The sequence below is a fragment of the Microbacterium sp. SA39 genome (assembly GCF_000967865.1).
Taxonomy (GTDB): Bacteria; Actinomycetota; Actinomycetes; order Actinomycetales; family Microbacteriaceae; genus Microbacterium.
Genome location: NZ_JXRU01000039.1, coordinates 448025 through 498033, shown reverse-complemented (window position 1 = coordinate 498033; position 50009 = coordinate 448025). Strand labels below are relative to the sequence as shown.

51 protein-coding genes and 1 pseudogene (1 of these 52 cut by a window edge) are annotated in these 50009 nt (G+C 68.2%); 10 read left to right on the top strand and 42 right to left on the bottom strand.

Annotation, left to right across the window (positions count from 1 at the left end):
- Window positions 1–130 (top strand): annotated as a pseudogene (locus RS85_RS19625) (IS481 family transposase); the annotation flags it as partial.
- Here RS85_RS19625 and RS85_RS18825 read toward each other — a convergent pair.
- From RS85_RS18825 to pxpA, 7 genes are all read right to left on the bottom strand, one after another.
- Window positions 127–2130 carry a cytochrome c oxidase assembly protein gene (locus RS85_RS18825; protein ID WP_200894875.1) on the bottom strand — a complete coding sequence of 668 codons (2004 nt, stop codon included), beginning with the start codon at window positions 2128–2130 and terminating at the stop codon, window positions 127–129. The pseudogene RS85_RS19625 and the gene RS85_RS18825 sit on opposite strands and share 4 nt — an antisense overlap.
- 100 nt (window positions 2131–2230) lie before the next feature.
- Window positions 2231–2518, bottom strand: coding sequence for an HU family DNA-binding protein (locus tag RS85_RS18820; RefSeq protein WP_017203554.1), 288 nt, complete (start codon window positions 2516–2518; stop codon window positions 2231–2233).
- 284 nt (window positions 2519–2802) lie between these two features.
- Window positions 2803–3759, bottom strand: a complete 957-nt coding sequence (locus RS85_RS18815; RefSeq protein WP_046015030.1) for a biotin-dependent carboxyltransferase family protein — start codon at window positions 3757–3759, stop codon at window positions 2803–2805.
- 4 nt (window positions 3760–3763) lie between these two features.
- A complete protein-coding gene (locus RS85_RS18810; protein ID WP_046014941.1) occupies window positions 3764–4666 on the bottom strand; it encodes a 5-oxoprolinase subunit B family protein in 903 nt (300 codons plus the stop codon).
- Window positions 4663–6006 carry an acetyl-CoA carboxylase biotin carboxylase subunit gene (locus tag RS85_RS18805; protein ID WP_046014940.1) on the bottom strand — a complete coding sequence of 448 codons (1344 nt, stop codon included), beginning with the start codon at window positions 6004–6006 and terminating at the stop codon, window positions 4663–4665. The genes RS85_RS18810 and RS85_RS18805 overlap by 4 nt, the downstream gene beginning before the upstream one ends.
- Entirely contained in the window at window positions 6006–6245 is a 240-nt protein-coding gene (locus tag RS85_RS18800; protein ID WP_046014939.1) for an acetyl-CoA carboxylase, read from the bottom strand. Before RS85_RS18800 ends, RS85_RS18805 begins: the two co-directional genes overlap by 1 nt.
- A gap of 22 nt (window positions 6246–6267) precedes the next feature.
- On the bottom strand, window positions 6268–6996 hold the full coding sequence (gene pxpA / locus RS85_RS18795) for a 5-oxoprolinase subunit PxpA (RefSeq protein ID WP_046014938.1): 729 nt from the start codon (window positions 6994–6996) through the stop codon (window positions 6268–6270).
- A 114-nt stretch (window positions 6997–7110) separates the two neighbouring features.
- On the opposite strand from pxpA, the gene RS85_RS18790 reads away from it, so the two are divergent.
- The 3 genes from RS85_RS18790 (at window position 7111) to RS85_RS19150 (ending at window position 11141) form a co-directional block, all read left to right on the top strand.
- Window positions 7111–8550, top strand: coding sequence for a helix-turn-helix domain-containing protein (locus tag RS85_RS18790; RefSeq protein WP_046014937.1), 1440 nt, complete (start codon window positions 7111–7113; stop codon window positions 8548–8550).
- Window positions 8551–8679: 129 nt separating this feature from the next.
- Window positions 8680–10008, top strand: a complete 1329-nt coding sequence (locus tag RS85_RS18785; protein WP_052703652.1) for a purine-cytosine permease family protein — start codon at window positions 8680–8682, stop codon at window positions 10006–10008.
- Between the two features lie 302 nt (window positions 10009–10310).
- Window positions 10311–11141, top strand: coding sequence for a CPBP family intramembrane glutamic endopeptidase (locus RS85_RS19150; protein ID WP_082087720.1), 831 nt, complete (start codon window positions 10311–10313; stop codon window positions 11139–11141).
- Between the two features lie 82 nt (window positions 11142–11223).
- Here the strand turns inward: RS85_RS19150 and rpsN are convergent, their stop codons facing one another.
- The 25 genes from rpsN to RS85_RS18655 form a co-directional block, all read right to left on the bottom strand.
- Window positions 11224–11529, bottom strand: a complete 306-nt coding sequence (gene rpsN, locus RS85_RS18775) for a 30S ribosomal protein S14 (RefSeq protein WP_046014936.1) — start codon at window positions 11527–11529, stop codon at window positions 11224–11226.
- Window positions 11530–11532: 3 nt separating this feature from the next.
- Window positions 11533–11703: a 50S ribosomal protein L33 gene (gene rpmG, locus RS85_RS18770; protein WP_046014935.1), complete on the bottom strand. Its 171-nt coding sequence runs from the start codon at window positions 11701–11703 to the stop codon at window positions 11533–11535.
- Complete coding sequence (gene rpmB / locus RS85_RS18765) at window positions 11703–11939, bottom strand: 50S ribosomal protein L28 (RefSeq protein WP_042540533.1); 237 nt, start codon at window positions 11937–11939, stop codon at window positions 11703–11705. Before rpmB ends, rpmG begins: the two co-directional genes overlap by 1 nt.
- Before the next feature lie 136 nt (window positions 11940–12075).
- Entirely contained in the window at window positions 12076–12804 is a 729-nt protein-coding gene (locus RS85_RS18760) for a DNA-3-methyladenine glycosylase (protein WP_046014934.1), read from the bottom strand.
- A 19-nt stretch (window positions 12805–12823) separates the two neighbouring features.
- Window positions 12824–14629 (bottom strand): Ig-like domain-containing protein, encoded by a 1806-nt coding sequence (locus RS85_RS18755; RefSeq protein WP_235282489.1) that lies wholly within the window; start codon window positions 14627–14629, stop codon window positions 12824–12826.
- Entirely contained in the window at window positions 14619–15431 is an 813-nt protein-coding gene (locus RS85_RS18750; RefSeq protein WP_442921994.1) for a TIGR03943 family putative permease subunit, read from the bottom strand. Before RS85_RS18750 ends, RS85_RS18755 begins: the two co-directional genes overlap by 11 nt.
- On the bottom strand, window positions 15424–16470 hold the full coding sequence (locus tag RS85_RS18745; protein ID WP_082087718.1) for a permease: 1047 nt from the start codon (window positions 16468–16470) through the stop codon (window positions 15424–15426). Before RS85_RS18745 ends, RS85_RS18750 begins: the two co-directional genes overlap by 8 nt.
- Complete coding sequence (locus RS85_RS18740; protein ID WP_046014932.1) at window positions 16467–16883, bottom strand: Fur family transcriptional regulator; 417 nt, start codon at window positions 16881–16883, stop codon at window positions 16467–16469. Before RS85_RS18740 ends, RS85_RS18745 begins: the two co-directional genes overlap by 4 nt.
- A 68-nt stretch (window positions 16884–16951) precedes the next feature.
- Window positions 16952–17398 (bottom strand): 6,7-dimethyl-8-ribityllumazine synthase, encoded by a 447-nt coding sequence (locus RS85_RS18735; protein ID WP_046014931.1) that lies wholly within the window; start codon window positions 17396–17398, stop codon window positions 16952–16954.
- Entirely contained in the window at window positions 17395–18414 is a 1020-nt protein-coding gene (locus RS85_RS18730) for a sugar-binding transcriptional regulator (protein WP_046014930.1), read from the bottom strand. Before RS85_RS18730 ends, RS85_RS18735 begins: the two co-directional genes overlap by 4 nt.
- Window positions 18415–18454: 40 nt before the next feature.
- Window positions 18455–19222, bottom strand: a complete 768-nt coding sequence (locus tag RS85_RS18725; protein ID WP_046014929.1) for an SDR family oxidoreductase — start codon at window positions 19220–19222, stop codon at window positions 18455–18457.
- A 32-nt stretch (window positions 19223–19254) separates the two neighbouring features.
- Window positions 19255–20751 (bottom strand): sugar ABC transporter ATP-binding protein, encoded by a 1497-nt coding sequence (locus RS85_RS18720; RefSeq protein WP_046014928.1) that lies wholly within the window; start codon window positions 20749–20751, stop codon window positions 19255–19257.
- A gap of 63 nt (window positions 20752–20814) precedes the next feature.
- Window positions 20815–21780 carry a substrate-binding domain-containing protein gene (locus tag RS85_RS18715; RefSeq protein WP_046014927.1) on the bottom strand — a complete coding sequence of 322 codons (966 nt, stop codon included), beginning with the start codon at window positions 21778–21780 and terminating at the stop codon, window positions 20815–20817.
- Between the two features lie 50 nt (window positions 21781–21830).
- Entirely contained in the window at window positions 21831–22853 is a 1023-nt protein-coding gene (locus RS85_RS18710; RefSeq protein ID WP_046014926.1) for an ABC transporter permease, read from the bottom strand.
- 29 nt (window positions 22854–22882) lie between these two features.
- On the bottom strand, window positions 22883–23695 hold the full coding sequence (locus tag RS85_RS18705; RefSeq protein WP_046014925.1) for an SDR family NAD(P)-dependent oxidoreductase: 813 nt from the start codon (window positions 23693–23695) through the stop codon (window positions 22883–22885).
- Window positions 23696–23723: 28 nt separating this feature from the next.
- Entirely contained in the window at window positions 23724–25178 is a 1455-nt protein-coding gene (locus RS85_RS18700) for an FGGY family carbohydrate kinase (protein WP_200894874.1), read from the bottom strand.
- Window positions 25171–26130 (bottom strand): transketolase family protein, encoded by a 960-nt coding sequence (locus RS85_RS18695; protein WP_046014923.1) that lies wholly within the window; start codon window positions 26128–26130, stop codon window positions 25171–25173. Before RS85_RS18695 ends, RS85_RS18700 begins: the two co-directional genes overlap by 8 nt.
- Complete coding sequence (locus RS85_RS18690; RefSeq protein ID WP_052703650.1) at window positions 26127–27005, bottom strand: transketolase; 879 nt, start codon at window positions 27003–27005, stop codon at window positions 26127–26129. The genes RS85_RS18695 and RS85_RS18690 overlap by 4 nt, the downstream gene beginning before the upstream one ends.
- 241 nt (window positions 27006–27246) lie before the next feature.
- On the bottom strand, window positions 27247–28101 hold the full coding sequence (locus tag RS85_RS18685; protein WP_046014922.1) for a metal ABC transporter permease: 855 nt from the start codon (window positions 28099–28101) through the stop codon (window positions 27247–27249).
- On the bottom strand, window positions 28098–28913 hold the full coding sequence (locus RS85_RS18680) for a metal ABC transporter ATP-binding protein (RefSeq protein WP_046014921.1): 816 nt from the start codon (window positions 28911–28913) through the stop codon (window positions 28098–28100). The genes RS85_RS18685 and RS85_RS18680 overlap by 4 nt, the downstream gene beginning before the upstream one ends.
- The gene (locus RS85_RS18675) at window positions 28910–29830 is read right to left on the bottom strand and encodes a metal ABC transporter solute-binding protein, Zn/Mn family (RefSeq protein ID WP_046014920.1); all 921 of its coding nucleotides are present in this window, start codon (window positions 29828–29830) and stop codon (window positions 28910–28912) included. Before RS85_RS18675 ends, RS85_RS18680 begins: the two co-directional genes overlap by 4 nt.
- A 16-nt stretch (window positions 29831–29846) precedes the next feature.
- Window positions 29847–31556: a glycoside hydrolase family 13 protein gene (locus RS85_RS18670; RefSeq protein WP_046014919.1), complete on the bottom strand. Its 1710-nt coding sequence runs from the start codon at window positions 31554–31556 to the stop codon at window positions 29847–29849.
- Between the two features lie 95 nt (window positions 31557–31651).
- A complete protein-coding gene (locus RS85_RS18665; protein ID WP_046014918.1) occupies window positions 31652–32542 on the bottom strand; it encodes a carbohydrate ABC transporter permease in 891 nt (296 codons plus the stop codon).
- Window positions 32542–33477 carry a carbohydrate ABC transporter permease gene (locus RS85_RS18660; RefSeq protein ID WP_046014917.1) on the bottom strand — a complete coding sequence of 312 codons (936 nt, stop codon included), beginning with the start codon at window positions 33475–33477 and terminating at the stop codon, window positions 32542–32544. Before RS85_RS18660 ends, RS85_RS18665 begins: the two co-directional genes overlap by 1 nt.
- Complete coding sequence (locus tag RS85_RS18655) at window positions 33474–34799, bottom strand: ABC transporter substrate-binding protein (protein ID WP_046014916.1); 1326 nt, start codon at window positions 34797–34799, stop codon at window positions 33474–33476. The genes RS85_RS18660 and RS85_RS18655 overlap by 4 nt, the downstream gene beginning before the upstream one ends.
- Before the next feature lie 101 nt (window positions 34800–34900).
- On the opposite strand from RS85_RS18655, the gene RS85_RS18650 reads away from it, so the two are divergent.
- Window positions 34901–36121 (top strand): ROK family protein, encoded by a 1221-nt coding sequence (locus RS85_RS18650; RefSeq protein WP_046014915.1) that lies wholly within the window; start codon window positions 34901–34903, stop codon window positions 36119–36121.
- A gap of 202 nt (window positions 36122–36323) precedes the next feature.
- Here the strand turns inward: RS85_RS18650 and RS85_RS18645 are convergent, their stop codons facing one another.
- The 4 genes from RS85_RS18645 to RS85_RS18630 form a co-directional block, all read right to left on the bottom strand.
- The gene (locus tag RS85_RS18645) at window positions 36324–37670 is read right to left on the bottom strand and encodes a dihydrolipoamide acetyltransferase family protein (RefSeq protein WP_046014914.1); all 1347 of its coding nucleotides are present in this window, start codon (window positions 37668–37670) and stop codon (window positions 36324–36326) included.
- Between the two features lie 103 nt (window positions 37671–37773).
- A complete protein-coding gene (locus tag RS85_RS18640; RefSeq protein WP_046015024.1) occupies window positions 37774–38739 on the bottom strand; it encodes an alpha-ketoacid dehydrogenase subunit beta in 966 nt (321 codons plus the stop codon).
- Between the two features lie 11 nt (window positions 38740–38750).
- Complete coding sequence (locus RS85_RS18635; protein WP_046014913.1) at window positions 38751–39893, bottom strand: thiamine pyrophosphate-dependent dehydrogenase E1 component subunit alpha; 1143 nt, start codon at window positions 39891–39893, stop codon at window positions 38751–38753.
- A 105-nt stretch (window positions 39894–39998) separates the two neighbouring features.
- Window positions 39999–41066 carry a histidinol-phosphate transaminase gene (locus tag RS85_RS18630; protein ID WP_046014912.1) on the bottom strand — a complete coding sequence of 356 codons (1068 nt, stop codon included), beginning with the start codon at window positions 41064–41066 and terminating at the stop codon, window positions 39999–40001.
- A gap of 64 nt (window positions 41067–41130) precedes the next feature.
- Between RS85_RS18630 and RS85_RS18625 the strand changes: the two genes are divergently transcribed.
- The 3 genes from RS85_RS18625 to RS85_RS18615 are packed head-to-tail and all read left to right on the top strand — an operon-like array spanning window position 41131 to window position 42167.
- A complete protein-coding gene (locus RS85_RS18625; protein WP_046014911.1) occupies window positions 41131–41337 on the top strand; it encodes a ribbon-helix-helix protein, CopG family in 207 nt (68 codons plus the stop codon).
- Window positions 41338–41341: 4 nt separating this feature from the next.
- Window positions 41342–41707: a type II toxin-antitoxin system death-on-curing family toxin gene (locus RS85_RS18620; RefSeq protein ID WP_046014910.1), complete on the top strand. Its 366-nt coding sequence runs from the start codon at window positions 41342–41344 to the stop codon at window positions 41705–41707.
- Window positions 41708–41759: 52 nt separating this feature from the next.
- Window positions 41760–42167: a phage holin family protein gene (locus tag RS85_RS18615; protein WP_046014909.1), complete on the top strand. Its 408-nt coding sequence runs from the start codon at window positions 41760–41762 to the stop codon at window positions 42165–42167.
- A 28-nt stretch (window positions 42168–42195) separates the two neighbouring features.
- On the opposite strand, the gene vapC is transcribed toward RS85_RS18615, so the two are convergent.
- The 3 genes from vapC to RS85_RS18595 form a co-directional block, all read right to left on the bottom strand.
- Complete coding sequence (gene vapC, locus RS85_RS18610) at window positions 42196–42612, bottom strand: type II toxin-antitoxin system VapC family toxin (protein WP_235282488.1); 417 nt, start codon at window positions 42610–42612, stop codon at window positions 42196–42198.
- A gap of 75 nt (window positions 42613–42687) precedes the next feature.
- Window positions 42688–43989 carry a hypothetical protein gene (locus RS85_RS19145; protein ID WP_052703649.1) on the bottom strand — a complete coding sequence of 434 codons (1302 nt, stop codon included), beginning with the start codon at window positions 43987–43989 and terminating at the stop codon, window positions 42688–42690.
- Entirely contained in the window at window positions 43986–44249 is a 264-nt protein-coding gene (locus RS85_RS18595) for a hypothetical protein (RefSeq protein ID WP_046014906.1), read from the bottom strand. The genes RS85_RS19145 and RS85_RS18595 overlap by 4 nt, the downstream gene beginning before the upstream one ends.
- Before the next feature lie 115 nt (window positions 44250–44364).
- Here RS85_RS18595 and RS85_RS18590 point away from each other — a divergent pair, with 115 nt between their 5' ends.
- Together RS85_RS18590 and purB are read left to right on the top strand one after the other, a co-directional pair.
- Window positions 44365–44904: a low molecular weight protein-tyrosine-phosphatase gene (locus RS85_RS18590; RefSeq protein ID WP_200894873.1), complete on the top strand. Its 540-nt coding sequence runs from the start codon at window positions 44365–44367 to the stop codon at window positions 44902–44904.
- Window positions 44901–46283, top strand: a complete 1383-nt coding sequence (purB, locus tag RS85_RS18585) for an adenylosuccinate lyase (protein ID WP_046014905.1) — start codon at window positions 44901–44903, stop codon at window positions 46281–46283. Before RS85_RS18590 ends, purB begins: the two co-directional genes overlap by 4 nt.
- Before the next feature lie 153 nt (window positions 46284–46436).
- Here purB and RS85_RS18580 read toward each other — a convergent pair whose 3' ends face one another.
- The 3 genes in view from RS85_RS18580 to RS85_RS19610 are tightly spaced (at most 28 nt apart) and all read right to left on the bottom strand, a layout consistent with a single transcriptional unit that may run on beyond the window.
- Complete coding sequence (locus RS85_RS18580) at window positions 46437–47870, bottom strand: MFS transporter (RefSeq protein ID WP_046014904.1); 1434 nt, start codon at window positions 47868–47870, stop codon at window positions 46437–46439.
- Window positions 47871–47898: 28 nt separating this feature from the next.
- The gene (locus RS85_RS19615; RefSeq protein ID WP_235282487.1) at window positions 47899–49716 is read right to left on the bottom strand and encodes a glycosyl hydrolase family 95 catalytic domain-containing protein; all 1818 of its coding nucleotides are present in this window, start codon (window positions 49714–49716) and stop codon (window positions 47899–47901) included.
- 5 nt (window positions 49717–49721) lie between these two features.
- Window positions 49722–50009: the 3' end of a discoidin domain-containing protein gene (locus RS85_RS19610; RefSeq protein ID WP_046014903.1), read on the bottom strand. The gene runs 1083 nt beyond the window's last position; 288 of the gene's 1371 nt are visible here — the last part of the coding sequence; its start codon lies off the right edge, out of view — the gene reads right to left on this strand; its stop codon occupies window positions 49722–49724.

Here is a 50009-nt window from a genome sequence, read left to right as displayed (position 1 = left end):
TGAATCGGAGACCCAACGACGCGCTGCCCTACCGGGCTGGATCCACTTCTACAATCATCACAGGCACCACTCCGCCGTCGGAGCCCCACCCATCAGCAGACTCAACAACCTGCCTGGACATCACAACTAGCGGCCCGCCGCCCGACGGTCGCGCTCGGCGAGGGCGGCGAGCTTGGCGTTGTACTCCTCGAGTTCGGCATCCCCCGTCCGCTCGGCGTTCCGGTCGCTGCGACGCTGAACCTTCGTGTCGTCGCGGCTCCACTGGATCGCGACGGTGATCGCCAGGATCAGGGTCGGGATCTCGCCGACGGACCAGGCGATGCCGCCGCCGATGTACTGATCAGCCATCGGGTCGACGCCCCAATCGCGACCCATCGAGCCGAACCAGTCGGCGACCATGAGCCCATCCTGCATCATGATCGCGATGCCGAAGAAGGCGTGCATGGCCATGACGGCGATGAGCGTGATGAGGCGCCCGGGATACGGCAGCCGGTACGGCACCGGGTCGGCGCCGATCAGGCTCATCACGAACAGGTAGCCCGAGAGCAGGAAGTGGATGACCATCCATTCGTGCCCGAGGTGCTCGTACATCGACCAGCGCACGAGATCGGTGAAGTAGAACGCCCACAGCGACAGGATGAAGATCGCGGCGGCGACGAACGGATGCGTGAGCACGCGGGCGGCGGGGGAATGCACGGCCCACATGATCCACTCGCGGCCGCCGCGCGTGCCGTCATCGCGCTTGCGCACGGCGCGGAGGGCGAGGGTGATCGGAGCACCGAAGACGAGCAGGAGCGGGATCGCCATCGACAGCATCATGTGCCCGAGCATGTGCACGCTGAAGAGGTAACCCTGATACGCGTTGATCGGCCCGCCGGTGACCCAGACGAGCAGCAGCATTCCGAGGACCCAGAAGACGGTGCGGTGGATCGGCCAGCGATCGCCGCGTCGGCGCAGTCGCAGGACCCCCGCGAGGTACAGGAACAGCCCGAAGCCGGCCGCGAGGAGCCAGAGCACGTCGATGTTCCACGCCGTGAACCAGCGCTCGAGCGTGAGCTCGGGCGGCAGCTTCGCCCCGGTCAGGATCTCGGCGGGCGTCTTCGCGAACGCCGAGGTCTCGCCGGTCGGCGGAGGTGTGCGCGCGAGGGCGGCGGCGGCACCGGATGCCAGGCCCATCAGAGCGACCTCGCCGAGCACCAGCATCCAGAACCAGCGGGCGGCGCGTTCCCCGGAGAGCTTCGTGATGAGCCGGGTGCGGTACCAGGCGCCGAGCAGTCCCAGGCCGACCAGCAGCGCGACCTTCGCGAGCACGATCGCCCCGTAGGGAGTCGTCCAGAGCGCGTCCCAGCTGCCGACCGCCACGATCGACCGGGTCACGCCCGAGACCGCCACGACCACGAAGGCCGCGATCGCGAGCGACGAGTAGCGCGCCACCAGCCGCGGGAAGTCGACATCATCGCGGCCGCGCAGCAGGACGAGCAGCAGGAGTCCGCCGAGCCAGACCGCCGCGGCGATCATGTGCAGCAGGATCGAATTCACGGCCATGTTGTGTCCCGCGAGATCGCCCGCGTGCCCTTGCGTGGCGAGCGGAAGGAAGGATGCCGCGGCCAGGAGCGCCGTGATCAGCGTGGGCGTCCAGGTGCGCCAGGCGAACGCGAGCACCGTGATGACGGCGCCGAAGATCGTCGTGATCAACCAGGACCGGCCCAGCGGCAGATCGAGCAGGAACCGACCCAGCTGGGTGCCGAACTCGCGCTCGATGCTGAGCTTCGGATTGAAGGCCGCCATGAAAGCCAGGAAGCCGGCGAGGCCCGACGCGACCGTGAAGATCGCCGCACCCACCGAGGCGATGTTCAGTGCCGCGTCGAACGGCCGCTCGCCGGCGCGCAGGGCGAACAGCGCGAGCACGAGGGAGCCGAGCATCGTGGCGCCGGCGATGTTCATGACCAGCTTCGCGATCGGCGTACCCCAGAGCACGAAGGGTCCGGGGTCCTGCAGCAGCGGCGGCTTCGCCCCGCCTCCGAGCGCGAGGGCGACCACGGTCGCGATGACGGCTGCGACGACCAGGATCGCGATCCCGGCCAGTCGATACGCCGCAGACCCACTGGTCTTCTCGGCGCGGGAACTCACCCCTCAAGCCTAAGCCGCGGCATCCGCCCTGGCTGACCGCCCGGGAACGCCGAAGGCCGCCACCCGAGAGGGGCGGCGGCCTTCGTGAAGGTGCGTCGAATTACTTGACGGCAGCCTTGAGCTTGGAGCCAGCGGTCACCTTGACGCGCTTGCCGGCCGGGATCTTGATCTCGGCGCCGGTCTGCGGGTTGCGGCCCGTGCGGGCAGCGGTGTCGACCTGCTCGAACGAGATCCAGCCCGGGATCGAGACCTTGCTGCCCTTGGCGACAGCGTCGGAGACGGTGGCGAAGAGCGAGTCGAGGACACCGGAGACGGTGGCCTGGCTCTGGCCCGTGGCGCTTGCGATGCTCGCGACGAGCTCGGTCTTGGTGATGGACTTGTCAGCCATGTCACTCCTCCAGCGACGAGATCTCGTCGCATCGTTGTGGGGTCGGAGCGGATGCTCCTGGTCTTGCGACCGCCTCGAATGTATCAACGACCGCCCACATTTCCGCGTCATTTCGCGGGTTTTGAGCAATTACAGGGCGTGTCGCGCCACTTTGGTCACTCCAGTCACAGGTTTCAGCCTGTTTCAGGGTTGCGGACCGCACTGCGGAGGGGATCCGCGCAACGGAGGACGCATTCCGCGGCATCCGACCTCCGGAGTGCAGATCTCCTCCGAAGTGCGCCTACTCAGCTCAGCGACGCCACAGCCGCCGCGATGCGCGACGCCCGCTGCCGCCGCGCGTCGAGAGCCTCTTCCATGCTCACCGGCACGAATCGCGTGACCGTGCCGGGGGCGGCACGGGCAGGCAGATCCATGTCGGCGGAGATGACCGTCGCGACCATGGCGTAGCCGCCACCCGACACCGCGTCGCGGTGCAGGACGATCGGCTGCGTGCCGCCAGGAATCTGGATCGAACCCACGGCGTAGCCCGCGTCGACGATGTTCGACGGATCCTGGCCGGCGCCGAAGGGCTGCTCGCGTTCGCGCCATTCGACGCCGGGCCCGGAATAGCGCAGCCCCATGCGATCCGCCGTCGGAGTGAGCGTCCACTCCTCCTCGACGAGTCGGCGCACCCCCTCGTCGGTGAGCAGATGGTCGTACAGGCCGAGCACGATCCGCAGCTCCTGCGAGCGGGAGAACGACGGACGGTGGACCGGATCCAGCGCATATGCGGCGGGCAGGGGGAGCGCCGACGATCCCACCGGAAGCCGATCCCCCGCGGCGACCGCGCGACCGTCGACGCCGCCGATCGAGCCGATCACGTAGGTCGAACGACTGCCCAGAGCCTGCGGCACGTCGATGCCGCCCCGTACCGCGATCCAGTACTTGGTGCCGCCCTGGATGACGCCGAAGGAGAGCACATCGCCCTCCTGCAGCTCGATGCGCGTCCATTCCTCGCGGGGCTCGCCGTTGACGAGCACCGGCACCGGCGCACCGGCGACAGCGATCGTCACGGATGCCGCGGCGCGCAGTTCGGGTCCGATGTAGGTGCATTCGAGGACCGCGGCGGACGACTCATTCCCCACGAGCGCATTGGCCAGGCGCGCGGACTCCTGGTCCATCGATCCACCCTGGGGAAACCCGAGACTGTAGTACCCGGGGCGACCTTCATCCTGGACGGTGGTCTGCAGACCGGGTTGCATGACCTCAAGCATCGAGGGCCTCCATCAGCGCTCGGTTGGTCGCCGCCGGGTCGCTCTGCCAGGCCTCCACCGAGAAGGACACCGGCGCCTGGCGCCACCGCCACGTCCCGGCCTCGACCTCTGCCTGGATCGCCTCGTACTCGTCGCTGTCGACAGACCGGTAGCAGACGATGTCGCCAGGACGGAACAGCACGGACGAGTCGGCGAAGTCGGCCAGGCGCTGCTCCGGGTCGTAGATCGGCGGCGCGACGAGGCCGAACATCTGATACCCGCCCGCACCGCGGACGGAGTAGATGGCTCCGAAGCATCCACCGTGTCCGATCGTGAGCTTGGGGGTGTCGGTGCGCGGGCTCAGGTACTTCGGAACGACCAGCTGCTGCTCCTGCTCCACCAGCTGGTAGAGGAAGGGGAGCCCGGCCACGAAGCCGACCATGCTCACGATCCACGGCTGCGCTTGATGGCGGCGGATGAACTCGGCCCGGTCGGCCAGCCCGTTCACCGAGGCGGCGTAGTCGAGATCGTTGCCGCTCGGGTTCTGATGGTAGCCCTCGCGGAACCTGGCCCCGACCTCCGCCGTGAAGGGATCGTCGTACCAGACCGGCACATCGATGATCCGGGTGGGGATCTCGGCGCCCTCCTGGTTGCCGACGCCGTCCTCGATGTCTCGCACGATGCCCTCGAGCGCCGTGTGCGACAGGCGATGGGGGTCGAAGCGCACGAGCAATGAGGCATTGGCGGGGCAGATGTCGATGATGCCCTCGTGCCCGCCGGCGGCGAGTTCCTTCGCGATCGCCATCACGGTGAAGTTCGCCGAGAGGCTCATCGCCTCATCGACCTCGACGAAGAGGAACTCGTCCCCTCCCCAGGTGTAGCGCGACCTGCTCGGTGCGCCGGTCGACGTGGTCATAGCTCCTCCAGGATCGTGCCGCTCTCGATGGTCTTCGTGTGATGCGCGATCGCGAGGAACGCAGGGTCCTCGAGCAGGCGCAGGTGCAGCGGGATCGTCGTCTTGATGCCTTCGATGCGCGTGCCCTGAAGTGCGGACCTCATCGCGGCGATCGCCTCGGCGCGGGTGGGGGCGTGCACGATGAGCTTCGCGATCATCGAGTCGTAGAAGGGCGCGACGGTGTCGCCCGCCTCGAAGCCGGCATCCGCCCGCGTCCCCTCGGGCCAGTCGAGCACGGAGATCACGCCGGGGCTCGGGAAGAATCCCTGCGACGGATCCTCGGCGTTGATCCGGCATTCGATCGAATGACCGTCCAGCCGGATGTCAGACTGCACGAGACCGAGCGCACCGCCGTCGGCGATCCTCAGCTGCTCGGCGACCAGATCGATGCCGGTGATCTCCTCGGTGATCGTGTGCTCGACCTGGAGTCTCGTGTTCATCTCGATGAACGCGGCCTCCTGGCGCTCCGCGTCGTAGAGGAACTCGACAGTGCCGGCGCCGCGGTATCCGCTCGACACCGCGAGGTGCACGGATGACGCGCGCATCTGCTCGCGGACATGATTGGGAATCGACGGCGCGGGCGCCTCTTCGATCACCTTCTGAGACCGGCGCTGCATCGAGCAGTCCCGGTCGCCGAGATGGATGCAGCTCTCCCCGTCGCCGAGCAGCTGAACCTCCACGTGACGCGCATGGGCGACGAACCGCTCGAGGTAGACGCTCGGGTCGCCGAACACGCTGCCCGCCTCGGTCTGCGCCAGTTCGATCGTCGAGAGCAACTCGCTCTCGTCCGCGACGTGACGGATGCCGCGGCCTCCGCCGCCGGCGCTCGCCTTGACGAGCAGCGGATAGCCGACGCGTCGAGCGATCTCGATGGCGTCGTCGTCTGGTCCGAGGGGACCGCCGCTTCCGGCGAGCACCGGAACTCCTGCGTCTCGCGCAGCGCGGATCGCGTTGGACTTGTCGCCCATCAGCTCGATGGTGTCGGGGTCAGGACCGACCCAGATCAGTCCCGCGGCCTGCACCGCGCGGGCGAACCCCGCGTTCTCACTGAGGAATCCGTAGCCCGGATGCACGGCGTCGCACCCGGTCTCCTTCGCGGCCGCCAGCACGGCGTCGGCGTTGAGGTAGGAGTCCTTCGCGGCCGCAGGCCCGATCACGACGAACCGGTCGGCGACACGCGTCGCGAGGGAGTCGCGGTCCGCCTCGGATGCGATGGCGACGGTCTCTATCCCGAGCGCCCGTGCGGACTTCGCGATGCGCACGGCGATCTCGCCGCGATTGGCGATGAGGAGGCGGCGCATCAGTTCTCGGTGACGGTGACGATCACGTCACCGGGGTTGACCGTGCCGCCGTCATCCACGAGGAACGCCGCGAGAACTCCCGCCGCAGAGGACCGGATCTCGGAGAACTGCTTCATGATCTCGACGATTCCGATCGTCTGACCGACCTCGACCGTGTCACCGGCTTCCACGAAGACGGGCTTGCCGGGGCCGGGTTTGCGGTAGAAGATGCCGGGCAGGGGAGAGACGATATCGGCCATGAGCCGTCCTTTCGTTGCAGGTTCAGGCGTCGACGACCGCGCGCACGGCGCGGGCGACATCGGGAGCGTTGGGCGAATCGGAGTGCACGCAGACGCTCTGGAAGCGCACGTCGATCAGAGAGCCGTCGATCGCCGCGATGGGTTCGCCACGAAGCGCGGTCGCGACACGATCAGCGGCGGATCGCGGATCGGTCTCATGAGCCGAGCGGACGAGCGCGAGGGTCCCGTCGGGGTTGTAGTTCATGTCGACGTAGAGCTCCGCGATGAAAGGAAGGTCCATCTCGGCGCAGACGCGCTCGTGCTGAGTTCCGGCGAGTCCGAGGAACGGGACATCGAAGACGCGCACCGCCCGAGCGGCGGCCCGCATGAGCTCCGCGTCTTCCGCGAGCATTCCCCAGAGGGCACCGTGCGGCTTCACGTGGTTCAGCGGCAGGTCGGCGGCCTGCAGGAAGCCGAGGAGCGCGCCCGTCTGGTACAGGATCAGCGCCTCGACTTCGTCCGGGCGCATCGCCATCCGCCGGCGTCCGAATCCGGCGAGGTCGGGCAGGCCGGGGTGGGATCCGACGAGCACGTCGTTGTCCTCGGCGAGCGCTACCGTCTCGCGCATCACTCCCGGATCGCCGGCGTGGAAGCCGCAGGCGATGTTGGCGAGGTCGATGATCTGCATCAGCTCCGGGTCGTTGCCGAAGGAGTGCAGCCCGAAGGCCTCGCCCATGTCCGAGTTGATGAGTACGCGTCGCTCCGCTGCCATGCGGCCACGTTAGCCGCCCCGACCGATCGAGATCGTTGGGCAGTATGCTCATTCTGGCCAGACCAGAAGTGAAGTCTGCACAACGGCGAAGCGACACCGACCACCGGAGGCCCCATGCGTGTTCGCGATCTGCTCGAAGACGACGTCATGGGCGTCTCGCTGCGGACGAACGGTCAGCACGAGCAGCTCAGCACCCCGATCAGCGGGTGCGCGCAGTCGGAGCTGATGGATCCGACGCCCTACCTGCAACGCGGCGAGCTCATGCTCACGACCGGGATGGCCCTGCACTTCGAAGACCACCGCACCTGGGAGGCGTACGTCGAGCGTCTCGCGTCGGTGCCGATCAGTGCGCTGGCGTTCAGCATCGGACGCGTGCATGGGGCCGTGCCCGACGGATTGATCACGGCGTGCGACCAGCACGGCATCCCGCTGCTCGAACTCCCCGAGGACCTCCCGCTCCTGCAGTTCTCCCGGCACATCTGGCAGGAGCTCGCCGCGCAGCGCTACGAGATCGTGCGCGCCGGTTGGGAGTTGGCGGACGACTGCACTCGGCTGGCCACCCACGGCGTGCCCATCGTCTCCGTCCTGGAGCGCATCGCCGAGGAGATCGACGCCAACGTCGCGCTGATGGATCCCGGTGATTTCATCCTCGCGTCGGCCGGCCCGTCTGTGCGATCAGGTGCGCCGTCGACCGCCTTGGCGCTACCGGGCGGCTCCGGCGCGCGATTCACGCTCCGCATCCGCGGAGGGGCCGAAGGTCAGCTGCTGCAACCGCTGCTCGGCCCGGTCGCCGCCGTTCTGGCGATGCAGCTCTCCTATACGCTCGCCTCCTCCTCTCCGCTGCACTCTGCGGCCGGGGCGCACCTCGTGCAGGCGGCACTGGATGACGCGACTCCCCCGGACAGCCTTCTGGCGCTGGCGGAGCGGGCCGGCTTCGACCCCGGTGCGCCGTGGCAGCTCCTGGCTGTCGCCTGCGAGCCCTCTGCCTCGACCGCGAACGCGCGACTCATCGCATGGCGTCTGCAGGTGCACCTCGAGTCCCGCTTCGGAGTGGTGTGCTTCTTCGAGCAGCCGGAACAGACCGTGTTCCTGCTTCAGCATCCCTCCGATGAGGGACGCATCGTGGACAGCGTCTCGGCCACGATCGACCCCGCCCACGTCGGCGTCGTCTTCGCGGAGAACCTCGCGTTCGAGGAGCTTCCGCTCGCCCTGCGGATGGCGGTGCGGCAGTCGTTCGTCGCCGGGGTGCGCCGTCTGCCGGCGCTCGACATCGCGTCGATCGTCCATTCGCTGCCCTCGTCCGGCCTCCGCTCCCTTTCGCGCCGGGTGCTCGCACCGCTCGAGGAGGCTGACCCCAGCGGCACCCTCACCGAGACCCTGCGCTCGTTCCTTCGCCATAGCGGAACGGTGCGCGCGATCGGCGATGAGCTGTTCATCCACCGCAACACGCTCGCCTACCGCGTCCGCCGGATCGAGACGCTGCTCGGCGTCGATCTGCAGGACGGCGAGACCCGCGCCACGCTCCTCCTCGCTCTCCACGTGATGGCGCCCTAGTGCAGACTGCATAGCCGCCGCACGATAACAGGGCAATCGGCCGATATCGCCGCGCTCATCGGGTCACTACATTCACTGCTCACCGGCATTCCGCCGTCCTGCGCGCACAGCTCACCCGAAGGAGCCCCTGTGGCCTACGCCGATTACGTCATGCCCCCGTCCGAACGAGCGCCCCGCTGGTCGCTCTCGATGGCTTGGTGGGCGCTCTTCTCCGCGATGTTCTGGATCTACGTCGCGGTCGCCTCCGCCGGCGCAGTGGGTCTCGTCGACACGATCATCGGCATGGTGCTGACGGTCGCGACCTACGGAGTCGTCAACCTGATCCTGTCCCGGCATGCGGCACGAACCGGACTCACCGTGGAGCTGACATCCCGGTCGATGTTCGGACTCGTGGGCTCCGCCCTGGCCACGCTCATCTTCGCCGCCACGGCGATCTACTACTGCGTCTTCGAGGGATCGATCATCGCGATCGCCTTCCAGAAGACCTTCGGTGGCGAGATCAACCTCTGGTACGCGCTGGTGGTGGCCTACGCGATTCCGCTCGCCTCCGGTCCGGTGCAGAAGTGGCTGGATCGCCTCAACGGCTTCCTGCTGCCGATCTACGCGCTCGGCCTCATCCTGGTCGTCGTCTTCGCGACCGTCCAGAACGGCGCCCCCACGACCATCTTCGATGTGGCAGCAGCGGGGCCCCTTCCCGGCTGGGTCACGTCCTACCTGATCTACATGGGCGTCTGGATCATGATGATGTACACGTTCGACTTCGCCCGCATGGGCCGCAAGGAGGACGAGAAGTTCCACGGCCAGTTCACCTTCGGCTGGGTGTTCTACTTCTTCACCTTCATCGTGAACGGCCTGGTCGGCATCTACATCATCGCCGCGACCGGCCACGAAGGCAGCGAGACCGGTGTGGTCGATGCGTTCCTCGGCTCGATGGGCTTCTTCGGTCTGCTGGTGATCTTCATCTCGCAGACCCGCATCAACACCGCGAACTACTTCCTCGCCTCTTCCAACCTGGACGCCTTCGCCACCCGCGTGTTCCGGCTCGCGCTGCCGCGGTGGGTATGGGTCATCGTGGCCGGCGTCATCACCTACGTCCTCATGCTGACGAATGTGGTCACCTGGCTGCTCAAGGCGCTGGCCTGGCAGGGCGTGTTCGTCGTCGCCTGGGTCGCGATCGCCCTCGTCTTCATCTGGATGCTGCGGGGCAAGGACGTGGTTCCGGAGGTCCGCCGGGAGAACCTCCCCGCCGTGACGCTCGGAGCACTCGTCTGGGTCGTGGCCTCCGCCGTCGGCATCCTGCTCACCGAGTTCGCCGGCGCGACGGTGTTCGGGGCGCTCGCCCCCGTGATCACCTTCGTGATCGCCGCTCTCGGCGCCTGGCTCGCATTCCGCCGGCAGCCGCCGCGCACCATCGCTCTGACGGAGGCCCCGAAGATCGACGAACAGCACCTGGCCTGACCGGCCGCAGTGCACCGGGCGGGGATCCGAGGATCCCCGCCCTTTCTCGCGTGCAGGTCGGGTGGGTCATCGTCCGGGAGTACCGGAGGCGTACGCGCCGGAACCGACCGACCGGTACTACGGTGCCGCAGAGGTCGTCCCCAGGTCTGATATTCACCGGAAGCGGCTGACGGGCAGCCACCGACGTCGCTACGGTGGGGGCTTCCACCGGCGTTGTCGCCCGCCTCCGCGCTTCAGCGGATCGTGAGCGTTCGCTCCTTGGCGGTCGGCGACAGCGCCAACATCCACCAGGAGTTCTCTGCATGTCCTACCGCCTGAAACCACGCCTCTGGATGGCGTTGCCCGTCATCCTCCTGCTCGAAGTGATCTGCGTGATCGTCGTACCGATGCTGTTCAGCTCGTACGTAGGCTCGGACGAGTCCCGCATCTGGGTACTGCTGGCGGCGATCAGCCTCACAGTTCTGGCGGTCTTCGTACCGGTGTTCGCGGTGCTCGGCTGGCTCAGGCCCGTGATCTTCGAGCCGCAGCGGGTCCGCGACGTCGGTCTCTTCGTGCTCTCGATGTCGCCCATGATCGCGCTGGCGTTCTGGGCCGCGGTCGGTGGTTTCGACTGGGTGGGCGACATGTCGATCCCCATCATCCTCTCCGCGCTGCAGGCTGCCCTGTCGGAAGAGTTCGTCTACCGAGGCGCGGCCATCTTCCTGCTCCGCACCCGACTGGCCGAGATCTGGGTCGCCCTGATCCCGGCCGTCCTCTTCGGCCTCGTCCATCTGAGCAACCTCACAACCGGCCAGAGCCTGGGGGACACGGTCTACCAGGTGACGACGGCCGCCTTCTTCGGGCTCTCGATGTACGCCATCCGCCGAGTCAGCGGCAGCATCATTCTCTGCGTGGTCGTCCACTTCCTCAACAACGCCCTCCCGGAGTTCTTCTACTGGGAGGGAGCCCCCGTCGTGCTGGCTCTCGGAGAGGTCCAGCTGACGTGGCCGGAGATCATCCTGGAGATCGCGACCCTGCTCGGGGCCATCGCCGCCGTCATCATCGCACTGCGGTTCCCCCGGGTTCCTGTCCTGCCGACGTATGGCGCAGCCCCTGCTGCCTCGCATGGCTCCGGCAGCAATCCCACGGCCTAACTCGAGCGCGCTCGCGCACCCCGGGGCACGCGAAAGGGGCGAGGATCCGAAGATCCTCGCCCCTTTCGGCCGTCTGCTGGACTTACCAGCTGGACTTGGTCACGCCGGGCAGCTCGCCGCGGTGTGCCATGTCACGGAAGCGGACACGCGAGATGCCGAACTTCGTGAGGACACCGCGGGGGCGGCCGTCGATGACGTCGCGCGAACGCACGCGAGCCGGCGACGCGTTGCGCGGCAGCTTCTGCAGGCCGAGACGTGCGGCCTCGCGGGCCTCGTCGGTGGCGTTCGGGTCGACCAGGGTCTTCTTCAGCTCGGCGCGACGCTCGGCGTAACGCTCGACGATGACCTTGCGCTGCTCGTTGCGAGCGATCTTGCTCTTCTTAGCCATTGATCAACGCTCCTCTCGGAATTCGACGTGCTTGCGGACGACCGGGTCGTACTTCTTGAGCACGAGGCGGTCAGGGGTGTTGCGGCGGTTCTTCTTGGTCACGTACGTGTAACCCGTACCTGCCGTCGAACGCAGCTTGATGATCGGACGTACGTCCTGAGCCTTCTTGGCCATTAGAGCTTCACACCCTTCGCCTGGAGGTCCTTGACGACGTTCTCGATGCCGCGGACGTCGATCACCTTGATGCCCTTGGCGGACACGTTGAGCGTGATCTTACGACCGAGCGAGGCGACGAAATAGGTCTTCTTCTGCACGTTCGGGTCGAAGCGACGCTTCGTCCGGCGGTGCGAGTGCGAGACGTTGTGACCGAAACCGGGAACAGCTCCGGTCACCTGGCACACTGCTGCCATGATGGTGACTCCTTCTATACCGTGAGGCCGGACGGCCTCACCCAAGATCCCTTGTCTGCACGCCCCGGCTCCTTCGACAAGCTCAGGAACCCCACAGGCATGCGAACTGCGCACAGGAGTGCGCGCAGACAAAGAGTCAGTCTAGCACGCCGGATGCCGCGGTTTCGGCCGCTCCGCGACCCCAGCGGAACGTCGACACCGACGGGTCGCCGTCGATCCAGAACCGCCAGGGGAAGGCATCCGTCCCGGCGACGCCCGCGACCCCCACGCGAGGGCCGCGCGCGATGTCGGTCCGCGGCTCGCCGAGCCAGAGTTCGGCCCGCGCACCGTGATGCTCCTCGCCCGTGATGGCGTCGATCCCGTCGTGGAGCGGATGCCGGAGTCCGACGGCCTGCCCGAGGCGACCGGGTCCGCGCGCGAGGTCCCGCAGCGCCGTGCGCCCGAGCGGCAGTGTCGCGCCGCGGCGCCGGGCCGCGGCATCCGTCCCGAACACGATCTCACCCGCACGCAGCAGCACCCCGTCGCCCTGTCCTTCGGGCCCCGCCACCACGTTGACGCACGAATGGATGCCATGGCTCAGGTACACGTACAGGTGCCCGGGGTCACCCCACATCGTCGCATTGCGGACCGTCCGGCCCATCCGGGCATGCGAGCCGGGATCGGCGAACTCTCCGGTGCCCTGCCCGTGGTAGGCCTCGACCTCGGTGATGCGCAGGCGCACCTCGACCAGGGCAGCATCCGATGCGACTCCCGACGGGGCGAGGACCGTGCGGAGCTCCCCACCGAGCAGACGCGGCGCGACCTCGACGGCCGAGTCGAGCAGCTCCTCGCGGGTGGCCCGCCGGAGCGGCTCGCGAGGCGTCATGTCGGAACCGGTCTTCCGCTCAGAACCGGGGTGCCGTCTGGCACCACGATGCGTCGAAGCCGGTGAGCGCGACGAGCTCGTCGCCGGATTCCATGTCGATGAGGTGCGTCTCGACGTTCTCAGGCAGCGGCAGCAGCATGCCGTCGTAGGGATTGTTCGCGAGATCGGGAGCGATGACCACGGCGGCGTACTGTCCGCTCGGGGACGCGCATGCCTGCAGGATCGAGTCGGACGAGCCGACCTCGACGAGCGGAGTCGCCGAGCCGTCGTCGTCGACGCGGACGATCGCCTGACCGACAGGTATACCCGCGTCGTTCCGGGCGACGACGTGGCGGAGGGTGCCGCCGGGGAAGGGCGTGATCGAGGACGCTATGCCGTAGTCGGGATCGGATGCCGCGAGCGGCACCTCCGAGCCATCGGCGAGGTTGAGCTCGACGACCGCGCCGTCGAGCCGCTCGACGATGGCGGTGTACGTGCCGCGGGAGATCCCCTGGATCGTGGCCGCGAGACCGAGCGACTGCACGCCGGCATCCGTCGAACGGTCGACGAGCGAGAGGGCTCCGTCGAAGTCGATGAACAGCACGGCTGCACTGTCGGGCACGAACTGCCAGACGAAGACGCTCGCCTCGACGCCGGCGACCTCGATGATCTGGGGCTTCTCCTCGCCACTCAGCGGCTGGGTGACCAGCACACTGGCACGCCCTTCGGTGTCGCTGAGCTCGCGGTCCGAATAGCTGTACCCGACGAGGCCGCCGCGCTCGGAGACCTGGATCGCCCCGACATAGCCGTCGCCGGGGAGCTCCAGTTCGCGCTCATCGCTGCCGTCCCGGTTCATCGCCAGCAGTCGCGACCCGTCGTCTTCTTCGACCGAGACCACCAGCTGCGACGACGTGGCGCGGAAGTCGTTGATCTGGTCGTGCGCATACACCGGCACCGCGTTCTCACCGCTGAGATCGGTCTGGAAGATCGTGTCGTCGCCGGAGGCGTCGCGCCGCAGCAGGAAGATGTTCGAGGCCGGGGTCGAGAAGGTCGTGGACAGGTCCGCGGTCGGCCCGCCGCCGGCGCCGGTGACATCGGCGACCCGGACGGTGTACTCCGTCGAATCGTCCAGCGGGACGGTGAAGCGGATGCCGACGCCGCGGCCGGCCGCGTCGATCGTGAACGGCACAGCGGGTTCGACCGTCACCTGTGCGGGATCGATGTCGGCGAGCGCCTGGTTCGCGGTGATGATGACCCTGCTGCCCGACGACTCGATCGCCTGCCCCGGATCGACCTGCACCTCGGAGATGCGCGGCCCCTGCAGCAGGCTGACGACCCCGAGGCCGGTGCCGACCAGGACGAGGATGCCGAGCACGGCGCCGAGAGCGATGAGGAAGCGGCGGGGCCGCAGGGGCGCGCGGCCGGCGTCCCCGTCGGAGCTCACAGGGGGCCCAGGCGGCGTGTACGAATCCTCCGCCGGCGCGACCTCTGGGACCGGTGCCGGCACCGCGGCGATGAATACGGGCTCGGAGGCCACCGGCACGGGCGGAACTGCCGTCGCCTCGACATCCTCCCGAGCGGCAGCCTCGAAGGCGGCCATCTTCCGGGCGGCAGCTTCCTGCTCCGCGATCGCACGGTCTCCGGCATCGCGGACAGCGGCTTCGCGCGCTACGGCCTCGGCAGCATCCGGCTGATCCACGTGCTGCTGCGCGGTCCCGTCCGCGGGCGCGGCGGCACGGCTGATCCGCTCGGCCTCCGTCGCCTCGGCGGCCTCGCGTGCGGCACGCAGCTCCGCGCGGGTCCGCGGGACGGCGGGCACCTCGGGGCGCTCGTCGTCAATACTCATACGGATCCTCGGGCTCGTCGATCGCCACGACGTCCGTGGGCTCGATGCTGAGGGTGCCGTCGGCATCCGCTCGCACGGTGCCGGTGATCTCCACCCATTGACCGGTCTCGTAGTCGCTCGGGTCGACCGCCACGGGCAGCGTGGCGGTCTGCGCATCGATCACGCAGTGCGTGATGACCAGACGGGTGAGGCTCACCCCGTCGTCGCCGGAACCGCCCGGCGTGACGAAGCCGGTGAGGGTGACGGGAGCGCCGTCGTAGGCGGTGGTGTTCGTCGCGGTCGCGAACACGCTCGACCAGTCGCCGACGCCGAAGGTCGACGTATCTGCGACGCCGAGGGAGACGATGTCGGAACCGGCGAAGAGCGAGCTCTGCTCCCCTGCGCGCGACATCGCGAGTTCGACCGACAGGGATGCCGGCGGCAGCACGAGCGCGGCGGCGACCACACCCGTGGCGATCACACCACCTGCGACGGCTCCGACAGTCGCGAGGCTTCGACGGGGAGCCGTCGTCGGCTGCCGATCGGCGGCCGCGTCGTCTGCGGCATCCGTCCGGACCGCAGGGCTGTGATCGTGCCCGTGGTCGCTTTCTTCGCCGAGGGGCAGGGTGAACGACCAGATCGCCCCGGCCAGCGTCACGACGGCGCCCGCGCAGGCGAACCAGACCGACCCGGGGCTGATGTAGAGGGTCAGGCGTCCGGTGACGCCGAGACCGAGCGTGACGACGGAGATGACGGTCGCAAGACCCACGCCGAGCCAGCGGGCGCCGAGAGCGCGCGCGCGCGAAGAGGACTGCTCAGGCAAGGACATTCACCCCGATCCCGATCGCGAAGGCGGCGGCCACCACCACGCCGACGATGCCGGCGAGGGTGCGGCCGGTGAAAGTCGTGCGCATGAGCGCGAGCATCTTGATGTCGACGAGGGGCCCGACCAGCAGGAAGGCCACGAGCGCCCCGGACGAGAACGTCGACGCGAACGACAGCGCGAAGAAGGCGTCGACGTTCGAGCAGATGGCGACGGTCATCGCGAGCACCATCATCGCGACGATCGAGAGCACCGGGTTCGATCCGATCGCGAGCAGCATGTCGCGCGGGATCAGCACCTGCACCGCCCCGGCAAGCGCCGATCCGATCACGAGGGCGGGCATCACGGCCCGGAGCTCCACGAGGAACTGCGTGAGGCTGCGGCGCACCGGAGTGCCGTGCTCGTGGGTGACGCGGTCGCAGGTCTCGACGAAGCGCTGGGTGAGCAGCGCGTCGGGCGAGGGGTGTCGGCTGTAGATCCATCCGATCAGGTTCGCGATCAGGTAGCCGCCCACGAGTCGGGCGACGAGGATGCCGCCGTCCCAGCCGAATGCCGCGTGCGTGGTGAGGATGACGATCGGGTTGACGATCGGAGCGGCGATCAGGAACGTGAGAGCTTCGGCGGGAGCGAGCCCGCGCATCATGAGTCCGCGGGCGAACGGCACGTTGCCGCACTCACAGACCGGGATCACCATTCCGAGCAGCGACAGCACCGCGCGGCGGGCCCACGCCCGCTTCGGCAGCCAGCGATGGATGACGTCGGCCGGCAGCCAGACCTGCACCACGATCGAGAGCAGCACCCCGAGGATCACGAACGGAAGCGCCTCGATGAGCACGCTCAACGCGAGGGTGAGGCCGTCCTGCGCCCGGGTGGGAAGCGACGCGGGGAACAGCGCCGGCCGGAACTGATCGATCAGGAAGAGCGCGGCGATGATCGCGACCCCGAGACCGACGCCGATCCAGGCCGAGCGCGGTGAGCGGGTCGGGCGGTGCACATGCCTCTGGCCCGGCCGGGTCGCCGTGCCTGCCGAGAAGCTCACGCGTTCGCTGCCCGTTCGGCGTCGCGCTTGTTGGTGCAGGGGGTGCACAGCCCGAAGATGTCGACCACATGCGCGGCTTCGCTGAAGCCGTGGAGGGCAGCCGTGCGGTGCGCCCACTGCTCGACGTCGGTCGCCTCGATCTCGACGGTGAGGCCGCAGGATCGGCAGATGAGGTGGTGGTGGTGCGCCTGCGTGGTGCAAGCGCGGTAGAGCGCCTCACCCTCGGGACTCTGCAGCGAGTCGGCGTCGCCGGATGCCGCGAGCCCGGAGAGCGCGCGATACACCGTGGCGAGTCCGATGCCGGTGTTGTCGTCGCGCAGGGAGGCGTGAAGATTCTGCGCGCTCACGAAACCGCGCGCGTCGGCGAGTGCTTCGCGCACGCGTTCGCGCTGCCAGGTGTTCCGCTGAGCCATGGGGCAAGTCTAAACGGCAGGGGTCGGCGAGGGCTGGGAGCGGCGTGATGCGGTGCGAGGACCGTGAATCAGCGAGCGATCGGATTCAGCTCGGCGATATCGCGGACGGCCTTCGCCGCCTCCATACCCTTCTTCACGAAATGCGCCGAGAAGAAGGCGACGTGCTCATCGGTCTCCTGGAAATGATGGGGCGTGAGGCTCACCGAGAACACCGGGACATCCGTCTCCAGCTGCACCCGCATGAGACCGTCGACCACGGCCTGAGCGACGAACTCGTGCCGGTAGATGCCACCGTCGACCACGAGTGCGGCGGCCACGACGGCGTCGAAGCGACCCGTGGCGGCAGCCCGCTTCGCCTGCAGCGGCAACTCGAACGCACCGGGAACGTCGACCACGGTCAGGTTCAGGTCCACGCCGGAAGCGCGCATGCCATCTTCGAACCCGACGAGCGACTGGTCCACGATATCGGCGTGCCAGCCTGCTTTCAGGAACGCGACGGAGAGAGAAAGAGTCATGGAAAATCCTTCGTAGGGAGCGGATCGGGAGCGTCGTCGGCGAGCAGCGCTCGCGCAGTCGCGAGGTCGGTGATGAGGATGTTGATCCAGCCGCCTCGCAGTGCTCCGCGGATCGCTTTCAGTTTACGCGCTCCTCCCGCGATACCGATCACTCGGGAGACAGCGCGCAGCGCTTCCGCACTGATACCGACGATGCGCTCGTCGAGAGGGGAGTCCAGGCGGGTACCCGCCTCATCGAAGAAGCGCAGGCACACGTCACCGACTCCGCCCAGCGCGCGCACTTCACTCAGGTCGTCATCGCCGAGGGCATTGCCGGATTCGCGCAGCAACGGGGACGGTTCCAGACTTCCGATGCCGACGAGTGCGACGGAGAGATCCTGCCACGATCGAGACAATTCCGCGATGAAGGGGTCCTCCAGCAGAGCGTCCCGCACCGCCTTGCTGCTCACCACCCCGGGCGCGGCGAGGAAACGGGGCGTCGCCCCGGTCACGCGGGCGAACTGCTCAGTCAACCGCGTGGCTTTCACCTGCACACTCGGCTTGCCCACGCCGCCGATGATCTGCACCACCTCGACGGCCGTGCGCACCGTGCGGGGAGTCATCGATTCAGCCGTGGCGAGAAGCGTGGACGACCACGAACTGATCCCCACACGATCGTCGCCGGTCAGGGTGCTCTCGAGGTAGGCAGCTCCCGCCGCGCCGAGCGCTCGCAGAATTGCGGACTCCGAATCGTCCGGAGTGTCGGCGACCACCGCGTCGCGCAACCCGAATCGGTCGCGCAACGCATCCTCCACCTCCGAGTAGACACCGGAGGGCGGGACGACGATCGTTCGGACGATCCCCAGTTCGCCTGCCTCCTTCAACGACCTCGATACGCGCGACTGGGACATGCCGAGCCGCGCGGCGATCTGAGGCTGACGGATGCCCTGTTCGTAGTACATGCGCGCCACCTTGGCCAGCAGACGCAACCGCTCGACGTTGTGGTTGCTTCCTGCCCTGCGGGGCTCCCGAGTCATGGCACCACGTTAGCGCCGGGCGAACGCGGCATCGAATCGGTCACCAGGCACAGTGCCCGCCGTCGGCGAGAAGATCGATGCCTGTCACGTAGCTCGCCGCGTCGGAGAGCAGGAAGATCGCGGGTCCTGCCATCTCGTGCGGCTCGGCGACACGCTGCATCGGCACCTGCTCAGCGAACGTCTTCATCCGATCGACCATCTCGGGGCGGGTGTTCATGGGCGTGGCGGTGTAGCCGGGACTCAAGGCGTTGACCCGGATACCACGTTCAGCCCACTCCACAGCCAACGAACGCGAGAGGTGCACGACTGCCGCCTTCGCGGAGTTGTAGTGCGCCTGCATCAGGCCACGATTAGCGATGCGGCCCGACATCGAAGCGATATTGACGATGCTGCCTGTGATCCGTCGGTCGAGCATCACCTGCGCCTCCGCCTGACAGCTCAGGAACACGCCGGTCACATCGACGTCGTACAGCGTCGTCCACTGTTCGACGCTCATCTCCTCCGCGGGAGCTGCGTTCGCGATGCCCGCCGCGTTCACAGCCAACGAGGGCGTGCCGAAGCGCGCCGACAAACCTTCCAGTGCCTCATCCAGCGATCGCTTGTCGGTCACATCGCCCGCGAGAGCGATCGCCCGACCACCCACCGACTCGACGGCGGCCACCGCATCGTCGAACGCCGCCCCTGCACGGTCGAAGAGCCCCACCGCCCCGCCCTGTTCACCGATGCCTACGGCGATCGCCAGGCCGATGCCACTCGCGCCGCCGGTGACGAAGGCGACCCTGCCGTTCAGTCCGAAATTCACAGTCATGTTGATTCTCTCTCCGATGTGCTCTCTCGCGATCAGACGGCCGCGAGCCCCATGACCCGTTCCGGGGTCGCTTCGGTGCGCGAGAGCATCCCCCGCACCGTGCCCTCGGCGATCACCATCACCCGGTGCGCCAGGCCGAGCACTTCTTCAAGATCCGAGCTCACCACCACGACCGCGGCGCCGGCACGGGCCATGTCCGCTATCACGTCATAGATCGCCGCGCGGGCGCCGACATCGATTCCCCGCGTCGGTTCATCCAGGATGATGACGCGCGGTCCGCGTTCGAGCCATTTTCCGATCACGACTTTCTGCTGGTTGCCCCCCGACATCGACGAGGCATCGTCCTGTGGACGCCCCTTCACCCCGAGGCGCTGGCTCACCGTGCGCGCCAGTTCCTGCACGGGGCCGCCTCCGATCCACCCGCCGCGGGACACTGCGGGAAGGTTGGGGAGAGCGATGTTGTCGGCGATCGAATGCTGCAGCACCAGCCCCTGGTGCTTACGATCCTCCGGGACGAGCACGATGCCTGCGGCGATGGCATCCGCAGGGTGGCGCCGCCGCACCGGCCGACCCCCGACGCTCACGGTCCCGTCGACGTGGGGATCGGCCGAGGCGACGGCTCTGACGATCTCCGTCCGCCCCGCCCCGACGATGCCGGCGATGCCGAGCACCTCGCCAGCGCGCACGTCGAACGACACGTCGGAGAAGTGTCCGCGGCGGCTGGTGAGACCGGCCACCTGCAGCACCACCGGCGCATCCTCGCCGAGCGGCTCGACGGGGGGAAACAGCCGGTCCACCGACCGCCCCACCATCTCGCTGACCAGCTGCTCCGGGTCGACGTCACCCCGCGAGTGCTCTGCGACCTTCGCTCCGTCGCGCAGCACGACGATCCGGTCGGCGATGCGACGGATCTCGCTCAGCCGGTGACTGACATAGATGAAGCTCATGCCCTGCTTCTTCAGTTCCTGCACCGTGGCGAAGAGCGCGTCCGTCTCCGCCGCACCGAGTGCGGCAGTGGGCTCGTCGAGGATCAGCAGACTCGCGTCGAGCAGGAGCGCCTTCGCGATCTCCACCTGCTGTTGGCCGGCGACGCTGAGCTCGGAGACCAGTTGATCCGCATGCCCGGCGAAGCCGAGGCGGTCGAGCTGCTCCATCGCCTGACGACGCATCCGGCGCGCGTCGAGCAGTCCGCGAGCCAGGGGCCAGCGTCCTACCGCAACGTTCTCGGCAACGGTGAGATCGGGGAGCAGACGCATCTCCTGGTGGATGAGTCCGATGCCGGCGGCGATCGCCTCCCGCGGGTCCGCCGGCGCATAGGGATCACCGTTCCAGGTCATCTCGACCTCGGTCGCCCGCGCCACGCCGGCAATGATGCTGGAGAGGGTCGACTTCCCGGCTCCGTTCTCGCCCAGCAGAGCGACCAGCTCACCCGGCCGTACCTCGAGGTCGACTCCGTCCAACGCGACCGTTCCCGGGTAGACCTTCCGCGCTCCGCGAACTCTCAGCCCTTCGGCTTTCTCAGTGCTCATCTGTACCTCCTTGGACAGAACGTCCGCCGGGGGCTCACGTTCCCGCCGCGAGCCCCCGAACGGTCACGGGTGCTTTTCGATGAAGGGTTCGACGTTCTCCGCCGTCGTGAGCACGCCCTCTTGGAGCTGCTCGGCGGGAAGCTTCTCCCCATCTGCGAGCTTGAGCGCGGAATCCAGCGCCAGCGCCCCCATGGCCTGGGTCGGTTGCGTGATGGTGGCGTCGAGCACACCATCGCGCACCGCCTCCAAGCCGGCGACGTCGCCGTCGAATCCGACGATCAGGATGTCGTCGCGGCCAGCGGTGCGCGTCGCGCTGGCCGCGCCGAGCGCCAACGCGTCAGCACGCCCGAAGAACACAGTGATCTCCGGCTTCGCCTGGAGCATGTCGGTCGCGATGTCGAAGCCTTCGTCCTGTGCCCACTGGTTGGACGCCTGACGAGCGACCTCGATCAGGTCGGGGAACCCGGCGATGCCCTCCTTGAATCCAGCATCCCGGTCGGTCTCGGGCGTCGTGCCGATCTGACCCTGGATCACGCCGACGCGTCCGGTACCCTCGGTCTGTTCGCCGACCCAGACTCCCAGCTCGCGGGCAGCCGCGACGGAGTCAGTGGCGATGAACGTGTCTCCGGGCTCGCCGTCGGGGTTGCGATCGACGGTCACCACGGGGATGCCCGCTGCCTTGGCGTTGCGCACGGGCACTGTCGCCGCGGTCGCTCCGGCCGGGATGTAGATGATGGCGTCGACTTCCTGGGTTATGAAGTCCTGGATCTGGCTCACTTGGGTGTCGGCATCGCCCTTCGCGTCGGCGACGACCACGCGCACGTCGCCGAGTTCGTCGGCCCGAGCCTCCACGGATTGACGGATCTGATTGAAGAAGTCAGCCTGCTGGTTGGCGACGGCGAGGCCGATGACGATCTCGTCGCCGCTCTCCCCCTCCTGCGCGGCCTGGGTGAGGGCGCAACCGGAGAGTGCGACGGCACAGGCGGCGACGGCCGCCGTCAGGGCAGCAATCCTTCGGATACGGAACATGGTGTTACTCCTTCTCTATGGAGCCCGTCCGACTTTGGACGAGCGTGGGGTCAGTGGGTACGACGACGCCGGAGAACATCGACGATGACCGCGCCGGCGATGACGAGACCGATCACGATCTGCTGCAGGAACGGCGAGACGCCGAGCAGGTTGAGCCCGTTGCGGAGCACGCCGATGATGAGCACGCCGATCACCGTTCCGGATATGCGCCCGGTGCCGCCGCTCAGACTGGCTCCGCCGATGACGACGGCGGCGATCACGTCGAGTTCATACCCGGTTCCCGCGCTCGGTTGCGACGAGTCGAGTCGAGACGCGAGGATGATCGCGCCGACGCCCGCGAGGGCGCCCGCGGTGACGTACACCCAGGTCGTGACCGAGCGCACTTTGATGCCCGCGAGGCGCGCGACCTCCGCGCTACCTCCGATCGCGTAGATCTTGCGACCGGCGGGACGGTATCTCAGGATGACCGTCGCGGCGATCGCGAGCAGGATGAACACGATGGCGGTGACGGAGAAGAATCCGAGGTAGCGGTTCGACGCGAGCGAGTAGAACCACTCGGGATAGCCGACGATCTGCTGGCCGTCGGTGACGAGGTTCGCGAGTCCGCGACAGATCGACATCATGGCGAGCGTGGCGATGAACGGAGGCAGCCCGGCCACGGTGACACCGAGCCCGTTGAGCAGACCGGCGAGTGCGCCGACCGCGACGGCGGCGACCATCGCCACGCCCATCGGAACGCCTCCTTCGTCGGAGAGCCAGCCCAGCACCATGGTGCTCAACGCCAACACGGAACCGACCGAGAGGTCGATGCCCCCGGTGATGATCACGGCGGTGGCCCCGATGGCGAGCACACCGATGACGGTGACCTGGTCGACGACGTTGATGAGGTTGTTCGCCGAGAAGAACCTCGGCGTCGTGACGGCGAAGATCGTGAAGAGCACGATCAGGCCGATGAGCGCGCCGCCCGACCCCGACAGCATCCGCGCCAACGGACTTCGGGTGGGACCACTGGTGGAACCGGCACCGCGGATGAGAGCGGTTTGGGTGGGCGATGTGAAAGGTTTGGTACTCATGGAAGCTCCGTCGATTCGCGAGAGATCGGTCAGTTCATGAACATGCCGCCGTCGATGTTGACGGCCTGTCCGGTGATGTAGCGCGCCGCATCCGAGGCGAGGAAGAGCACGAGCCCGGCGACGTCATCGCTGTGCGCCGGTCGGCCGAGAGGGATGCCGTCGACCCACTCTTGAAGGAGTTCACCGGGCGCGTAGTCGCCGAGACGGCTGCCCCATTCGCGATCGTTGTACTCCCACATCTCGGTGTGCACGATGCCGGGGCAGTAGCAGTTGACTCGGATATCGTCCTTCGCGAGTTCCTTGGCGAGGGATTGGCTCAGTCCGACGATGCCGAACTTGCTCGCCGCGTAGGAGGGCGTGAAGATGAACCCCTGCCGTGCCTGCCCCGACGCGGCATTGAGCACGGATCCTCCCCGCACGCGCAGCAGCGGCAGCGCCTCGCGGGTCGCGAGGAAGGCAGCGGTTGTGTTCACCGCGATCACCGCGTTGAAGTCCGCGAGCGACGTGTTCTCGAGTTCGTTGATGCGGATGATGCCCGCGTTGTTCACGAGCACGTCGAGATGGTCCCAACGCCGAGCGACGTCGCGAAAGAGGTCGGCCATCGCGGCCTCATCGGTCACATCGGCTTGCACGCTCTGCATCTCGAGGCCGTTCGCACGAGCCCGTTCGGCCGATTCATGCACGTCGACGCTCAGATCGACGATCGTCACGCTCGCTCCGGCCTCGGCGAAAGCGGTCGCGATACCGAGCCCGATCCCCCGTGCGCCGCCGGTCACGACGACCGTGCGTCCGGTGTAGTGCCCCCGGTACAGGTGCAAGGGCGAGTTCTTCGTCGTACTCATCGGATCTCCTTGACGGTCGTTGGTCAGGTCAGGTGGGGAGGATGCCACGGGCGCGGGCGACAGCGGCCGACCAGCGGGCTCGTCTCGGTGCCGCATCTGCTGCGGGATCGGGTACGAACTCGCTGTGGGACGCCGCCTCGGTTGGCTCTTCGGCCACTCCGGCGGCGAGGGCTGCGAGCCGTGCCGCACCGAGTGCGGACAGGTCGGCGCCGTCGTGCCGCGCGACCGTGCGCCCGGACAGATCGGCCTGCAGCTGCATGAGCCACGGGTTGCGGCTGGGGCCCCCGTCGGCCAGCACGCGGGCGAACTGCCGACCGCCCTCGCGTTCCGCAGCCGACAGCACGTCTTCGATCTGCAGGGCGATCGATTCGAACGCTGCTCGTGCGACGCGTGCGCGATCGCTGCCGAGTTGCAGACCCGACACGATCCCTGTCGCTCGTTCGTCCCACCAGGGCGCGGCGAGTCCGGCGAAGGCGGGAACGATGTCGACGCCTCCCGAATCCGACACGGTGCGTGCCAGGCCGTCGAGCTCGTGCAGGGTCGTGCCGAGGAGCCGCGCGAGCCAGACGAGGGTGGCACCCGTGGAGAGGATGTTGCCCTCGAACGCGCGGGCGATCCCACCGGCCTCGGTTCCCCACGCGATGGTTCCGACCAGCCCGGGCCCCTCGACGATCGCTTCGGTGAGCCCCATCACCGACGAACCGGTGCCGTAGGTGACCTTCACGTCACCGGGCGTCCGGACGCCGTGGCCGTAGAGGGCGGCGTGCGAATCGCCGAGCACGCCGCGCAGCGGCACGCCGGCGTAGGGGGTGAGTCGTGCTGCGGCATCCGACGCCACGATGCGCGGAAGGCATGCACGCGGAATGCGGAACAGTTCGAGCAGTTCCGCGCTCCACTCGCCCGTCGACAGGTCGAGCAACTGGGTGCGGCTGGCGTTGCCGATCTCGATTCGATGCTCGCCGACGGCGTTCCAGAGCAGCCAGGAATCAACAGTGCCCAGCGCGATCCGCCCGGCTTCGGCACGCGTGCGGTTGGGGTCGATCTCGTCGAGGATCCAGGCGAACTTGAGGGCTGAGAACATCGGGTCCAACGGAAGACCGCTGACCTCGCGCACCCGCGCCGCGTGGGATGCGAGCGCGACGGCATGATCTGCCGTGCGACGGTCCTGCCACCCCAGTACAGGCGACAGGGGGGCGCCGCTGCGGGGGTCCCACGCGATCGCTGACTCGCGTTGCGTGCTGAAGCCGATTCCCGCGACCGTGCCTTCGTATCCGGCGAGCAGGCGGCGGACGACCGCGTCGACGCTCTCCCGCATCGCGACAGGATCCTGCTCCACCCACCCCGGACGCGGATGGGTCTGCTCCAGCGGCTCGCTGACACGCATCACGACGACGCCGGCGCTGTCGACGATGAGCCCCTTCGTCGCGCTGGTGCCCTGATCGACCGCGATGGTGACGGGCCCGCGCACGACGGCCTCAGGCACGGCCGAGCACCTCGCGCGCCGCTCGGACATAGCCCGCGGCTGTCAGTCCGAAGTGCTCCAGCAGGAAATCGGTGCTCCCGGTCGGTGCGAACTCGCGAAGACCGAGCAGACGCACGCGCACGCGGTTCGTGGGCAACTGCGCCACGACCGACGCGACGGCGGCACCCAGACCGCCGGCGATGTTGGCTTCTTCCGCCACGACGATCCCCCCGGTCTCGGCCGCCGCGCGGGCCACGGCGTCCTCGTCGAACGGCGCGATCCACGACGCGTTGAGCACGCGGGCGCGGATGCCTTCGTCGGCGAGCGCGTCAGCCGCCTGAAGCGCGCGGGAGACGAGAGTCCCCGTGCCGATGAGCGTGACGTCGCCGCCGTCGCGGAGCACCTGCATCCGCCCTCGCTCCCACGGAGTGCTCTCGACCGTGGTGTCGGGCACTTTGTGACGGCCGACCCGGATGTAGGTCGGTCGCGGGGTCTCGACAGCGCCGCGCACCGCTCGTCGCGTCTGCTCCCGGTCAGCGGGAACCACGATGTCGAGGTCGGGCAGGGCCCGAAGCCAGGAGAGGTCTTCGACGGAGTGGTGCGTCGGTCCGAGCTCCCCGTAGGCCATTCCCGGGCTCATGCCGCAGAGGATCACCTTATGGGCGCTGTACGCCACGTCGGCTTTCACCTGTTCCAACGAACGACCGGTGAGGAACGGTCCGGCGGCGCAGACGAAGGGGATGAGCCCGCGATTGGCGAGACCGGCGCCGACGCCGACGAGGTTCTGCTCGGCGATCCCCACGTTGATGAGACGGTCGGGAAAGCGGTCGCGGAATCCGACGAGGTTGCTCGATCCGACCGAGTCGTTGCACACGGCGACGATGCGATCGTCGTTCTCGGCGAGAGCGATGAGCTCGTCGGCGAACGCCGTGCGGTTGTCGTAGGTGCCGGGGGTGAGTGTGTCGACGCTCATGCGAGCTCCTCCAATGCCAGTTCGACCTGCGCTGCGTCGGGGACCTTGTGGTGCCACTCGACGCGGTTCTCGATGAAAGACACGCCCTTGCCCTTCACCGTGTTGGCGATGACCGCGACCGGTCGCCCGCTCATCGAAGGGCGATACGCCTGGATCAGCGCGGCGTAATCGTGGCCGTCGATCTCCCGAACCTCCCATCCAAAGGCATCGAGCTTCTCCGGGAGAGGGTCGAGACTGTTGGTCTCCTCCGTGCCGGCACCCTGCTGCAGTCTGTTGCGGTCGATCGTGATGGTGAGGTTGTCGAGCCGGTAGTGCGCCGCCGACATCAGCGCTTCCCAGTTGCTCCCCTCCTGCATCTCGCCGTCTCCCAGAACGACGAAGACCCGCTCCGGGCCGTGGGTGAGCCGCGCCGCGATCGCCGCACCCACGCCGATAGGGAGCCCGTGGCCGAGCGGACCCGTGTTCGTCTCGACGCCGGGGACCTTGCGTCGGTTGGGGTGGCCGTTCAACGGAGAGAGCGGAGCCATGAACGTGTCGAGTTCGCTCGGCGAGAAGAACCCGCACCAAGCCAGCGTGGAGTAGAGCGCAGCGGCGCAGTGCCCCTTGCTGAGGATGAAACGGTCACGCTCGGCCCACGCCGGGTCAGCGGGATCGATACGAAGCACATCGTTGAAGAGCACCGTGAGGATGTCGGTGACTGAGAAGTCTCCGCCGATGTGTCCGGCCTTCGCCTTCTGGATCATGGTCACGATCGAGCGACGCGTCCACTGTGCTCGCTCGTGAAGAAGCGAGTCGCGCTGGGGTCCTTCGGCGGCGCGGATGCGATCGCGCTCCTCTTGCCAGCGGCCGATCTGCGAGACGTCCTTGTCCATCATTTGCATACCTATTCAGTAGTGACGGGATGTGCGTAATCAACGTAAGTCAGTTCTCGCGACGTGTCAACCGTCTTCATCCGCGCTGTCACACGGGAGCAACCCTCATCGCTCGCGCTGCAGTCCCTTCCGGGGTCGGCGGCGCAGCCGCAGAGGGCACGGCTCTGCGAACCCCTGAGCGTCGACGAGACGCTACACCTCCGGGCGACCGGCATTCGGGGCCTCGCCCCACGAAACCTCGGGCCTAGACGCGCTTCACCCGCGCCCGCGCCTTCTGCACGATCCAGCACACGACGTAGATCGTGAACGACAGGGTCGTGATGTACGGGCTCACCGGGAGGGTGCCGGCCAGTGCGAGCAGGATGCCGCCGACAGCCGACACGAAGCCGAACAGGGCGGCGAGCAGCGGCACGGCGACGGGCCCGACCGTGACCCGCATCGCGGCGGCGGCGGGCGTGACCAGCAGCGCCATGACCAGCAGCGCTCCGATGATCTGCACGCTGACAGCGACGATGAGCCCGAGCAGCACCATGAAGATCAGACTCACGGCACGCGTCGGCACCCCGCGCGCGGCGGCCGACTCCGCGTCGAGCGAGTCGAAGCGCAGCGGATTCCACGTCACGAGCAGGCCGAGCAGCACGACGAGGCTGATCCCGATGAGCCACCCGAGGTCGGGGCTCGACACCGAGACGATCTGCCCCGTCAGCAGGCTGAACCGGTTGGCGCTGCGGCCGTCGTAGAGCGACAGGAACAGGATGCCGAGGCCGAGGCCGAACGGCATCAGGACGCCGACGATCGAATTCCGATCGCGCGCCTTCGCCCCGAGGACGCCGATCAGGATCGCGGCGACCAGCGCGCCGCCGAGCGACCCCGCGACGACGCTGCCGCCTAACAGGAGTGCGGCGGCAGCACCGGCGAACGACAATTCGCTCACCCCGTGCACGGCGAACGCGAGGTCGCGCTGCATCACGAAGACGCCGATGAGACCACCGACGATGCCGAGCACGGCGCCGGCGATGATCGAGTTCGCGAGCAGGGCGACGAGGTCGCCGTAGTCCTGGAACGAGAAGATGTCGCTCCAGTCGATCAGAGGCCTCATGACGCGACCCCGTGCTCGTGGTCTCCGTGGTCGTGGTGCGGCTCGGCATCCGGCACGCCCACCACCACCAGCCGATCACCCGCGCGGAGCACGAACACCGGAGTGCCGTAGAGGTCGGTGAGCACGCGGGTCTGCAGCACCTCTTCCGGGGTGCCGAGCAGGAACCGCCCGCCCGCGATGTACAGGATCCGATCGACGCGGTTGAGGATCGGATTGATGTCATGGGTCACGAACAGCACGGCGGCGTCACGCTCGCGTCGCTGCCGATCGATGATGTCGGTCACGCCGACCTGATTCGCGAGGTCGAGGTTCGAGAGCGGCTCGTCGCAGAGCAGCAGTGCGGGCTCGTCTGCCAGCGCCTGGCCCACGCGCAGCCGCTGCTGCTCGCCGCCCGAGAGAAGACCGACCCGTCGGTCGGCGTAGTGCGCGGCTCCGACAGCCTCGAGCAGCGAGTCGACCTTGGCACGGTCGCCGCGGTGCGGCACCGGGAAGCCGAAGCGGCTTCCCTGCACGCCGAGCGCCACGAGATCGCGCGCCCGCATGCTGATGTCCGGAGCCAGCGTGCGCTGCTGCGGGATGTATCCGATGCGGGCGTTCCCGCGGTGCACGGGCGAACCCGCGACCTTGATCGTGCCGGATGACAGGGGCTGCAGACCCAGGATGCTGCGCAGCAGCGTGGTCTTTCCCGACCCGGAGGGCCCGAGCACGGCGATGAACTCGCCGGGCTCCACCGTGAGGTCGAGCCCCGACCACAGCTCGCGGTCGGCGCGATGGAGGGCGGCGTCGGAGATCTCGAGAACCGGGCCCGTCACGACTGGACGGCGGCGGCGAGGCTCGTGATCGCGTCACTCATCCACTCAGAGTACGACGATCCGTCCTCCAGCAGCTCCGTGAAGGCGACGACGGGGATGCCGGCATCCTTCGCGGCGGCCTCGACGCGGTCCGTCTCGGCACCGCCGGTCTGCGCGTTCGTGAGCAGTGCCGTGACCTCACCGCTGCCGATGACATTCAGCGCGTCGAGCAGCACCGCGGGGGCCACATCCGTCCCCTCCTCCACCGACTCGGCGAACCCCTCGGGGGTGACGTCGGTCAGTCCTGCGGCGGCAGCGAGGTAGCCGGGAAGCGGCTCGGTGATGAAGACGCTCGCGCCCCCCGCGTCCGTCTTGATGGCATCGAGGTCGGTCTCGAATCCCTCGAGGTCGGCGATGATCTCGTCGGCCGCAGCGGTGAAGTCGGCCTTCCCTTCCGGATCGAGCTCAGTGAGCTGGGCGGCGATCTCGCCCACGACATCGATCATCGTGCGCGGGTCGAACCAGACGTGCTCGTTGAACTCCGCGCCCTGCTCGGCGTCTTCCTGCCCTTCGCTGCCGGGGAAATCCGGCGAGATCTCGGCCGCCGTGAGGACTGCGGCATCCGATCCGTCGAGCAGCTCCTCGACGAAGGGGTCGTAGCCGCCGCCGTTCTCGATCACGAGGCCCGCCTCCTGCACGGACAGACGATCGCGCGCGGTGACCTCGTAGGAATGAGGGTCCTGCGTCGCCGACTCGATGATCGAGGTGACCTCGACCCGATCGCCGCCGATCTGGGCGGCGATCGAGCCGTAGACGTTGGTGCTCGCCACGACCTGGACAGTGCCGTCGTCGCCCTCTCCCGTTGCAGGTGTGGAGCATCCGGCGAGCGTGAGAGCAGCAACGGATACCAGGGCGAGGGCGACGACGGGCTTCTTCATGCCCTCATTCTAGATGCTAATGAGAACCGTTATCAAACTGAGCGGCGACGCCCGCGGGGGCGACCCAGACCGTGTGCTCGCCCGGGACGGCGCCGCCGATGACCGCTCCGAGCACGACGTCACCGGCATCCGCCCCCAGGTCGAACGGCTCGACGCCGAAGTTCGTCACGACCTGCCACCCGTTGGGACGGGTGAAACGCAGCACGTCATCGCGTCCGGTCTCGATCCACTCCAGGCGCTCGTCGCTCTGCAGCAGGTGCCGCAGGCGCAGTGCCTCGCGGTACAGCGACAGCGTGGAAGACGGGTCCGCTGCCTCGACGTCGACCGCGTACTCGGCGAACCACGCCGGCTGCGGCAGGTGCGCGTCGCCGGATCCGAAGCCGAAGGACGAGCCGGATGCCGTCCACGGGATCGGCACGCGGCATCCGTCCCTCCCCAGTCCGTCGAAGGCCTCCTCTCGCAGGAACGCCGGGTCCTGACGCTGCTCCGGTGCGATCTGCGCGACCTCGTGCAGGCCGAGTTCCTCGCCCTGGTAGAGGTACGTGCTGCCGGGAAGGCCGAGCAGCAGGAGCGTCGCCGCGTGCGCACGACGCAGCCCGCCCTCGCGATCCAGCCCTTCGGCCGGTCCGCCCGCCGCGACCCATTCGGTGCCCTGCTTGACGGCGCGGCCGCGCAGCGACGGCAGGCCGTAGCGGGTCGCGTGTCGGGTCACATCGTGGTTCGAGAGCACCCACGTCGTGGAAGAGCCGCTCGCATGCGCCTGCTCGAGGTTCTCGGTGATCACGTCGCGGAACTCGCTCGCCGAGAACTCCGCCACGAGAAGGTCGAAGTTGAACGCCTGTCCGAGCCCTTCGGCCGAGGCGTAGCGGGCGCGACGCTCAGGCGTCTCGACCCACGCTTCAGCCACCGCGGTGCGGGGCGGGTCGTACTCGTTGAAGACCGCGCGCCACTCGGCGTAGATCTCGTGCACCTCGTCGCGATCGAGCAGCGGATGCCGCCCCGACGTGCGGTCCATCGAATCGAGCTCCGCCTGGCTGGGCAGCGGCTCGGTGAGGTCCTTCGTGAGCATGTGCGCGACGTCGATGCGGAAGCCGTCGACGCCCCGGTCCGACCAGAAGCGCAGCGTCTGCAGGAAGTCGGCGCGCACCTCGGGGTGATCCCAGTTCAGGTCGGGCTGCTCCACGGCGAAGCTGTGCAGATACCACTGCCCGTCCTCCACGCGCTCCCACGCGCTGCCGCCGAACGCTGCGCCCCAGTCCATCGGAGGCTCGGAGCCGTCGGGCCCTGCCCCCTCGCGGAAGATATAGCGATCGCGCGCCGCCGAACCGCGGCCTGCGGCCAGCGCCTCCTGGAACCACTCGTGCAGGTCGGAGCTGTGGTTCGGCACGATGTCGACGATCACGCGGATGCCGCGCGAATGCAGCGCCTCGACCATCGCGTCGAAGTCGTCGAGGGTGCCGAGCCGGGGATCGATGTTCCGGTAGTCCGCGACGTCGTAGCCGCCGTCGGCGAGTGCCGACGGGTAGAACGGGCTGAGCCACACCGCATCGATGCCGAGCTCAGCGAGGTAGTCGGCGCGGGAGACGATGCCGGGGATGTCACCCAGTCCGTCGCCGTTCGCGTCGGCGAAGCTCCGCGGGTAGATCTGGTACACGGCGGCCTGACGCCACCAGGTGGCGGGGTCGGTGTCGGTCGTGCGGGTCTCGACGGGAAGCACGTCGGTCATGAGGGGAGAACTCCTTCTTTTTTGCGGTGGGTCGTTGAGCGACGCTTCGGCTCGCTGCGCTCGCTCAGCGCGGGTCTACGCGAGACGAAACGCGGTCAGCCCTTGACGGCGCCCTGGGTCACGCCCTCCATGACGAAGCGCTGCGTGAACAGGTACGCCAGGATCGCCGGGGCCATCGCCATCAGGTACGAGGCGAAGGCGACGTTGTAGTTGTTGCTGAACTGGGTCTGGAACAGGTTCTGCCGCACCGGGAGCGTCTGCATCGCCGGATCCGAGATGATCAGCGAGGGCATCATGAAGTCGTTCCAGGCGTAGAGGAAGGCGAAGATGCCGACGGTCGCACTCATGGGGGCGAGCAACGGGAAGATCAGCTGCGAGAACGTCTGCCAGGTCGAAGCACCGTCGATGCGTGCGCTCTCCTCCAACTCGATCGGGATCGAGCGCAGGAAGGCCGTGAACAGCAGCACGCTGAAGCTGAGCTGGAACATCGTGGCGAGGATGATCACGCCGAACGGGTTGTCGAGTCCGACGCGGCCGGTGAGCTGGATCTGCGGCAGTGCGACCACCGGGAACGGGATGAACATCGCGGCCAGCAGGTAGAAGAACGACCAGCGGAAGAGCTTGCGATCCCAGTTGCGCACGATCGCGTAGGACGCGAAGGCGGCGAGCAGGATCGTCGCGCACACGGTGCCGGCGGTGACCAGCAGCGAGATGCCGGCGCCGACGGGGAACTTGGTGAGGTTCCACGCCTGCACGAAGCCGTCGATGCTGAATGGCGCGGGGAGCGAGAACGCGTTGCCGTCGACCGCCTGTCCCTGGGTCTTGAACGCCATCGAGATGGTGACGTACAGAGGGAGCAGCACGGTGACCGCGCACAGGATGAGGATGATCGTGCCCGACCAGTTCGGTCGCTCGATCTTCATGCGGGGCTTCTTGCCCGCGGTCTGCGTGGTGATGTTCTGGGTGGTGATGGCCTGCGTCGACATCAGAGTGCGTTCCTTCCGCGCGTCAGCGACAGCTGGAGGAGGGAGATGAGCACGGCGACGATGAAGAAGATGGTCGCGTTCGCCATCTGGTAGGCGTAGTCGCCGCCGTTGAAGCCCGCGATGATCGTCATCGCGACGCTGCGGGTGGCGGTGCCCGGACCGCCGTTGGTGAGGCCGACGATGATGTCATAGGCGTTCAGGAAGCCCTTGAAGCCGAGGATCACGTTGATGACGACGTAGCCCGCGACGAGCGGGAGCGTGATGCGGAGCAGCTGCTGCCTCTTGTTCGCACCGTCGATGCTGGCGGCCTCGTAGACCTCACCGGGCACCGACAGCAGGCCGGCGATGTAGATCAGCAGTGTCCCGGGAACGGCCTGCCAGGCAGTGACGATCACGATCGCGACCCAGGCGAGATCCGGGTTCGCGAGCAGGCTCGTCTCGAGCCAGGGGATGCCGGTGACGGCGCCCGCGGCCGGGATCGAGTTCGAGAAGAGGAAGTTGAAGACGTAGGCGATGATGATGCCCGAGATCACCATCGGGATGACGAAGATGGTGCGCAGGCCGGTCTTGAAGCGGATGCGAGACGTCAACCCGACCGCGAGCAGGAAGCCGACCACGTTCACGACGATCACCGTCGCGATGGAGAACCCGAACGTGAAGAGGTAGCTCTGCAGGATCGACGGATCGCTGAACATCGCGATGTAGTTGGTGAAGCCGTTGAAGCTCCACTCGCCGATGCCGATCGAGTCGGTGAAGCTGAAGAAGATCCCCATCACGGCGGGAACCGTGATCGCGAGCGTGAAGATGACGAGCGTGGGAAGCAGGAACAGGTAGTAGATCGGCTCGACGCGCTTGCTCTTGCGTCGGAGCCCGCGGGACTCACCGGTGAGGATCGTCGTGGTGCTCGTGGGCGGCCTGGTCGTGGTGCTGGTCATGGCGTGGACTCCTCTGTCTCGCCGGATGCGGAATCCTCGGTGGTGGGGATCGGAGCGCGGAAGGCGATGCGCGCCCAGTCGGCGTCCATCGTGCGGAGAGTGGACTCTGGAGATGCACCGAGCACCATCGCCTGTGCGTAGTTGAAGACCGGGAGGGTCCTCGGCACGAGGACCGACGGCCCCTGGTAGATCTGGCCGTTCTCGTAGTACTCGGTCATCCCCTCGACGCGGGGATCGTCGGGCGACGGAGCATCCTCCGTCGGAGTGAATCCGAGCTGCGAGGCGTTGTACGCCTCGATGTTCTCGGGCAGGTAGAGGAACTCGAGGAAGTCGCGAGCGGCCTCCTGATGAGTCGACTCCTCCGGGATCATCGCCGCGAGGTCCATGTTGACCCGCACACCGAGATCATCCGGGTCATCGGTCATCGGCAGCGGGAAGGTTCCGAGCTCGAGGTCGGGAGCGGTCTTCTCGATCTCGCTGAAGGCCCACGGGCCCTGCAGGTACATCGCGGCCTCGCCCTTGCCGAAGGCGAGGTTGCCGTCGCCGTAAGCCCGGCTCGCGGCATCCTCATTGGTGTACTCGTTCGCGAGCTGCATCATGCGGTCCATCGGCTCGGCGAAGTCCTTCTCGAAGGAGACGTCGGAGTCGGGGCCGACGGCCGCGCCCTCCTCGGCGAGCGCATCGAAGAACTCGATCACGTCGACCGAGCCGCCTGCGGTGTAGTCGTACCAGCCCTGCGCGACCGTCCAGTCGTCTTTGAAGGTGGCGTAGAACGGGTCGATGCCCGCTTCCCTGAGCTGATCGCAGACGGCGAGGAGCTCCTCCCAGGTCTGCGGGACCTCGAGACCCTGCGCGTCGAAGATCTCCTTGTTGTAGATGACGGATGCCGCCATCACGGAGTAGGGGAGGGCGCTCGTGCGGCCCTCGCAGGAGCCGTACTGGTCCATGAGCGGCTGGAGGTCGTCACGGATGCCGGCCGCGGCCTCCGTGTCGGAGAGATCGGTGAGCGCGCAGCGCTGCACGAACCTCGCGATCTCGTAGTTGTAGTTCGCGAGCATGATGTCGGGCGGGTTTCCGCGCACGAAGCTGGCCGAGACGACGTCGACACCCGAGGTGTCGATCTCGACCTTCACCTCGTCCTGCGAGGAGTTGTACTCGGCGACGAGTTCGTTCATGAACTCGATCGCCTCGCGCTTGCTGAAGGTGAAGCGGATGGTCTCCGCCCCCGAGCCGGCTGCGCAGCTCGTGAGTGCGGCGCCGACCAGCGTGAGGCCGAGTGCCCCCGCGATCATCCGCACCGCGCGTGTTGGTTTGTCAGACACCGTCGTCCTTCCGATTTATATATCCGCGTACTAAATCTAGTGAGCGAATTTACTCCGTCGAGAGGTACTCTCTCATTGGCACGACAGGAAGGTCAAGGGGAGTGACAGAAGTCTCGGCAGATCTCGGCACCGGGCGCGCAAGCGTCGGAGCGGTGCTCGACTTCGCCTGGGCGGCAGGCGAATTCACCGCGACCGAGGTCATGGCCGGCACCTCGCTGACCCGTTCCACCGCCATCGACGCGATGGACACGCTGCTCGACGCCGAGGTGCTGCGCGAACTTCCGAACGCCCGGGCCGTCGGCAGCTACCGCTCCGGTCGGCCCGCCCGGCGGTTCGCCCTCTCCCCCGAGCTCGGCGTCGTGGTCGGCATCGATGCCGGCGACACGCATCTGGCCGTGACGGTGGCCGACCCCCTCGAGCGCACGCTCGTGCACCACCGCATCGGGGTCGATCCGACGCAGACGTCGGCGGAGCGACGCGCGACGATCATCGCCGCCCTGGGCGCCGCGCTCGACGAGGCCGGGGTGACGCGTGACGACGTGCTCGCGCTCTGCGCCGGCGTGGCGGCGCCCGTCGATCGCAACGGCATCTCCCCTCCGCACCCCGACGGCTTCTGGGAGCGCACGAACCCCGGCCTCGCCGAAGCGCTGCGCGACTGGGCGCCGGTCGTGGAGATCAAGAACGACGCGCAACTCGCCGCGGTGGCCGAGGGGGCGGTCGGAGCCGCCGTCGGATGCCGCGACTATGTCGCGCTGCTCGCGAGCGAACGGTTCGGCGGTGGGGTGGTCGTCGACGGCCACGTGCTGCACGGAGCCCACGGCGGCGTCGGCGAGGGCGTCGTGTTCGACCACATCGTCGGCGTCGGATCGGCCTTCGGCCTCCCCTACTCGGTGCGCAACCACTCGCGGGCCGCCGTCGACGCGGGAGAGATCGACCGCGACAGCGCCGTCGGGCGGCTCGTCGCCGCCGAGCGCATCGACCCCCGGCTCGTGTTGACGCTCGCCGCCTCGGGTGATCCGGATGCCGTTCTCGTCACCGACCGCGTCGGCGCCACGGTCGCCCGCATCGTCGGCGTGCTCGGCAGCATGTACGACCCGGCGCGCGTGATCGTGTGCGGAGCGGTCGCCGAGAGCGTCGAACCGGTGCTCGCGGCGGCGCGGCGGATGCTGCCGGGCGAGCTGCATCTGCCCGCGCCGGAGCTCCTGGCTTCGACGCTCGGCGCCGAGGTGGTGTCGATCGGCGCGGTCGCGACGGCGCGGAAGGCCGCGCGGGAGCGGGCGGTGCCGCGGCTCGCGGAGCAGCGTCTCAGCGTGAGGGTGTAGCGCGGCTGACGGGCACCCGGGTCGCGCGGCATCCGCGATTCCCCACGGCTCGATTGCGGGAGACGCGCGGCGGACCGCAGCGATCCGGAGGAGATCTGCGTTTCGGAGGTCTGCGGCGGCCCGTCCGGCCCTCCGAACTGCGGATCTCCTCCGCTGTGACGGATCGCCTCGCGGGGCAACCCGCTCGCTGGCCTGAACGCGGTCAGTCGACGAGCAGCGCGGGCTCCTCGAGCACGGACGCCACATCGGCGATGAACCGGCTCATGCCGTCTCCGTCGATCACGCGGTGGTCGAAGGAGCCTGCGACCGTGGTCACCCAGCGGGGACGCACCGCGCCGTCGACGACCCACGGCTTCTGGCTGATCGTGCCCATGGCCACTATCCCCGCCTCGCCGGGGTTGATGATCGGGGTGCCGGCATCCATCCCGAACACGCCGATGTTGGTGATCGTGATCGTGCCGCCCTGCTGGTCGGCAGGAGAGGTCTTTCCCTCGCGCGCCGTGAGGGTCAGGCGGTTGAGCGCCCGAGCCAGATCCTTCATGCCGAGGTCCTGCGCGTCCTTGATGTTCGGCACGAGCAGTCCGCGCGGGGTGGCGGCCGCGATGCCGAGGTTCACGTAGTGGCGCACGGAGATCTCGGCACCGGCATCCGTCTCGATCCAGGCCGCATTCACCATCGGTGTGCGGCGGGCTGCCCAGATCACGGCGCGGGCCATGATCAGCAGCGGCGAGACGCGGATGTCGGCGTAGTCGGGTGACGCCTTGAGGCGCTTCACGAGCTCCATCGTGCGGCTCGCGTCGATCTCCTTCCACACCGTCACGTGCGGGGCGGAGTACGCGCTCTGCACCATCGCCGATGAGGTCGCCTTGCGGACGCCCTTGACCGGGATCGACTCGGTGCGCCCGTCTTCGCTCGTCGACGGGGCGGCGGGTGACGGAGCCAGGCCGCGGGCGAGGCCTGCCGGGGCGCTCTGCGGGGCGGGCACCGTCTCCTCGCGCACGGTCCCCCATTCCGGCGTTTCGATGTTGCGGAACACGCTCGCCTGCGAGGCGTGCTTCACGACGTCGTCGCGCGTGACCTCTCCGTCGGCGCCGGTCGCCGCGACCGCGGTGAGGTCGACGCCCAGGTCGCGGGCGAGCTTGCGGATCGGCGGCTTCGCGATCACGCCGACCGACGAGCGCACGGCCCGCTCGGCCGGACGCTTGCGCCGCGAGGTCGCGCCGCCTCCGGTGCCGTAGCCGACGAGCACCGAGCCGCCGCCCTCTTCGGGCGCCGGAGCCACGGCGACGGCGGGCGGGGCCGAAGAGCCAGCGGTGGTGAAGGTGATGATCGGGGAGCCGACCTCGACCGTCGCACCCTCTGCGGCGAGCAGCTCACCGACCACACCGGCGTGCGGCGACGGCAGCTCCACGAGCGACTTCGCCGTCTCGATCTCGCAGATCACGTCGTTGATGGCGACCGTGTCGCCGGGTGCGACCTTCCACGAAACGATCTCAGCCTCGGTCAGACCCTCGCCGACGTCGGGGAGGTTGAAGTTCTGCGTGCTCATGGTGTTGCCTCTCTGCGTTTCGTCTCGCTGCGCTCGCTCAACGACCGGGGAAGGTCGCCGCGCTCCTCGCTCAATGACCGGAGAAGGGGGACCGGGGAGTACATCAGTAGGCCAGGGAGCGGTCGACGGCTTCGAGGATGCGATCGGCATCCGGAAGATACAGGCCCTCGAGCTTCGCGGGCGGGAACGGGGTGTCATAGCCCGACACCCGCAGCACCGGTGCCTCGAGCGCGTAGAAGGCCCGCTCCATGACGGTCGCGGCGATCTCGCTGCCGATGCTGACGAAGCCCTGCGCCTCCTGCGCGTAGACCATGTGCCCGGTCTTGCGCACGGAGTCGAGGATCGGCGCGTAGTCGACCGGCGAGAGCGAGCGCACGTCGACGACCTCGCAGCTTGTACCTTCGGCTTCGGCGAGCGCGGCCGCCTGCAGCAGCGTCGTGACCATGGCGCCGTGGCCGACCAGCGTCACATCGGTGCCGGTGCGCACGACCCGCGAGGCGTGCAGGGGGGCCGCCGAGGCATCCAGCTCGACCTCGCCCTTCTGCCAGTAGCGGCTCTTCGGCTCCATGAAGATCACGGGGTCGTTCGAGGCGATCGCCTCCTGGATCATCCAGTACGCGTCGTTCGGCGTCGACGGCGACACCACGCGCAGGCCCGGCGTGTGCGCGAAGTACGCCTCCGGGCTCTCCTGGTGGTGCTCGACCGCGCCGATGTGCCCGCCGTAGGGGATGCGGATCACGATCGGCAGCGAGATCCTGCCCTCGTGCCGATTGGTCAGCTTCGCGAGCTGCGTGGTGATCTGATCGAACGCGGGGAACACGAAGCCGTCGAACTGGATCTCGATCACGGGCCGGAACCCGGTCATCGCAAGGCCGATGGCCGTGCCGACGATGCCCGACTCGGCGAGCGGGGTGTCGAGCACCCGCTTCTCCCCGTAGTCCCGTTGCAGATGCTCGGTCACGCGGAACACGCCGCCGAGCTTGCCGATGTCCTCCCCCATGAGGAGCACCTTCGGGTCGTTCTCCATCGCCTGGCGCAGCCCCGCGTTCATGGCCTTGCTCAGCGGCATCGTCTCGAGGGTCACTTGCTGTCTCCTTCGAACGACGCGCTTTCGAACGACGCCTCGTACTGCGCCTGCCAGGCCTTCTGCTCTGCGATCAGCGGATGCGGCTCGCTGTACACGTGGTCGAACATGCGGTTCACCGGGGGCGATCCGAGCTCGACGGTGCGGGCGCGCAGGTCCTCTGCGGCATCCGCCCCCTCCGCGTCGACGTCGGCGAAGAAGGATGCCGCGGCACCACGGCCCTCGAGGAAGGTGCGCATCCGCGCGATCGGGTCGCGCAGCGCCCAGATGTCCTCCTCGTCGGTGTGTCGGTACTTCGTGGGGTCGTCGCTCGTGGTGTGCGCGCCGAGGCGGTAGGTGACCGCCTCGATCGCCCGTGGCCCCTGCCCGCTGCGCGCCTCTTCGAGGGCGACGCGGGAGACCGCGTAGCTGGCGAGCACGTCGTTGCCGTCGACGCGGATGCTCGGGATGCCGTAGCCGACGCTGCGCTCGACGAGCGGGACGCGCGACTGCGTCGTGACGGGCACCGAGATGGCCCAGTGGTTGTTCTGCAGGAAGAAGACGACGGGGGCCTGGTAGCTCGCGGCGAAGACCATGGCCTCGTGCACGTCGCCCTGACTGGACGCGCCGTCGCCGTAGTAGACGATCACGGCCTCGTCGCGCTCGGGGTCGCCGGTGCCGCTGCGTCCGTCGAAGGACAGACCCATCGCGTAGCCCGTCGCGTGCAGCGCCTGCGATCCGAGCACCAGCGTGTAGAGGCGGGTGTTGCCGTTCTTCGGGTCTGCCGGGTCCCAGCCGCCGTGCGAGACGCCGCGCATCAGTTTGATGATGTCGACCGGGTCGACACCCCGGATGCGCGTCACGGCGTGCTCGCGGTACGACGGGAAGATCGTGTCCTGGGTGCGCGCGGCACGAGCGGAGCCGACCTGCGCCGCCTCCTGGCCGCGGCTCGGCGGCCACAGGGCGAGCTGCCCCTGCCGCTGCAGGTTGGTCGCCTGAGTGTCGATGGCACGGATGACCACCATGTCGCGGTAGAGCTGCTCGAGCTCGGTGTCGCCGATCGCCTCGATCAACGGCAGATACTGCTCAGCGGCAGCGCTCGGAGCGAAGTTGCCGTCCTGATCGAGGACGCGGACGAGTTCAGTCTCTGACGAGGTCACGGTCTCACGCTACCCGCGCAGGCATGCTCGGTCACGCATACCTAGGACGCCCTCGTATCTGCCGGGAAACCGGAGAATCGCGGGCTTTCCGGGTGAGTCGACGGCTCAGCGGGCCGCCGCGGCGACTTCCAGCACGCGCGCGATGGACGCTTCCTCGCCGACCGAGATGCGGATGCCGTGGCCCGAGAACGGTCGCACGACGAGGTCGTTCTCGACGAAGGCCGCGGCGACCTCGTCGGTGCGCTCGCCGGCGGGCAACCAGATGAAGTTGGCCTGCGCGTCGGGGACGTCCCAGCCCTGTGCGCGGAGACCTTCGACGAGGCGGGTGCGGCGCTCGACGATCACCGCGACGCGGTCGAGCAGTTCCGGCTCGGCGTCGAGGCTGGCGATCGCGGCGTTCTCGGCGGCCGACGTGACGGACAGCGGGATGCCGGTGGTGCGGGCCGCGTTCAGCACCGCGACGTGTCCGATCGCGTAGCCGATCCGCAGCCCCGCGAGGCCGTAGGCCTTCGAGAAGGTGCGCAGCACCACGACGTTCGGATGCTGCTCGAACACGCGTTCGGCGAGGCCGTTGATGGCTCCCGGCGCGGTCACGAACTCGGCGTACGCCTCGTCGAGGATGATCAGGACGTCGGAGGGGACCCGCTCGACGAACGCGGCGAACTCGGCGCTCGTGATGATCGGGCCGGTCGGGTTGTTCGGGGTGCAGAGGATGATCGCGCGCGTGCGCTCGGTGACGGCATCCGCCATCGCTTCGAGGTCGTGACGTGATTCCGCGGTGAGCGGCACCTGCACGCCGGTGGCTCCTGCGACAAGAGGCAGGCTCGGGTACGCCTCGAACGAGCGCCACGCGTAGATCACGTCGTCGCCGACGGATGCCGTCGCGAGGATCAGCTGGTGCAGGATCGAGACGCTGCCCGCGGCGACGTGCACCTGGTCGGCGTCGACCCCGTAGCGCTCGCCGAGTCGTGCGCGCAGGCGGCCGGCGGTCGCATCCGGATACCGGTTGATCGGGGTGGTGTGCTGGAGAGCGGCGGCGACCGAGGGCAGGGGATCGAACGGATTCTCGTTGCTCGACAGCTTGAACGCGTCGGGTCCTGCCTGCTTGCCCTGGCGGTACGGCGCGAGAGCGGCGATGGCGGGGCGGATGCGGGGCAGGATGGGGTCGGTCACGGTCTGAGTCTACGAGCCTCGTCGACGCTGGTTCCGGGCCATTGGGCGGTGGTACCATTCTGGTATGGCTATGACGGTGCGGCTCCCGGAAGAACTCGACGCTCAGCTCGAGGCGATCGCGCGTGCGCGGCACATCTCGAAGCACGCCGTCATCATCGAGGCGGCGGCGCGATTCGCGAACTCGGAGACGAAGACCGATCGAGTCCTCTCGATCGGCGACAGCATCACCGAACGCTACGCCGAGACGCTGAAGCGACTGGAAGACGCCTGACCCCGTGGCTGTCGAGTACATCGAGCCCGAGCAGGCCCTCGCGCTCATCACGAAGCTCGGGCTGCACGTCCGTGACGAAGGGCTGCTCTTCTCTGCCCTTGCGCGCCCCCCCGCCGGCATGTTCGGGGTCGACGCGTATCCCTCGTTCGAGGAGAAGGCGGCGGCACTCATCAGCTCATTGGCTCAGAACCACGCGTTGTTCGACGGAAACAAACGCATATCCCTGTACCTCACGTTCATCTTCATCGAACTCAACGGCTTCACCGTGACCTTCACGAACGACGAAGCATTCGATCTCGTTCTCGCCGTCGCGCAGAGCCGGATGGACCTCACAGAGATCGCTCAGACGATCGCTGCGCACATCCGCTGACGCACAACGGCTTCCTGACACCGCTGGCCGTACGTGCGACACTGGACGCACTATGCGCTTCATCATCCGAGTCGTCGTCAACGCCTTCGCCTTCTGGGTCGTCACGCTGATGCCTGTGCTGCAGGTGATGATCATCCCGTTCCCTCCCGGTGGGACCCTGCAGCTCGTGCTGACGCTGCTCGCGGTCGCCGCGATCTTCGCGATCGTGAACACCATCATCGGCACGGTCGTGAAGATCGTCGCCTTCCCGCTGTACATCCTCACGCTGGGATTGATCGGGTTCGTCATCAACGGCTTCCTGCTCTGGCTGACCGCATGGATCACGAGCGGCTGGGACTGGGGGCTGCGCGTCGAGCACTTCTGGTGGGGCGTGCTGGCGGCGATCATCATCTCGGTGATCAACGGCATCTTCGGCTTCATCCTGCGTCCGCAGAGCAAGAAGCAGCAGCGCCGCGACTGAGATCTCCCGCTGGAGATCTCGCGCCGGCTCAGTCCGATACCGGATGGAGCCGCAGTGGGCTGATCGCGGCGAGGTAGGCGAAGTCGCGATCCTGGTGCAGCAATGTCACATCGCGACGGATCGCGACGGCAGCGATCAAGCAGTCGGTCATGCTGCGGATCGGGTGCCCGTTCGCCGTTGATGCGCGATACAACCGTGCGGCGTTCACGAAGTCGGTCGCCGACTCGATCGGCGTCGACGGCAGTCCGTTCACGAGCGCCTCGACTCTTGCAGCCTCCTGCGGCCGGTGTGCTCCCGCGAGAAGCTCCATCGCCACCGGCTCGGTGATCGAGACCTCGGTGCCGCGGGAGAGCAGCTCTCCGAGCACATCCACGACCGGCGACCCGTCGTCGCGCAGGTAGGAGATCCACACCGACGAGTCGACGAGGATCACTCTGCGCTCCACTTGGCGGGTCCGTCGTCACGCAGCTCCTCGAGGTCGCCACGCCAGCCCGTGCCGCGCAGGCCGAGGAGGAACTCCTCATCGAAAGCCGCTCGTCCGCTCCGCGTGGTACTCGGTGCGCTCGACAGAGACGGCCTTCCCGAGTTCCGCCCAATACTCGTCGAGCGCCTCTACGCGAGGGTCCCCCGACTCGTCGACCATCTGCGCAGTCTCCAGATAGGTCTCGAACTTGTGCGGCGCCAGCGTGACGTCTTGGAATCCGGGGTCCGGGTCGGCCACGCGCGTCGCCGTGAAGCTGTCAGCGGAACCAGTGCCACCGGGAGAGCCGCCGCCGGTCAGGCCCACGAACACATCGTCCGTGTGCGCGAGCTGCGCGACCAGCTGGTCCGCGCGGAACGTGCCGCCGACCGGACTCCCGGCGGTCGCGACGAGATCGACGTCGTATTCGCTCTCCATCCCCAGGTGCACCGCGATCATGCCCGCCTGCGAGTGCGCGACGACGCCGACCGTGTCGCCGGGAGCCGCGCCCGCCGCAGCCAGCGCGTCGAGCGTCGCCTGATAGGAGGCCGACTTCTCGCCGGTGTAGAGCTCGGCGTTGGACTTCATGTCCCAGGGCTCCGCTCCTCCCCCCTCCCACGGCTTCATGTTCTGCGTGCCCTTGACGTAGACCATGTATTTCGTGGTCCCGTCCGCGAACGTGAGCTTCTCGACTGCGACCTGCGCGCTTGCGGCCGACGGCATCCGTTCGAAAGCGCCGCGGAGCGTCGCCGGAGCAGCCGCCGGAGTCGATGACCGTACCGGGGCGACAGTGACGGGTTCGACCTCGCCCTTCAGCGTCATGCCCGGCAGGACCGTGCCGACGCCTGATGTCACGCCGACGAACGCCCCGAGGAGGAACACCTGCGGCAGCAACCCGCCCAGATCCCACTGACCGCCCAGACCTGTGAATCTCTCCTGCCTCCAGGTGCCGTCGACCAGTCTGTCGGCCAGCACGCCGATGCGTCCGTCGGCGGCCATGATCCGGCTCGCCCGAGCCAGGAGGGCTTGGGCAGCCGCGGAGTCCGAGTGGGCCAGCGCCTCTGCCTCTGCCCGCAGCTCGACGACCTCGAATGCATCGGCCATCAGCAGCGTCGCCGCGCTCGACTCCTCGACCTCGGCCCGGAGTTCGCCGACGCGCTCTCCACACGCCTGCAGCTCGGCGGTGTCGACGCGTTCGCTGAACCCTGGCGTGCTCGTGATGGCGGTGTGCGCTCGTCGAATCTCCGCTCGAGCCTCCTCCAGGTGCGATGCCACTCCGGAGATGCGTGTGCCGACGTCGCGCATCGCCTCGGTGTCGACCGCGATCGCACCGCCGTGATCGATCTCCAGGCCGCCGCTCACGCCACCCCCACCGCTTCCACTTCCGACTCCCGGGCCTGCAACGACCCGAGCTCCACCCCGGCGCGGGACTGGAACTGTCTGAGCTGTTCGTGCAGCGCACGAACGCCGTCGGATTGCCAGTCCGAGTCGTCGACGAGGCGCATCAGCGCCACCCCGGCTGATTCCAAGGCACCGATCGCGGCGTCGATCTCCTGCCGTGCGGAGAACCAGGCCGACAGGCCGTCCGGGCTGAAAGCCTCGGCTTGTGTGAAGGAGTACATGCGTCCAGCATCCGTGATCCGTCTGCCTGCTTCGGGCCGGATTCATCCGTCCGGTGGAGAGGAGGCATACAGGTCCGCGCTGTGCAGGACGGCGATCGACCGGCAGAATGGACAGGTGACATCCCCGTCGGCCTTCCGCGTGATCTTCGTGTGCACGGGGAACATCTGCCGCTCCCCCATGGCCGAGGTCGTGTTCCGCGATCTCGCCGAGCGCCAGGGGCTGGGGTCACGGATCATCTCCCGGAGCGCCGGGACCGGCGACTGGCATCTCGGCGAGCGCGCCGACCACCGCACGATCGACTCGCTCGACCGGCGCGGCTACGACGGCTCCCAGCATCGCGCTCGACAGTTCACCGCGGCATCCTTCGCCGACAACGACCTCGTCGTGGCTCTCGACCGCACCCATGAGCGCATCCTGCGCGAGTGGGCGCGCGATGAAGACGAAGAGGGCAAGGTCACCCTCCTGCTCGCTTTCGACCCGAACGCGTCGACCCACGACGTGCCCGACCCGTACTACGCCGGCGCGGAGATGTTCGATTCGGTGCTCGGTATGATTGAGGCGGCGACGCGAGGCCTGTTCCGCCAGCTCGAACCCGCTCTTCGTCTCCCCCGCACGCCCCGGACCACCGGGGCCTCATCAGGAGGACTCCCCTGACTTTCCAGCCCTCGCTCCCGCCGCAGCCCCTGAGCCCTCTCGACGGTCGCTACCGCAGCGCCGTCACCGGGCTCGCCGACTTCCTCTCCGAGGCCGGCCTGAACCGCGCCAGGGTCGAGGTCGAGGTCGAGTGGCTCATCGCGCTCACCGATCGCTCGCTGTTCGAGACCACCCCGCTGTCGGATGCCGACAAGGAGCGGCTGCGCGCCCTCTACCGCGACTTCGGCCAGGCCGAGATCGACTGGCTCGCCGAGAAGGAAGCCGTCACGCAGCACGACGTCAAGGCGATCGAGTACCTCGTGCGCGACCGCCTCTCGACGCTCGGACTGGATTCCATCGCCGAGCTCACGCACTTCGCGTGCACGAGCGAGGACATCAACTCCGCCTCCTACGCCCTCACGGTGAAGCGCGCCGTCGAGCAGGTGTGGCTGCCCGCCCTCGACACCGTGATCGCGAAGCTCCGCGAACTCGCCGCGGAACACGCGGATGCCGCGATGCTGTCGCGCACGCACGGCCAGCCGGCGACGCCGTCGACCATGGGCAAGGAGATCGCGGTCTTCGCGTGGCGCCTCGAGCGCGTGCGCGGTCAGATCGCGGCATCCGAGTACCTCGCGAAGTTCTCCGGAGCGACCGGCACCTGGTCCGCTCACCTCGCCGCCGACCCCGACGCGGACTGGCCGACCATCGCCCGCGAGTACATCGAGGGCCTGGGGCTCGGCTTCAACCTTCTCACCACCCAGATCGAATCGCACGATTGGCAGGTCGAGCTCTACGACCGCGTACGTCACGCCGGCGGCGTCCTGCACAATCTCGCCACCGACATCTGGACCTACATCTCGCTCGGATACTTCGCGCAGATCCCGGTCGCCGGTGCCACGGGCTCGTCGACGATGCCGCACAAGATCAATCCGATCCGCTTCGAGAACGCCGAGGCGAACCTCGAGATCTCGGGCGCTCTCTTCGCCTCGCTCGGGCAGACGCTGGTCACCAGCCGCCTGCAGCGCGACCTCACCGACTCGACGACGCAGCGCAACATCGGCGTGGCCTTCGGGCACTCGCAGCTCGCGCTCGACAACCTGCGGCGCGGCCTGAACGCGATCTCACTGTCACGCGACGTGCTGCTCGCCGACCTCGACGTGAACTGGGAGGTCCTCGCCGAGGCGATCCAGACCGTCATCCGTGCCGAGGTCGTCGCCGGACGCTCCACCATCACCGACCCGTACGCCCTGCTCAAAGAGCTCACGCGCGGTCACCGTGTCGGCGCGGCAGACCTCGCGGAGTTCGTGCAGGGCCTCGAGATCGGCGATGCCGCCAAGCAGCGCCTGCTTGCGCTCACGCCGGCGACGTACACCGGCATCGCGGAGCAGCTCGCGCGCTGAGATCAGGTCCCGCTGCGCCAGTCACGCCGATCGCGCGTTCACAATTCAGTCAGAACTTCGGCGCCGAGACCCGACTTCTGCGTGAATCCGGGACGCCGCTCTCACCTCGCCGGAATTCATGCTGAATTGTGCACGGCGCCGGCGACCGTCTGGCTAGCCGTCGACCTCGCCGGAACGCTCGTCGACCGAATCCTTCGGCATGAACACGGCGGCGATCAGCGTCAGCACGGCGGTCACCGCGACCGCGACGAACACCCAGACGGATGCCGCAATGATCGTGTCGGGATCATCCGGCCCTGCGCCCTGCGCGATCACCGAGTTCGAGATCGCCCCGAAGACGGCGACGCCGACCGCGCTGCCTGCCGACCGGGCGAAGGCATTCATGCCGGTGACGGCACCGCGCTCGCCCCAGCCGACCGAGGCCTGCGCCGCGATCAGCGTCGGGGCGGCGCTCCAGCCCAGCCCGAAGCCGAACACGAAGGCGACCCCGGCGACGACGAACGGGTTCGGCCACGGTGAGACGACGGCCAGCGCGACCGCCGCGATCGTCGCGATCCCCATGCCGATCAGGGTGGTGCGCCGGAAGCCGATCCGCAGGTACAGCCGTCCGGCATTCGCGGCGGAGAGCGGCCAGCCGAGGGTCAGCGCGGCGACAGCCAGTCCCGACAGCAGCGGGGCGATGCCGATCGAGCCCTCGAGGTACGCGGGCGCGAAGCTCGTGACGCCGATCATCAGCGCCCCCACGCCGAGCGAGACGATCGTGGTCGTCAGGATGAGCGGCCGCCGAGCGAGCCGCAGGTCGACGATCGGCTCCGACACCCGCCTCTCCACGAACCCGAAGCCGACGAGGGCGATCACCCCGATGCCGAAGCAGACCGCGCTCTGCACCGAGAGCCACGCCCAGGCGTTGCCGCCCTCGAGCATGCCGAGAATGATCCCGGTGAGCCCGACGGTGAGGAGCACGGCGCCCGCGTAGTCGATCCGGTGCCGCTGGGTCTGCTTCTTCTCGTGGTACTTGCGCAGCAGCATCCATCCGGCGATCAGGCAGAGCGGGATGTTGACCCAGAAGATCCACCTCCACGCGTCCAGCTGCGCGAAGATGCCGCCGAGAGCCGGGCCGACGACCGACGAGATCGCCCACACGCTGGCGACGTAGCCCTGCACCTTGGCGCGCTCGGCGACCGTGTAGATGTCGCCGACGATCGTCATGGCCATCGGCGCGACCGCGCCCGCCCCGAGCCCCTGGATGATGCGGAAGACGATGAGCGCGGGCATGCTCCACGCGAACCCGCAGAGGATGGACCCCAGCAGGAACAGCGCGATGCCGAGCAGGATGATGGGCTTCCGACCGACGGTGTCGGCGAACCGCGAGTAGATCGGCACGCTCACGGCTTGCGCGAGCAGATAGACCGAGAACAGCCACGGGAACTGCTGGTAGCTGCCGAGCTCGCGGACGATGCTGGGCACCGCCGTCGCCAGGATCGTCGCATCGATGGCGATGAGTCCGGTGGCGAGCATCAGCGCACCGAGCACCGGTCCGCGAGCCGAGCGCAGTCCGACGGAGGCGCGGTCGACGGAGGCAGTCACCCTAGGGACAAGCCCTCCGCCGCCCGGACTATTCCGCCGGACCGAGATCGCGCATCGGCTTGCCGTTCGTCGCGTTGCCGGGCTTGACCTTGCGCCGTTCTTCGTTGACGACCACGATCACGTTGCTCATGTTCGGCGCCCGGTCGGCGACGACGTCGTAGGACTCGACCCTTCCGTCACGCCACGTGCAGGAGACCCGATACCCACCTCGCGCCCGCAACCCCTCGAACGACCCGCTCGCCGCCCAGTCCGCGGGGACGGCCGGCAGCAACCGGATCACCCCGCCATGACTCTGCACGAGCATCTCGACGATCGCCCCGACGATGCCGTAGTTCCCATCCAGCTGGAACGGCGGATGATTCGCCCACAGGTTCTGCAGGATGTTGTAGGTGAGCAGGCCGCGCACCATGATCCCGGCACGCTCGGAATCTCCGAGGCGGGCGAACAGTCCCGCCCGCCACGGCCAGGTCCACGAGCGCCGGCTGTCGCCCGAGACCGTCGCGGCGGTGAACGGCACCCCTTCCTTCTCGCCGCAGCGCGCCTTCAGCGACACCAGCGCCGCGGCGGAGAACTCCGGGGTCTCCGGGGTGATCTGGCGCCCCGGGTACACCGCGAACAGGTGGGAGGTGTGCCGGTGGATGTCGGCCGGATCGTCGCGGTCGGTCTGCCACTCCTGCAGCTGCCCCCAGCGACCGATCCGGTTCGGCGCGAGCCTCTCCTGCATGCCCGCGACCGTCTCGCGATACGCCTCGTCGATGTCGAGTGCCTCCGCGCACTCGACGTAGTTCTGGAACAGGTCCCAGATGATCTGCTGATCGTGCATCACGCCGTCCTCGCGCGGACCGTGCTCGGGCGACCAGCCCATCGGCGCGACCAGCGTGCCGTCGGACAGCTCCTTGAGCTGGTCCTCCCAGAACTCGCAGATCTCCTTGATGAGCGGGTAGGCGAGGTCACGCAGATACTTCTTGTCCTGTGTGAAGGCCCAGTGCTCGTAGAGATGCTGCGCGTACCAGGCGCTGGCGATCGTGTTCCACTCCCACGCGTTGCCGCCGTAGATGCTCTGCGAGGTGCGAGCCGTCCAGCCGCGGACATCCGCTCCGAAGGCGTTGCTCGTCGCGACGCGGCTGGGAACCGCCACCTCGCGGATGAAGGCGGCCAGCGCCTCGTGGGATTCCGGGAGGTCGGCGGTCTCCGCGCCCCAGTAGTTCATCTGGATGTTGATGTTCGTGTGATAGTCGCTCGCCCACGCCGGTTGGTTGGTGTTGTTCCACAGCCCCTGCAGGTTCGCGGGGAGGCCGCCGGGCTTGGACGAGCTGAGCAGCAGGTAGCGTCCGTACGAGTAGAGCGTCTGCTCGAGCGTAGGGTCGGACTCGCCTCTCGCGTACCGCGCGAGCCGGCGGTCCGTCGGCAGGCCGAGGGTGGCGACGTCGGATCGACCCCACTCGACCTTCGCCCGCTGCATCAGCGCGGTGACCTGCTCGGTGTGGGCCGACCGCAGGTCGTCCCAGGAGCGAGCGGATGCCGCAACCAGCGCCTTCTCGATCACGGGCGCGGGTGCCGCTCCGCGCCAGCCGTGCGCGGCGCTGAGGCGATAGTCGGTGCGCGCGTCGAGCAGCAGCGTGAGGGAGGATGCTCCGCTGACGCGCAATCCGCCTGCCTCGGCGCGGACCTCTCCGTCGGTTTCGGCGATGCTCACGACGGCGGCGTAGGCGAGCTGGTTGGCCATGACACCGGAGAAGCTCAGCCGTCGACCTGCGGCGTCGGCCGCGGTGGTCACCCCTTCCTGCTTCGACGTCAATGCGATCAGCGCGCTGAGAGCTGCGGGTCGATCGGTCGTGAAGCGCACGGCGATCACGTCGGCGTCGCGACTTCGCGCAGCACGGTCCCCTGTGCCGACGCGAAATGCACGCTGTGCGTGCCGTCCGCGATGTCCAGCGCACGCCGGTAGTCGACGACGGCGCGCGCCCCCGCGGTGCTGAACCCGTTCGCGGTGAACGCGACGCCGCCGAGACGGAAGGATGCCGGTGCGGCGAACGTGATCCGGTACATCAGGAAGGCGGTGGAGTTCGCGAACGAGAACGTCCGTCCGGAACCGCGCTCCGGGAACATCTCATCGCTGCGACTGTCGAGCGCCTTCCA

What these genes read in the sequence shown, in the direction of transcription:
- RS85_RS18800 (WP_046014939.1), bottom strand. Translation starts at nt 6,245, where the DNA reads ATGGCCGATATCGTCTCTCCCCTGCCCGGCATCTTCTACCGCAAACCC.
- RS85_RS18760 (WP_046014934.1), bottom strand. Translation starts at nt 12,804, where the DNA reads ATGACGCCTCGCGAGCCGCTCCGGCGGGCCACCCGCGAGGAGCTGCTC.
- RS85_RS18695 (WP_046014923.1), bottom strand. Translation starts at nt 26,130, where the DNA reads ATGAGCGTCGACACACTCACCCCCGGCACCTACGACAACCGCACGGCG.
- RS85_RS18675 (WP_046014920.1), bottom strand. Translation starts at nt 29,830, where the DNA reads ATGAAGAAGCCCGTCGTCGCCCTCGCCCTGGTATCCGTTGCTGCTCTC.
- RS85_RS18625 (WP_046014911.1), top strand. Translation starts at nt 41,131, where the DNA reads ATGGCTATGACGGTGCGGCTCCCGGAAGAACTCGACGCTCAGCTCGAG.
- RS85_RS18645 (WP_046014914.1), bottom strand. Translation starts at nt 37,670, where the DNA reads ATGAGCACGCAGAACTTCAACCTCCCCGACGTCGGCGAGGGTCTGACC.
- RS85_RS18730 (WP_046014930.1), bottom strand. Translation starts at nt 18,414, where the DNA reads ATGACTCGGGAGCCCCGCAGGGCAGGAAGCAACCACAACGTCGAGCGG.
- RS85_RS18735 (WP_046014931.1), bottom strand. Translation starts at nt 17,398, where the DNA reads ATGACTCTTTCTCTCTCCGTCGCGTTCCTGAAAGCAGGCTGGCACGCC.
- RS85_RS18790 (WP_046014937.1), top strand. Translation starts at nt 7,111, where the DNA reads ATGCGTGTTCGCGATCTGCTCGAAGACGACGTCATGGGCGTCTCGCTG.
- RS85_RS18640 (WP_046015024.1), bottom strand. Translation starts at nt 38,739, where the DNA reads ATGCCGCTGAGCAAGGCCATGAACGCGGGGCTGCGCCAGGCGATGGAG.
- RS85_RS18720 (WP_046014928.1), bottom strand. Translation starts at nt 20,751, where the DNA reads ATGAGCACTGAGAAAGCCGAAGGGCTGAGAGTTCGCGGAGCGCGGAAG.
- RS85_RS18810 (WP_046014941.1), bottom strand. Translation starts at nt 4,666, where the DNA reads ATGACCACGTCGACCGGCGCACCGAGCAGGTCGCGCTACACCTGGGGA.
- RS85_RS18670 (WP_046014919.1), bottom strand. Translation starts at nt 31,556, where the DNA reads ATGACCGACGTGCTTCCCGTCGAGACCCGCACGACCGACACCGACCCC.
- RS85_RS18815 (WP_046015030.1), bottom strand. Translation starts at nt 3,759, where the DNA reads ATGCAACCCGGTCTGCAGACCACCGTCCAGGATGAAGGTCGCCCCGGG.
- RS85_RS18615 (WP_046014909.1), top strand. Translation starts at nt 41,760, where the DNA reads ATGCGCTTCATCATCCGAGTCGTCGTCAACGCCTTCGCCTTCTGGGTC.
- RS85_RS18820 (WP_017203554.1), bottom strand. Translation starts at nt 2,518, where the DNA reads ATGGCTGACAAGTCCATCACCAAGACCGAGCTCGTCGCGAGCATCGCA.
- rpmG (WP_046014935.1), bottom strand. Translation starts at nt 11,703, where the DNA reads ATGGCCAAGAAGGCTCAGGACGTACGTCCGATCATCAAGCTGCGTTCG.
- RS85_RS18740 (WP_046014932.1), bottom strand. Translation starts at nt 16,883, where the DNA reads ATGGCTCAGCGGAACACCTGGCAGCGCGAACGCGTGCGCGAAGCACTC.
- RS85_RS18660 (WP_046014917.1), bottom strand. Translation starts at nt 33,477, where the DNA reads ATGACCAGCACCACGACCAGGCCGCCCACGAGCACCACGACGATCCTC.
- RS85_RS18715 (WP_046014927.1), bottom strand. Translation starts at nt 21,780, where the DNA reads ATGTTCCGTATCCGAAGGATTGCTGCCCTGACGGCGGCCGTCGCCGCC.
- RS85_RS18755 (WP_235282489.1), bottom strand. Translation starts at nt 14,629, where the DNA reads ATGAGTATTGACGACGAGCGCCCCGAGGTGCCCGCCGTCCCGCGGACC.
- RS85_RS18725 (WP_046014929.1), bottom strand. Translation starts at nt 19,222, where the DNA reads ATGACTGTGAATTTCGGACTGAACGGCAGGGTCGCCTTCGTCACCGGC.
- RS85_RS18710 (WP_046014926.1), bottom strand. Translation starts at nt 22,853, where the DNA reads ATGAGTACCAAACCTTTCACATCGCCCACCCAAACCGCTCTCATCCGC.
- rpmB (WP_042540533.1), bottom strand. Translation starts at nt 11,939, where the DNA reads ATGGCAGCAGTGTGCCAGGTGACCGGAGCTGTTCCCGGTTTCGGTCAC.
- RS85_RS19150 (WP_082087720.1), top strand. Translation starts at nt 10,311, where the DNA reads ATGTCCTACCGCCTGAAACCACGCCTCTGGATGGCGTTGCCCGTCATC.
- pxpA (WP_046014938.1), bottom strand. Translation starts at nt 6,996, where the DNA reads ATGGCAGCGGAGCGACGCGTACTCATCAACTCGGACATGGGCGAGGCC.
- rpsN (WP_046014936.1), bottom strand. Translation starts at nt 11,529, where the DNA reads ATGGCTAAGAAGAGCAAGATCGCTCGCAACGAGCAGCGCAAGGTCATC.
- RS85_RS18705 (WP_046014925.1), bottom strand. Translation starts at nt 23,695, where the DNA reads ATGAGTACGACGAAGAACTCGCCCTTGCACCTGTACCGGGGGCACTAC.
- RS85_RS18805 (WP_046014940.1), bottom strand. Translation starts at nt 6,006, where the DNA reads ATGCGCCGCCTCCTCATCGCCAATCGCGGCGAGATCGCCGTGCGCATC.
- RS85_RS18685 (WP_046014922.1), bottom strand. Translation starts at nt 28,101, where the DNA reads ATGAGGCCTCTGATCGACTGGAGCGACATCTTCTCGTTCCAGGACTAC.
- RS85_RS18690 (WP_052703650.1), bottom strand. Translation starts at nt 27,005, where the DNA reads ATGATGGACAAGGACGTCTCGCAGATCGGCCGCTGGCAAGAGGAGCGC.
- RS85_RS18595 (WP_046014906.1), bottom strand. Translation starts at nt 44,249, where the DNA reads ATGTACTCCTTCACACAAGCCGAGGCTTTCAGCCCGGACGGCCTGTCG.
- RS85_RS18665 (WP_046014918.1), bottom strand. Translation starts at nt 32,542, where the DNA reads ATGTCGACGCAGGCCATCACCACCCAGAACATCACCACGCAGACCGCG.